This is a genomic window from Myxococcus sp. AM009, from assembly GCF_013372605.1.
In the GTDB taxonomy this organism is placed as follows: Bacteria; Myxococcota; Myxococcia; order Myxococcales; family Myxococcaceae; genus Myxococcus; species Myxococcus vastator.
On record NZ_JABXEP010000037.1, the window covers coordinates 1 to 55,728 of the forward strand.

Here is a 55,728-nt window from a genome sequence, read left to right on the forward strand (position 1 = left end):
GGGCCGGAGCGTGAAGGGAAGAAGACGGCTTTCGGCCCTGGCGGGGGGAGCGAGGGCGCGTGGAATGTCGGCTGGCGGACGGCTGCCTGCCCGGAAGGCGGTCGCCCGGTGGACAGGAGGCGCCAGGAAGTTTGTCGTTGGGGGGCCGGGGCGGTGTCCGCTCCGCACACGTCGATCGGGCAGCCCTTGGCGGCGGCCTCGAAGCAGAAGGAAGAAGGTCACATGGCAATCGGTACCGTGAAGTGGTTCAACGACGCCAAGGGGTTCGGCTTCATCGCGCAGGACAGCGGTGAGGACGTGTTCTGCCACCACTCCGCCATCAACATGGATGGCTTCCGCACCCTCCAGGAGGGGCAGCAGGTGGAGTTCGAGGTCACACGGGGCCCCAAGGGCCTGCAGGCGCAGAACGTCCGCGCCGTCTGAAGCACCCGCAGGCCACCCTGGAGTGTGCCCGAGGCCCGGTCTCTCAACAGGGAGGCGGGGCCTTCGCATGTCTGGCCCCTGGTGCGCCGGGCTGGCGGCCCGCGCCGGGTGCCCGTCGGCGTCTGGATGCCTTCCTTACCTTCTCGGCAGAGGCGCGGCACATCCGCCGCCATCCCACGGAGACAAAGGCATGGGCGACACCAGCGTGAAGAAGGTGGAGAGTCGGCACTCTCCCAAGGGCGAGATGGGGCAGAAGTACCTGGCGTCTGGCGTCCGCCTGGCGATGCGGCTGTGGGAGGACGAACCGCCTGGAGAGCCGGCGCCCGCCACCACGAGGGACTACGAAACGGTGGGCTTCGTCCTGAAGGGCCGCGCCGAGCTGCACCTCGAGGGACAGGTCATCCTGCTCAACCCGGGTGACTCGTGGTTGGTGCCGCGTGGCTCCAGTCACACGTACAAGGTGCTGGAGACCTTCTCCGCCGTGGAAGCCACCAGTCCGCCCGCGGCCGTGCATGGCCGGGATGAGGGGAAGGACGCGGGGACGAAACCGCCCGCGAAGGCGTGAGGTGCGCCCCGAGGCTCGGCGCGTCCGTCCGGAGGGCGTCGGTGCTCACTCCGCCTGCGTTGGGTTCGGGGCCTTCTGGACGGTGCAGGTGTACCTGTCGCCGCGCCCTGCTTCGAGCCGACAGACCAGCAGCGGTGACGTCGGTGTGTTCTCTGAGAGGGCGACTCGGGGGCGGGTGAAGGTGCAGCGGGCCTGGTCGGGAGCTCGCCAGTGACACTGGTCCGCGGCGAGCGCTTCTGGTGGCTCCCACTTCGACGTGCACTTCTTGTTTTCTGCGCACGGCTCGCTGGACACGGTTTCGCGTTGGACCGCGGCCGGAATGGAAGGGAGCTTCCCCGTGGTGAGCCAGCCCCACTCCGCATCATCCAATGAGGGCATTGGCCGGGTGCGGGAGCAGTGCCATATCAACCTGGCATCTTTGGGTTCAGCGTAGATGAGATACACCGCGTCGCCCCGGAACCGGACCCTGCAATCGCCACCGCCTCCCTGGGGAAGAATGAACTTCTCGCCCGTGACGACAGGGCCCTTGATGACCTCCAGGACCTCGACATCCACGGTTCCCAGGTAGGGGCCAACGGGAGCCGGGATGACGCGAGCCCGGTAGATGGCGCTCGCGCGCTCACGCGCCACCTTGAGGTCGTGGTGGAGGTTACCCCCGCCCGCGACGCAAACACAGGCCTGCGCCACAGCCGGCCAAAGGCAGATCGCGATTGCCACGACGGGTATCGTAGAAAGGGCTCTCATGACCGTCATTCTACCGGGAACGTGCGGCGTGTTGAGATGGGGGGCGGGGTGGCGCTGCGCCATGCTCAGCTCAGTCTGGTCAATCCACTGGATGCAGGATGCTGGGTTGTCCCTGAACCCAGCTTCGACCAGGTCAATGGACATGGGGGAACCCAGGCAGTGAGGCGTCATCCGGCTGCTCCGTGCTACTTCCGCCCGCCAGACCACGCCATGTTCATGTACTTCGTCCCGCCGTCCAGTTCATCCAGCATCTGGTCGAGTCGCTTCTGCCGCGTCGCCTCAAGCCTGGCCCGCGCAATCCACCCGAGATAGTCGTTCTGCTGGTACGGAGGCCGCGCTTTGTAGGCCTCCATGAGCCCGCGCTTCACCAGCGCTTCCCGGACACTCGCGGGCATCGGCTGGATGGCGCGCTTGAGCGTTGGGTGCTTCGTGATGGCCATGGTCATGTCTCCCCGGTGAACTACCGAGCCCCCATCTTCACCGGTGCCAGGCGCTCGAACATGAGCGAGGGCTCTCCCTTGTAGCTCCCCTGTCCCGTCTGCCGGAAACCGCACTTGCCGGCGACGCGGATGGACGCCGCGTTCTCGGGCGCGATGATGCACACCACGCGCTCAGGGCTGAGCCGGGCATCCGCCCAGGCCAGGGCCGCTCGGACCGCCTCGGTGGCGTAACCCTTGCCGTGGAACCCGGGGGCGAGCACCCAGCCTGCTTCGGGCCCCGCGCCCAGGGGCGGCTGCATGTCGCGGTGGAAGTCGCCCAGCCCCACCTCGCCCACGAGGCGGCCCGTCGCCTTTTCACGCACCACCCAGAAGCCGTAGCCCAGCAGGTCCCAGTGGCCCACGTAACGCAGGAGCCGGGACCACATCTCCTCGCGTGTGGACGGCTTGCCGCTGATGTAGCGCACCACCGAGGGGTCACTCCACATCGCGAGGCACTCCTCGTAGTCCTCGAGGCTGTGCCCCTTCATGACGAGGCGCTCGGTCTCGACGATGGGGATGGTCGCTGCGGGCACGGATGCTCCTCCTGGGGCCTGGAACCACGCCGCGCCTGCCACACGGTGTGGTGGTGCGGCCGCTCCGATTCAACCGCCCTCAGGCCTCTCATGCCAGAGGACAACTGTCCATGTCCGGGAGCAGGGGCACGGCAGGTCAGGTTGCGCGGTGCGGCGTGGAAGGAACGTTCATTCCACGGCCGGGCCCAGCCGTCACGGGTTCCCCCCCTGTGCGAGCAGCTTGCGCATCTGGAGCTCGCGCTCGGTGAGTGGCTCCAGGGGGGCGGAGGGTGGCGTAGCGAACTCGCGAGGCACGCGGACACCCATCATGAGGCGGCTTCCTACTCGGGCGTGGGCACCACCCTCTTCAACCTGGCCACCAACCCGAAGTGGGGCGTGGTGTATGCGTCCAACAGCGAGGCCAACAACCTGACCTGCTTCGAGGGCGCTGGTGAATACGGCGGCAGCACGGGGCAGGGCAACCTCGCGCAGATGCGCATCACCGCCATCTCCGGGGACACGGCCTACCCGCGGCACCTCAACTACTCGAAGCTGGCGGGGAAGCCCGGCTTCGACCCCTCGGTGAAGAGTCACAGCCTCTCCACGCCGACGGAGATGGTCGTCTCCCGGGATGGCGTGAAGCATGACGTGGCCGCGTTCAGCTCCAGCAAGATTGGCGTCTACGAGTGTTGACCTCGGCGGGCGCGGCCGCTGGAGGGGCATTCCGCGCCTGCGGAGCACCCGCCGTCCCTGGTTCCGTGTCGCCCGGGGGTCGGTCATTCGTCCTACGGACGGGTGGCCGATGTCTGGGGAAGGCCGTGTCCCATAATGTCCTCCGCCATGGACACACGCGCCCTGACGGAACGCCTCACCATCGCGACGCCCTGCGCGATGCGCTGGGAGGACATGAAAGGGGATGCACGCGTCCGGCACTGTGGCGCCTGCAGGCTCTCCGTCCACAACCTGAGCGAGATGACCACGCTCGAGGTGGAGGCGCTGCTCCAGCCCGGTGGGAATGTCTGTGCCCGGCTCTACCGCCGGCCGGATGGGACCGTCGTCACGGGTGATTGTCGGCGCATCTGGAGCCAGCAGCGAGAGGAGGCGGCCACGCTCCTCGGCACGGCGGTGACCGTGACGGCCGCGTTCTCATTCATTGTCGTGATCGGCTTGCTGACGCTCACCCTCTACGGAGACCACCTCCGGCGCATGTTCGGCACGGCCACCGCCGGAGCGTTGCTGCCCACGCCGCCGGCTGCGAGCAGGTCCTCTACCCCTGCAGGTGGGACCGGCAACCATGACTAGCGAGCAGACGTGACGGTGCAGAAGGGCGCCGGCTGTCAGGGCAACTGAAGCGGCGCTCTGCACGCGGCATGGCCCAGGATGACGTCGCCGTCGACGGTGCTCGTCGGCGTCGGCGCCCAGCCGGATGCAAGCCGGGCGTCGAGGAGTTCATCTGCGCTGGGGCGGTGGTCCCACACGGAGACCGAAGTGACTCCGCCCAGTCAGGTCGTGTCGAAGACCAGGTAGCTGCCTTCCATCCACGGCATCACCACGTCGTGGGTGAACTCGTCCTGGACGATGACCTCCGTGACATCGCGCGGCGGCGCGCTCGCGAAGCCCCAGCGCACCACATCCTGGAGCAGCGTGAGGGACGCCAACTCCTTTTCCAGGGCGGAGCGCGCTTCCTGGGGCAGCGAAGCCCGGTCGATCAGCGGAACCATGGTGTCAGCTTACCTCGGAATCGAAGCGTCGGGCCGCCATGACGGGCGGTCGCGGTACATGAAATTTAGGTGTTTAGCGTTTTGCATGAAGTGATGCCTCCGCGTTGTCAGACTCGGCGTCCCTCTCAATGAAAGGTGAGTCATGCGCTGGAGTCTCCGCACCCTGACGGAAGCCCTGTGCTTCCTGGCCTTGTCACTCGCTGTTCCCGCCCAGGCGCAAGCGACCAACGTCGCTTTTGGAAGGCCTTCATCGGCATCTTCGATACATGCCGTCGGCTATCCCACGCAGTTTGCACCGGAGAAGGCCTTCAACGGCATCATCAACACGTCGGACCGTTGGTCCTCGGCTGTCTCGCCCCTTCCCTCGAATCCTGAATGGATTGAGGTGGACCTTCAGGCCGTGCATGGCGTGCAGCGCATCACCCTGTACGTCAGCCGGGATAGCAATTACGGGCGGATGGTCGACTTCGACGTGATGTCCCGGACGAGCAACACCGCGAGCCATCAGGTCGTCCCGGGCGGCGCCATCACCGGGAACACCGAGAACGTCCGGACGCTCGCCTTCGCGCAGCCCGTGAATGCCCGGTACGTGCGGCTCCAGTGCAAGCTCGCGACGAACGACAACCTGTGCCGCGTCCGTGAGATTCAGGTCTTCGGCTCCGTGCTCGCGAACCAGCCGCCCTTGGTCTTCGCGGGCAACGCAACGACCCTCGCGCTGCCCGTCAACTCGGTGCCGCTCCAGGGCTCGGCCAGCGATACCGATGGCACCGTCACCCACTACCTCTGGGACCAGGTCTCGGGGCCGTCTCCGGCCACGCTGACGGGCGCCACCGCGTCCTCGGCCACCGCCAGCAACCTGGTCGCGGGGGTGTACGTCTTCCGGCTCACCGCCACGGACAATCAGGGGGCGACCGGCTCGGACATCGTGCGCATCACCGTGCTCCCGGAGAGCGCGCCACCGGACCCGCGCGCGGGGAAGCTGCACGTGTGGAATCGCGGCGGGCGCTATGACACCGCCGTCTTCCTGCCCAAGGACTACGGCACCAGGCCCGGCAAGAAGTACCCCCTCGTGCTCTCCCTGCATGGCCGAGGCGGCTCCACGCTCAACGGAGACCACACCCAGGTGGGGGCGAATCCAGAGGGCTTCATCCGGCAGCTCACGCCCGGCAAGCCGCTGGTCGACACGTTCCCTGGCGTCGTCATCGCGCCCAACGGCCCTCGCGTGGGCGCCCCGCTAGACACCTGGTGGCAGGTGGACGCCACGCACACCCTCGTCCAGCAGGCGCTGAGCGAGTACGAAATCGACCCGGACCGGGTGACGATGACGGGCTTGTCCTCGGGCGGGAGCGGCGTGAATGAGCAGATGAAGAAGTATCGCTCGACGTATGCCGGGGGGATGCCCATTGCCTACTTTCCGCCCACGCCCGCGGACGTGTGCGAGCTCGATGACTTCCCCATCTGGGCCTCTGGCAATGCGGACGATGGCACCTTCTCCGTCCACCGGTGGACCAATGCCACCACGGGGTTCCAGCCGCTGCTGCGGCAGTGCCCTGGCTACAGCGGCGAGTTCCTCCTCACCGTGAATCCCAGCGGCGGGCACAGCGGCTGGGATTCGTTCTGGAGCCGCTCCGACGCGCAGAACTGGCTCGTGAGCCAGCAGCGCAAGGCGCCTTGACGCGGCCGTGAGCGAGGCTCAGAACTGCACGGTCGCGGTGTAGGCGAAGTGGTCGGAGCCGTACTTCTCCAGGCGCTCGGCGGGGCCGGTGCCGATGCCCTGGCTGACGTAGATCTGGTCAATGGGCACGCCAGCGACGCCCGCCGTGCGCAGGTGATTCATCCCGGGGATGTCCTGCGACAGCTGGCGGTTGAAGTCGCCCAGCAGGACGACCGGGAGGCCTCGGCCGCGGAGCTCGGCGACGACCTCTCGCACCACGGTGTTGTGGGTGCGCCAGCGCTCCTGGCGGTCCGGATGACTGCCGTTCCACGCGCCGGAGATGTAATGGGTGTTGATGAACGCCAGCTTCGCTCCGGTCGTCTTGTGCTTCAGGACGACCCAGTTCACGAAGCGTGACGGAGTCTCGCCTGCCGTGCCACCGTGCGTCATCCGAGAGCCGTCACCCGTCTTGTCGAACTTGTTCTTGCGCCAGGAGATGGCGATGGAGTTCCGCGCTGCCAGCCGCTCCGCGCCCGGCCGGAAGTGGTTGTAGTTCTCGAGCGTCTCGAGCTTGTTGTGCGCTACCGCGTTCTCCACCTCCTGCCAGCCGATGATGTCCGCCAGCGGCCTGAACGTCGCCTGCCCACGCAGGGTGTTGTGCGTCGCCACGGTGACGGTCGTGGCCGCGAGCGCCTCCGTCTCGGACGCGGTGTCGGGGAGAATCCCCAGGGTGACCAACAGGCTGAGCACCGCCGACGACAAGAGCTTGAGCATGCTTCCCTCGAATCGGGCGCCGGGTGAGTCCCGACGAACCGAGGGAAGCTAGCAAAGTATGAAATTCAGGAAAATGTCATGACGCCGCTCCAAGGAGGGCGTCAGTCCCGCTCCATCAACGCGCGCAGCACGCGCTCCCCCGTGGCGGGGAGCTGTCGGACCTGCGCCCCGGTGGCATGCCGGATGGCGTTGCAGATGGCGGGGGCCACGCCCACCAGGCCCACCTCGCCAACGCCTTTGGCTCCGAACGGCCCTGGACCGAAGGGTTGCTCCAGCAGCACGGCGTGGAGGGCCACGGGCACATCCAGCACGCCAGGGACCTTGTAGTCCCCCATGGTGGGATTGACGAGCTGGCCCTCGTTCCACACCAGCTCTTCGGTCAACGCGTAGCCCAGGCCCTGGACGAAGCCACCCTGGACCTGTCCCTCCGTCGCCGCGGGGTTGATGACCCGGCCCACGTCGTGGACGCTCCACGCTTCCAGCACCTCGACGTGGCCTGTCAGCTCGTCCACCTCGACCTCGGCCACCTGCGCCGCGAACACGAAGAAGCCGTTGCCCATGAAGGGCAGCCCTTCGACCTGGGTCCGGTTCGTGTCGAGCTGCCACGCGGGATACAGGTAGCGGGCGGACGCGATGATGGGCCCGCCTTCGACGTAGAGCGCACGCCCGGCGATGGCGGCGAAGGAGACCGACGTCCCGGGCTCGTCCCGGACGCCGACGAAGCCGCCGGGCCTCAGCTCCAAGCGCCGCACCGGACGCTGGAGCAGCTCGCTGGCGTGTGCGAAGAGCTGCGCGCGCACCTGCTCGCAGGCCTGCGTGATGACGCGGCCCACGGTGAAGGTCGTCCGCGTGCCTCCGCTGCACCAGTCATACGGAGACGTATCCGTGTCCGGGCGGCTGAAGTTGAGCTGCTCCATCGACAGCCCCAGCGCGCCCGCCGCGACCTGCGTGAGGGCCACGTCGGAGCCCTGTCCCGTGTCCACCGCACCGGTGTTCACGGTGACGGTGCCGTCCTCGTTGAGCCGAACGGTGGCGCTCGAGCCCAGCAAGCCAGACACGTGGCTCACCGCCGCCACGCCGATGCCCCGCTGCTTTCCAGGGGCCGTGGGTGCCCGCTCCCGCCGTCGGGCCCAGTCCGAGACTTCCCGGGCCCGCTCCAGACAGGCCCGCAGCGTCCCGCTCTCCACCGGCGCGCCGCCCAGCCACTTCTCGCCCGTCTCCAGTGCGTTGCGGAGCCGTAGCGCGATGGGGTCCATCCCCAAGGCCTCGGCGAGCCGGTCCACCTGCACCTCACTGGCGAAGTGGATCTGCGGATTGCCGAAGCCGCGGAACGCTCCGGCGCGGAGCTTGTTGGTGTAGACGCACCAGCACTCCACGTCGACATGGGGAATCCGGTACGGCCCGCGCGCGAAGTAGCTGCCGATGTTCGCCACGAAGGGGCCGTCATCCGCGTAGGCCCCGGTGTCGAAGTGGATCCGCACCTGCCGGGCGAGGATGCGGCCGTCCCGCGTCGCCCCCGTGCGCATGAAGATGCGGGCACCATGGCGCGAGCGCATCATCTTCATGTCGTCCGTGCGCGAGAAGGTCAGCCGGACCGGTGCGCCAGCCGCCATCGCCAGCGCCGCGGTGATGGGCTGGTTGGTGGATTCCACCTTGCCGCCGAACGCTCCTCCCACGCGCGGCACCAGCACGCGCACGCGGGACATGGGCACGCCCAGCGCCTCCGCGGTGACGGCCTGGACCCGGAACGCGGACTGGGTGGCCGTGTGGAGGGTGATTTTCCCACTGTCGGGGTCCACCTCCGCGAGCGTCGAGCACGGCTCCAGGTAGATGTGCTGCTGCGCGGGCGTCTCGTACACGTCCTCGACGACGACGTGGCACCGCGCCCACACCGAGTCCGGCGTGCCCTCGATCAGCCGGATGTATGACGCGGCGTTGGGATGACCGGGGCCGCGTGGCGCATGCAGGACGGGCGCGTCCGGGCGCAGCGCTTCCTCCGCGTCGAACACGGCGGGAAGGACCTCGTACTGGATGTCGATGAGCCCGAGCGCCTTGCGCGCCGTCGGGAGGTCGACCGCGGCGACGGCGGCCACGGGCTCGCCTGCGTAGCGCACCTTGCCTCGCGCGAGCACCGGCTGGTCCTTGATGGCGGGCCCGATGTCGTGCGGAGGCAGGTCCTCCGCCGTGAGCACGGCGCGCACGCCCGGCAAGGTCCGCGCGCGCGAGGTGTCATAGGACAGGATGCGCGCGTGGGGATGCGGGCTGCCCAGCAGGGCGCCATGCAACATGCCGGGGACGCACAGGTCCTCCGTATAGACAGCGCGCCCCGTCACCTTCTCGCGTGCATCCGGCTTCGGAACCGATTGCCCCAGGACCTCGCCCACGGGGCCCGGCGCGGGCTCCGGCCTGTCGTCGTCGCTCACGGCCGACCTCCCACCGAGGCAATCGCCTCCACGACGCGCGTATAGCCGGAGCACCGGCAGACGTTGCTGCCGAGCGCCTGGCGGACCTCGTCCACGGACGGGGACGGGTTCTGCTCCAGCAGCGCCTTCGCGGCCAGGACGATGCCAGACATGCAGAAGCCGCACTGCACCGCGCCATGCCGGACCAGCGCCTGCTGGACGGGGTGGAGCTCCGGGCCGTTCCTGACGCCCTCGATGGTGGTGATGGCGCGGCCGGGCAGCGTCACCGCCAGCGACAGGCAGGCGAGCACGGGCACGCCTTCCACCAGCACGGTGCAGGCACCACAGCTCCCCTCGTCACACCCTCTCCGGGTTCCCGTGGCGCGGACGTCCTCGCGCAGCACGTCCAGCAAGGTCCGTTCTGGGGAGAGCGTGAGCGCGTGCTCCGCGCCGTTGATGGTGAGTGAGATGGAGACCGTGTCAGACATGGGCGCGCTCCCGGGCCTGCGAGAGGGCGCGGCCGAGCAGACGCGGAATCAACATGCGCCGGTACTCCGCCGAGCCGCGAACATCGTCGATGGGCGCCGCGGCCTGGGCGAGCAGGCCTCCCGCACCGGCCACGTCCTCCGCCTCCAGCCGCGTTCCGATGAGCCGCTGGTCCGCTGCGTCAAGGTGGAGCGGCACGGGCGCGCAGGAGCCCACGACCACGCGCACCTGCTGGCACGTGTCGCCCTCCATGTGGAGCACCAGTGAAACAGACACCGTGGGGTAGTCAGCGGCCACGCGGCTGAAGCGCAGGTGGTGCCCCATGGCTCCGGCCGCGCCTCGTGGGAGGAAGACGCGGGTGACGAACTCACCGCGTTGCAGGGACGTGCGGTGGCTGTCCACGAACAGTGCTTCAACGGGGACGGCTCGCCGGCCATGGGGGCCCGCGACCTCCGCGAGCGCCGAGGCCGCGACAAGCGCCACGGGCAGCTCCGTCCGTGGGTCTGCCAGCCCGATGGAGCCGCCCAGGGTGGCCATGTTGCGGATGGCCGGATGCGCGAGCTGCCGCGCCGCGCCGCGCACGACCTCCATGGCCCCGCCCAGCCGCGTGTCGGCCGCGAGCGTTCGGTGGGTGCACATGGCGCCCAGCCAGATGCCGTCCGAGGCTTCGGTGATGGTGAACAGCTCTGGGATTCGGTGGAGGCTGACCAGCATTTCGGGGGCGATGCGACCCGCGTTCATCATCGCCACCAGCGAGGCCCCGCCCGCGAGACATCGGGCATCCTCATGCGCGTTGAGGGCCAACAGCGCGGCCTCGACGGACTCTGGCTCCGCGTATCTCATTGCGTCACCCCCAAGGTCGCTTCACCTGGAGTCTAGCAGGGAACGCAGACGCCCGCCCGGTCGGTCAGGCAATCACTCTCGGCGCCTCCTCATCGGCTGGGCGTTGCCCGTGCGGGGAAGCGCGTCAGCTCGCTCGCAGGAAGTCGCCCAGGCGCCCCGCAAGCCATTGCCGGAAGGCATCCGTCGTTGGCGGACAATGGTGACAGTCCTTGATGAGTTCTTGGTAGGCGAGCGTGGGGAAGAGCACCCTCGCGCGGGTGAGCAGCTTCTCTCCGGGGAAGCTCACATCCCCATCTCCGGCCATGACGAGCGTGGGGGCCTTCAGCCGCTCGAGTTCCTCCGGCTTCGCGAGCGCGGGCACCCGCATGTCCATGTTGCATGCGCGGACGGCGTCGCCGAGGAACGGCGCCCAGTCGTCATCCGTGGTCGTCAGCAGGTGTCGGACAAACGCCTTCAGGCGCCGCTCTGATGGGGACATCCGATAGAGCATCATCGGGAGGGCCACCTTCGTGAGCCCGTCCCAGTGAGAGCCATTCACCACGCCCGCGGGGAAGAGCAGGGCGAGCCTGTCGATGCGCTCGGGCGCGATGGCCGCGAGCCGGATGGACACGAAGCCGCCCCAGCTCACACCCACCACATGGGGGCGCTGGAGCGCCAGCCCATCCAGGACGTCTCGGAGCCACTCGCCATATTCATTGTTCGCGACCGAGGGCCGCACATCCGCGCTTTTCACTGACTGGCCGACGACGTCCACCGCGTGAAGCCGGAATCGCTCCAGCAGGGGGGCCAGCTCGTGGAGCACGTGCGCGGAGCTCGCGAGCGCGCCGTGGAGGACGACCACGTTGGGTGCGGCTTCTGGGCCGCCCACCAGCACATGCGTGTCACCGACGCGGGTCCGCACCGTCCGGCTCTCCGTGGGGACCCGCAGGCGCCCTCGGAAATGGTCGTGCCACCGGGAGAGCACGGCCTTCGCCTGCTCACCCTTGAATGCCGATTTCATCGGGCCATCATCGCATTTTCTGACCTGAAGGTTGCAAGCAGTTGCACAGGTGCGTACCCCTGCGCGCGGCTTCAGGGTCACCGTCGGAGGTGCTGGTCCAGGAAGGAGAGGATTTTGACGGAGGTCTCCGCTTCGCTCTTCGTGCTGCTGAAGCCATGGCCATCGTCGGGGAGGACGAAGTAGTCAATGGGCGCCCCGTTCTCCCGGAGGGTCTCTACGAGCGCATCCGTCTTGGCCTTGGGCACGCGCGGGTCGTTGGCGCCCTGGATGACGAGCAGGGGCCTCTGAATCTTCTCCGCGTGGAACAGCGGGGAGATTTCCCGAAGCATCGCCTCTTGTGTCTGGGGGTTGCCCAGCTCCTGGTAGAGCGCCTCGCGCAGGGCCTCCTTGTGGGGCGGGAGCTCTCGCAGCGCGCTCAGCCAGTCGGAGATGCCAAACGCATCCACGCCCACGGCGAAGACGTCGGGGTGGAAGGCCAGCGCCGCGAGCACCATGTATCCGCCATAGCTGGGCCCCAGGATGCCCACGCGCGCGCCATCCACGTAGGGGAGGGCGGCCAGGTACTTCTTCGCTTCGACGCAGTCCTGGAGCGGCGCCTTGCCGTGCTGCTGGTCATCCGCCGCGAAGAACGACTTGCCGTAGCCCTCGCTGCCCCGGTTGTTGACGGCGAGCACCACGTAGCCATGGTGGACGAGGAACTGGAAGAAGCTGCTGTAGCCCTTGGAGGACTGTCCTCCCGGTCCCCCATGGACGAAGACGATGGCGGGGGCGCGCTGCTTCGCGGTGGCCTGATGGGGCTTGTAGAGCAGCGCCGGAATCTCCAGCCCCAGTTCAGCTTCTCCACCAGCTCGCGCTTCCCGGTGGCGAGCACGTGGCGCTCCACGCGAGCGAACTCGGAGCCCTCATTGGTGAGCAGGTACAGCGCGGAGGACGTCGGGTCGAAGGTCGCCGCCTTCCAGCTGGCCGACCCGTGTGCGCGGTGAGGTGCTGGCGTTGCTGGGTGGCGACTTCGTAGAGGTAGACGTCGCTGTCGGACAGCGCCCGTGACTTCTCCAGCGCCAGCCATTTCTCGTCCGGAGACAGCGCGCCAGGCACATGCTCGGCATCGCCCGCGTAGAGCAGGGTGCGGGCATAGGTCTTCGCATCGTAGCGGTAGAGGTCCTGGAGGCGTGCGTCGCGCTCGTTGGTGAGGACGTAAAAGGCGTCGCCGTCCTGGCTCCAGCCGAAGAAGGACGCGCGGTGCTTGTCGCCCGGCGTGAGGTCCTCCTCGAGGTCATGGGGGTTCCACAAGTCGGGCGGTGGAGCAGGGGAATGCAAGAGACTGTGGCGTGATTGGGGGCGGGAGACGAATTTCCAGGCGGAGCGCGCTGCGAAGCGGCGGTTGCACCCGCGTAGCGGACGCGCCAGGACGCCACTGTCAGGAACGGACCGGCCCGGGCTCCCGTCCTCAGAGGGAGGGGGGCTTCGCACCGGTCTTGCAGTGACATCGCGGCTCACCGATGAAGGAGGTTCCCATGCGATGGATGCGCACGTTGACGTTGGGTGTGCTGGCGATGTCGGGCGGCTGTACCGAGAGCAAGGTGGAGGAGGACCTGGACATCGTCCTGAGCGGGCGGCTCGTTGACGAGGCTGGCGCGCCGCTCTCGGATACGCAGTTGAAGCTCTACCGCAGCGAGAACTCCTCGTGCGCGTTCGCTGCCTTCTCTGCGAGCTGGAGGTCGGTGAAGACCCGCGCCGATGGCACCTTCGAGCTCGACCTGCTGGGGGCGGATACCCGCAACGGGAGCATCGCGCGTTGCTTCGTGGCCCGCTCGCCCGTGCAGTCCCAGGGAAGGCGCGTTTCGGCCTTCTTCCTCATCCAGCAGGCGGAGGTCGCGCTGCCCGTCTTCCAGGAGTGGACCGGGACGCTGACGGCCACCACGGAGGCGCAGGGGGTGAGCGTGGGCTTCAGTCCGCTGTCCGCCACTCACGGCGCTGGGAGCGATGAACACGTGCTGTACCTCCACCCGTCGGGCGCCAGGGAGGCCTGGCAGGTGCTCAAGGTCTCCTCGCCGGTCCTCCTGAGCGACTACGTCCTCGAGGATGCGGAGGGGCTCAAGGCCTCCATCACGACCGCGCGCGAGGCGAATGCGGGGGGCGTGACGGTCGGCATCACCTATTCCAGCGATGATGTTGTCCTGCCTCGCCGCGCCCTCGTCCCGGCAAGCCGTGGCGCGGCGTGCACCTACCTGAACGCCGAGACGCCCTGTCCCATCACCAACGGCGACCTCGGTGAGCTGGTGCTCTTCCAGGACGGAGTCCGGGAGGTCGCCGTGCAGCTCTCGCGGTCGGTGGTGCCGCGCAAGGCCGTGCTGCGCAACTTCGGGGTGTCGGGCACCATGAGCGAGCTGGTGCTGGAGGGAAGCGCGGACGGCGCCGAGTGGATGCCCCTGGCCAACCTGCTCGACGGCGCCGGGGTGCAGTCCTTCATGGAAGTGGACCTCGCGGGCACGACACCTGTGTCACAGGTCCGTGTGCGGGCAACTCCGCAAGAGACGACGGGAGCGTTGCGCTCGCTGGGGCAGCTCTCGCTCTTCGAGTAGCGACACGCCCGCGGCCAGGGGTCTGCGTTTCTCGGTGAGGGAAATCGGGGCGCGGCTCCGTTCAGGGGTGTGACGGCGAATGAACGCCGTCCTTCCTCACGGAGTCCCCGCTATGACATCTCCCCGTTCATTCCGAGCGCTGGCCTGCACTGGTGCCCTCTGCCTCCTGGGGGCATCCCCCGTGTGGGCAGCGCCCACCGAGTCGTCCGGACCGCGCGAGATTGCCCGCATCGGGAACGCTGACAGCCAGGTGCTCTGGTTCGAGGGCGACAGGGGCGAGGTCAACGTGGCCGTCATCGCCCAGTATCCGCAGCGTCCACTCGTGGCCCCTCGCTTCTTCCAGACACACTCGGCGGCGGAGGTGTTCCTGGCCGTGGCGCCCGAGGGGCAGGCGCTGCCCTCGGCCCTGGCGGCCCGCGCGCTCGCCACGATGGATGCGGGTGAGCGCGCGCAGCTCCGGTGGCAGAACGAGGCCGAGCTCTCCGCCTTCCCAACCACCTTCCCCGATGAGCCTCGCTCGCTCGCCGGAGGCTGCTCTGCCTCGAACAGCGCCTGGGCTGCCTTCGTCTATGGGGACGCCACCTGCGGGGACCCCAGCCAGGAGGTCATCCACACGGCCTTCACGAGCGACTACTACTGCAACTCCCCGGACTGTGACTTCCCGCTCGGAAGTCAGGACGGCGACGAGTGCTCCCCTGCTTTGCTCCCCTGCGACAGGGTTCGGGGCACCGCGACGCGCGTCCGTCTGCGCGCCACCAACTGGAGCTCGAACGTGTCGTTCAATCATCCAGGGCACTCCATGCACTTCGCCGTGCTGAACTGCGCGGGCAATGGGCCGGTGACCTTCAACTTCAACCGAGGCGCGACGGCTGACAGCGTGCAGCTCACCCCTGGACAGATGTGGAACGTCAAGCTCGGAGAGACGGTCGCTCCGGCCGCCGCCGCCAAGCGCGTCACCATGGGCCGGTGGACCGAGGGCCTGCCCGCGAGCGGCGACTCGTACGTCTCCAACGCCATGTCAGTGACCGGCATTTCGGGCACGACGGACGACGTGATTGCCTGCGGAGACATCATCACCCGCTACACCATGTCGGACCTGACCGTCCCCGCCTGCCACAACTACGCCGACCTCGCGCTCTGCAACGGCACGAACTGCAACAACGCCTGCTACCACACCTGGTAGAGAGCGCGCTGCTCCGTCCCCGGCGACGCCGCGTGTTCCCGCACCGAGTGGACCACCTGTCAGTGGTCCATTCGCTGCCCCATCACCGTGCCGGGCGTCTTGCAAGGCCAGGGCCGCCCGGGGCGTTTTCCCCCGGGGCCGGGCTCGTGGGCGGACCTTGCCTCCACGCCGCAACCATCTCTCGCCTTGATGAGGGGATCAGGGCGTCAGGCCGCTTGAGTCATGGCCCCCACGCGCGTGGGAGGCCTTTCTCGCGAGGTCCACGATGCCGTCCGTGTTGCGTCCGTCCCTGGTGCTGCTCTCCTCCTGCGTCCTGTTGCTGTCCACGCTCTCCGCCTGCGATGACGCTGACTCCACTCCTGATGCAGGCCCCTGGCTTCCCGAGGACTCGGGGACGACCGACTCCGGCACTCCCGATGCGGGCGCGGCGGCGCCGTGGGATGGCGGCTACACCGTGCTGGAGGAACACGGTGACTGGATTGACCGGGGCCGCTTCTCGCCATGCGAGTTCAATCCGCAGGGAGACCCCACCACCTTCCGGTGTGATGACCTGTCGCGCTACGACGTTTCACAGTGCTCACCGGAGGCGCTCGCCCAGGTGGCGCAGCACGGCGTCTACCTGGTCGACATGCGAGGTGAGCGCCTGCTGTCTGACGGAGGGACCCAGATTGTCCCCGACTTCACCAGCTACCAGCTCTTCTCCGACGGAGGGACGGACACGCTCAACGGCCAGCCGCTGCTGACGCGGAGCACGGACGGCGGGAGCTTCTTCGTCGTTGGCAGCCGCACCAGTCCGTTCAACGGGGCCGTCACTGTCACCGCGCTCGCCGGCTGTCAGGTGCCCTCACCCGGCATCATCACGGGCTGCTACGCCCGTTGCACCAACGGCAGGTTCAGCCGGGCCGGCACCTTTGAAGCCCAGCGCATGCCCTCGCAGCGAGGCGAGGGCGAGTCCTCCGGCGGGCTGCGCCTCATCTCCGAGTCCCCCGTCGCACTGGGGGATGCCGTGGACGTCTATGTCACGAAGGACCACGCCTACGTCGTCTCCATCAATGACTTCGCTGGCACCAGGAACGGCGGGCTCACCGTCTTCGACGTGAGTGACAGGGCGCACCCCCTCTTCAAGGCCTCCATCAGCCTGCCGGGGGACTCGAGCTGGAATGGCGTGTGGGCCAAGGAAGATGCCCTCTACATCGCCGGCAACAGCGCGGGCGTCGTCGTCTATGACATCTCCAACCCCTCACAGCCGGAGTACGTGCGTCACCTGCCCGCGGGGCAGTACGGGGCGCACACCGTGCTGGTGGATGGAAACCGGCTCTATGCCATGTCGCCCGGCGAGGTGACCTTCGTGCATGACGTCACCTCGCCGCTGGAGCCCGTGCTGCTCCAGCGCATCACCGTGCCGTCCGAGTTCTCCGTGGGGGGCGCACACGACGCCTTCGCCTACGAGGGCCGGCTCTACGTCAGCAACGCCTTTGGTGGTTACTCCATCATGGACGTCACCGACCTCGACAACGTGCGGCACCTGGGCCAGTACGTGCACGGCTTCAACGCCTACGCGCACCACAGCGCCGTGGGCACCTTCGCCGGGCGCACCATCGCCTTCGAGGGCACTGAATTCAATGGCGCCCACCTGCGCGTGTTGGACGTCACGGACCCGGCGAACATCGTCAAGATTGGCGAGTTCCGTCTCAGCCCCGTCACGTCCATCCACAACCTGATTCTGAAGGGCCACCTGCTCTACATCGCCTGGTACCACGAGGGCGTGCGCGTGCTGGATGTGTCCAACCCCACGCAGCCGCGCCAGGTGGCGCACTACAACACCTTCCGAGAGAGCGACCCCGGCCGCACGGACAACCTTTTCGAGGGCACCTTCGGCATCCGAGTGCCCGGCGACGGGTACGTGTACGCCGCCGACTCCGTGCGCGGCCTGCTCATCCTCAACGAACTCTGAGCGGCGGTGCCGCACGCCGAGCGGGGAAACAGCAGGAGGAGGAGGGCGAGGCGCCTCCTGTCGTTGCCCTGTCGCTGGAGCGGCTGTGTGGGGCTGCCGCGCCTCAGCGGCCCGCGGCCCTGGCGCGCTCGACCTGGCGCGCCCGGGCACAGCCTTCGTTGACGCCCAGGTCACACGCCTTCTTCAGGTCGGACAGCGCGGACTTGAGGTCTCGCAGGTGGTAGTGCGTCCCGCTGCGCTCCATGTAGGCCAGCCCGTGGTCGGGATTGCGTTCAAGGAAGGCATCCCAGAGCGGGAGGATCTCCTTGAAGCGCCGCTCGCGCGCCAGGGCGTAGTCCCGCTGCTGCACGGTGCGGAAGTCCTCCGCCCCCTCGCCTTGCTGCGCGTCGGCCTGTGCCGCCGCCTGCTGAGGGGATTTGACGACCCACGCGCGCCGCCGCGCCACCTCGGGGTTGCCTGGCGCGAGCTCTCCAGCCAGCTCCAGCAGGCCCAGCGCCTCCTCGCGGCGTCCGGCCTTGTGCGCCTCCCAGCCGTCGTAGATGACCCCCTTCACCACGTGGTCCCGCAGGGCGCGTCCTTCCGAGTCCGTCGCGTCCAACCGCAGGGCGTGCAGGAGGTCCTTGCCCGCGGGTTCCCACTTTCGGCTGTTGGAGAGAATCCGAGCACGTTCGAAATAGACGGACGCACGAGCGGGGCGCAGGGCCACGGCCCGGTTCACCTCCTCCAGCGCGGCGTCCAGGGCCTTGGTGCGGCGCAGTTGCTTCGCCCGAGCCAGTCTGAACTCCCAGTAGTCGCCGGCTGACAGCGCCTGGGTGAGCAGGACCCGTCCCTGGTCGTGCTTGCCCTGGACGGCCAGGTCGTGTGCGCGGTCAAAATCGGCGAAGCCACGCAGGAAGCCCAGCTCGGGGTTCGCGAGGCGCTGTGCCTCGGCGAAGGCGTCCATCTTCTCGTAGGTACCGCCCCAGCGGGGGGCGAGTCCGTGGAGATAGACGGCGCGGACATCTACACACGTGGGGCACTGCTCCATGGCGCGGGTGAAGGCTTGCTCGCGCGTCTCGTCGTCGCCGAGCGCGTTCGCCACGTAGATGAGCGGCCGCGCCGCTGCGACCGCCTTCGGGTGAAGCGACCACGCTCGGAGGAGCTCGGGCACCGCCCGCTCGAAGGCCTCATGCATCCCGGCGAACTCCTCGTTCGCCGTCGCCGCCGCGAGCTTCCCCCCTCGGCGCAGGTAGCCCACCGACACCCAGTGGGTCCCCCTCGCGAGGTAGGGCGCGAAGGAGCGCGGCGACGCTTTCACCCAGGCGTCGAGGAGCTCCGTCGACTCGGAGGAGCCGTTGCCGAGCGCCAGGATGCCGTCCGTCATCCAGTGCTCGTCCCGAGGGTTCGACTCCATGCCCCACTGGAGCTGTTCGACCGCCAGCGTCAGCTCCTCGAACTGACGTCGGAGCAGGAGCGAGCGCAGCGCCACCCCATCCACATGCCCTTGGGGGACTTTGCCCACCTCGCGCCCGGCTGGCGTCACGATGGGGAGCCCTTTCGGCGCGGGGCCGGGGGCAGGTGTCAGGACGGGCTCCTGGCGCGCCGCGATGCGCGCTTCGACTTCGGCGCTCCGCTGGGGCCGTGAAGCAGTCACGGCGAGCCCGGCGCCCAGGCCCACCAAGAGGACTCCCGCGCCGAGCGCGGTACGAAGAGTTGACATTGAACCTGGCATCCTACTCAAGACAGGCCGCCGCGTACCTTCCTGGCCGTCTTCTGGACAGGGGGCGTGGACCGGGGCAGAGGTGTGCATACCGATGGCCTCCCGTCCGCCCTCCGCCCGTGGCGCCTCCCCCCGGACGCAGAAGACGAAGCAGCTCCCCGCCGGCGCCCGGCGCGCCGTGGGGAAGGCTCCCAGTCCGGGCTGGGGCCGCTGGCTGTTTGTCGGGTGGCTGCTGTTCGTCGTCTGGCTCAGCGTGGAGTACGTGAGGCTGCCCGACGTCCGCGCGCTGCGGACGCAGAACCCGCGCACCACCGCGCTCATCACGCAGCGGGCCGAGGAGGCGCTGGCGGCGGGAACGCAGCCCCGGGTACGTCAGGCCTGGGTGTCCCTGGACGCGGTGGCGCCGCACGCGGTGGACGCCGTGCTGACCTCCGAGGACGCGCGCTTCTACAAGCACGAGGGGGTGGATTGGATTGAGGTGGAGAACGCCCTCGAACAATCCGTGCGAAAGGCGCGCCTGGGCCGCGGCGCGTCCACGCTCACCCAGCAACTGGCCAAGAACCTCTACCTCTCCACGGACCGCAGCCTGCTGCGCAAGGCCAAGGAGCTGCTGCTCGCCCGCCAGCTGGAGACCCATCTGTCCAAGCAGCACATCCTCACGTTGTATGTGAATGTGGTTGAGTGGGGCGAGGGCGTGTATGGCATCGAGGCGGCGGCGCGCGAGCACTTCGACACCTCGGCGCGGGCGCTCACGGTGGCACAGGGCGCGATGCTCGCGGGCATGTTGCCTGCTCCACGGCGCTGGCTGCCCGCCCAGAAGCCCGAGACCCTCCGTATCCGGGCTGGCGCCATCATCGGGAGGCTGGAGCGCGAGGGCCGCATCACCGCGACGCAAGCACGCGAGGCCCAGGCGGAGCTCTCGCGCTTCTTCGGCGAGACGTCCGTGCCCGGCTCCGTGGTGGAGGCCATCTCCCGACTGTCCTCGGAGAGCTGAGCCGCGGGCCTCTGGCTCTGGTAGAGGGGCAGGGTTGTCAAACCTCTCCCTGGAGTCTACGAATGTCCCGGATTTCTCGTCACGCGCTCGTGTTCGCCCTGCTGCTGACTTCCACCTCCGCCCTCGCGGGAGCGCAGTGGGTGCAGGCGCGGACGGTGCTCAATACGTGTGGCTACTTCAGCACCTCTCAGGCGGAAGTCACCCTCACGTACCGCAATGATGACCTGCCCTGGGGAACCCGCGTGTTCCTCATCTACGGCTGGGGCGGAACGTCTGGTGGCCCCAGCACGCTTGATTGGGCTCCGGCGCCGCAGACGGTCGAAGTCCCGGCCGTGGCGCCGTACCACTGGGGCACGAAGGTGACGGGCGTCATCCGGGCGCGGTCGTCCACGCAGTACACGAGCATCAACTACGTCTGGAAGGTGGTCCTCCCGGATGGCCATGAGTTCTACGAGAAGGGCAATGACTCCACCTATGGCTACTACGCCGCGGACTTCTCGCAGGTGCCAATGCCTTGCACGAACACCACCGGGAGCTTCATCGGGACCCCGACGCCGCTGACCATCACCACGGTCGTCAAGGACTGACGGCCCGCTGACGACTGTGCCTGGCGCCGCGGGCGGGAGACGCTCCTGTCCGCGGCCGTCTCTGAACGCCGCAATCTCGGCTCCAGTGCGAGGTAGGGGCTACGACGGGCTCCTGGAGTGATAGCGTGCCCGCCACCATGTCGAATCTGGACGAAATGCAGTCCGCGCTGCACCGCGACGTCGGTGTCATGCCTCCGGCCCTGAAGGGGCAGGTGCCACTGCTTCGCGACCTCCTGGCCGACGCGAGGGGCGAAGCATTGGAAGCGCTGTTCACGCGCGCGAATCAGTCCGAGGGTGAGCTGCTGGAGGCGGCGGCCTGGCTGTGGGCTCGGACGCTCCAGGCGCCTGATGCCGTGGAGCAGCTTGAATCGCTGGAGGTGGGGGAGGGGGAGGTGCGTCTGGTCCCGGGCGGGCTCCAGGTGGAGAAGGACGTGCTGAACCGCGGCATCCTCATTGTCGCGGGGGACGTGGAGGTAGGGGGCGAGTTCGGTGACGGAGACGTAGGGAGCGCCGCGGTCATTGCCGGCTCGCTCCGCTGCCAGGTCGCGAATGTCCAGGGGGTGCTCCGTGTGCGTGGTGCACTCGAGGCGTCCCAGCTTGTCTTCGCCAACAATGACCCGGAGCCGCTCGTGGTACGCGGAGGGCTCCGGGCTCCGTTGACGGTCCTTCAGCTCGGGCGCTCGCTCGACGTGAAGTCCGTGGACGGACTCGTGGTGGAAGAGGAAGTCACGCCCGCGCAGCTCGTGGGATTGAAGCGGTTGCTCCCGGCCTCGGTGTTGCTCGAAGTCGAGCTGGAGGACGAGGACGACGATGATGTGAGCATTCCGCTGGACGAGGTGCTGGACGTGGACGCGCTGTATGCCGCCGCGCAGGAGGGGTCGCTCATCTCTTCGTGACGAGAGGGGCGGCGACAGCCTTTGGCGCTGATGGCTCAGGCCAGGTGATGACGCCGAAGGAAGGCGTGCGCCTTTGCAAGAAGGGCAGGGTCCGCGTCCTTCAGCCACGTCGAGAGGCTCTTTTCGCCGCGCTTGTCCGCGGGCCTGACCAACAGGGCACCGGCCAAGGCCACGACGCGGTCCTCGCCCGTGCCGTCCTCGAGGACGCGTTTGAAGTGCGGGAAAAAGGGCGTGTTCTTGAAGGAGCCCAGGGCCGCGAAGACGATTCTCCGGCAGCGGCTGTCGGGATGCAGGACGACGTGCCTCAGGATGCCGTGCGGTTCAACGAGCTTGCCCCTGCGCTTGAGCAGCGCGACCGGCGGAACCGCATGAGGGGCCACCGCGGACAATGCATGTGCGATGCCCATCGGCGTCGATGCGCTGCGATTGTGCCTCGCGGCGTCGAGCCAGGCCTCAGCGAAGGCGCGGTTGTCGATGCTTCGGATGTTCTCCTTCCAACGCGGAATGGAGAACTCCGGGGGCTGAGCGCGCGGCTTGGGCCTGGCTCCCGCGGGAGCCGCCGAGGCCTTGCTTCCCGCGCGCAGCCAGGCGGCGGACGCATCGTCGAGGACCTGCTTTTCGTTGGCGGGAAGGTCGTCGATGTTGAGGCCCGGTCGCCGTGGGGCCGTGGTGATGGCCGCTTGCCACAGGACGTCCAGCGCGTACTCGACGCGGGGGCCGCTCCAGTCCGAAAGGACCCCGAATCCAGCGGTCGCGCACGGGCGCTTTCCCCTCAAATGGTCTCTGAGTTGCGCCCTGCTGGCGGGGCTCTCTAGCGACCTGAGCACGTTCACCACCGTGGCGACGCGCTTCGAGTCCTCGCGAGTGACGTCCGGCATGGGCGCATTGCCCAGGGCCGCGATGAAGCGCGCGTCGCGACGGACGCGGGTCCTCCACCGGCTGCGAAATCGGCTCGCGGTGCTTCCGTAGGCCGCATCGACGGAGGGGTCCGTCTCCAGCCGCGTGAGATAGCGCGCTTGCCCGAAGGCACGGACGAATCGGGTGGCTTCCGCGTCCTGTGTGGGCGCGCAGAACGCGCGGATGAGAAATGCGGTGGCCTTGGCTGAGTCTTTGCTCACGTGTGTCAGGATGTCAGCAGGCGCGGGTTTGCTCAACATCGACGATGGGGTGGGGCACGGCGATGCCGGCATCGAGGCGACGTGGCGCGAGCCCCAGCTACCTCGGCGTGTTGATGACCGTCAGCCGGTGTGGCTCCGGCGTCGCCCAGTTCTGGGGGGTGTTCCCAGACAGCGCAATCCCGTCGAGGACCACGTTGCTGTCGAAGAAGTAGAGCGCTCCGCCCTCCGGTGCCCTGTTGTTGCGGAACTCTCCGCCGCGGAACGTCCATTGGTTGCTGGCCGGGAGGTGCGCGGTGTTGACCGCCCCGCCCACGCCTCCGAACTGGGTTCGCGGACCGGTGCACTCGTTTCCGTGGAAGATGTTCCCGGTGGCGACCCCCGAGCTGGTCGGCGCAATCAGCATCAGCGCGCCGCCGAACGCGGGCGCCTTGTTGAAGCGGAACTCGTTGTGGTTCAGGTTCACGTTCGCGCGTGAGCCAATCCAAAGCGCGCCACCGGCGTTCTCGGAATAAGAGCCCTCCGCGCCCGCGCCGTTCTCGCCGTCGACCTTGTTGCCGTACTCCAAGATGCAGTGTTCGAGGTAGTCCTCCCCGGCGTCCGAAGTCGCCGCCAGCCGCAGTCCGGCCCAGCCCTGGGAGGGATTGCTGGCGGTGAAGACAATGGGGCTGTCCGACGTGCCCTGCGCGGTGATTCGCCCATGCACGGCGAGCTTGTGGTGTCCCATGAAAATGAGCTGGACGCCGGGCTCGATGGTGAGCCGGCTCCCCGCGGGCACCGTCAGGTCACCGGTCACCTGATACGGCGAGCCCGCGCGCGTCAGGGTGCGCGTCGTGAGGCTCCCGGAGAGGTTCGTCCCATCGGACGTGCTCACGGCGACCGTGGTGCTCGCGGTGGTGCTGCCGCTCTCGTTGGTCGCCGTGAGTGTGTACGTCGTCGTCGCTGTCGGGCGGACCTGCACCGAGCTCCCGCTCACCTCACCCACGCCGTAATCGATGGAGAGGTCCTTCGCGCCGGTGACTTCCCAGGACAGCTCGGCGGGCACTCCCGGAGCGATGGTCGCGGGGGCTGCTTCAAAGCGCAGGATGTTCGGACGGTCCGGGACTGGATCCGACGAACTGCAGGCGGTGACGACCGCGACAACGGACCCGAGGGCCAGGACGAGACGACGCGAGTGGAGCATGCGCCCGTTCTACCTCAACCGGGGAGGCCCCATCGCCGGTATGGGGAATGGCCCCCCCACGGCCGTGAGCCCCGCGACGAACGGTCCGACTGAGTGGCTCAGCATCTCCAAGCGCCAGCGGGTTCCCCTGACGTGCCTACATCCACGCCGCGTCACACCGGGGACACATCGTGGCGCGCTCATACTCCTCTCGCGGGCCATCGAAGCCGCAGGCGTAGCAGGTCCGAAGAGGTTTCAGGACCTGCGGCGCCATGACAGGCACGGTGTCGAGCAGCGATTCCCCGAGGTCGACTCCCATGGAGACCTCGCTCGACACCGCCTTCATGTCGCTCTCCTTCGGAATCTCCAGGGTGTCGAAGAGCTTCCACGCGGGCCGCACGCGCCCGGCATTGGGGTGAAGACTCGACGCCACCTGGAAGTGGACCTCATCGAACTCCGGGGGCAGCTCGAGCGGAAGCCGACACCGCACCACGCGGCCTCCCTCGAGAGGTGGCAGCGGGAACTGGCCCAGCATCCGGTGCTCGGAGCCCTGCTTCTGCCGGCCCATCATCAGCACGGACGACGGGGTGGCGGCGGGGGGCTCGAAGGCGGCCTGGAGCCACACGACGGCGGTGGCCTGCCCGAGCGGATTGCGAATCACGGGCTCCACGTGCAGGTGGACGGAGCCGAACTCTCGGGGTGGGCGTCCGACGTGGTCCAGGACGTCCGCGTAGAAATCACCCATGCCGCGCATCCTCGCCGCGCCGGCGGGATGCACGCCAGGCAGGCACCGCACTTCGTACCAGGCCGCAGGCGCGCGTGCCGGTCGCCAGCGGCGTACGGACAAACGGGGATGTCCGGCCCCACTCGCTGCCGCCACTCGTACATGCGGCCATGTGTGTAGACGGTCGCGGCCGCGGTCGTTAGGGTCCGCGCCATGCCCGCCACGCGCTACGGCTTCATTGATACGAAGGGGGAGTTGGTCATTCCCAGCCCCCATGGCACGCCCTTCAGCTTCAACGAGGGCTGGGCCCGCATGCCGGCCGAGAAGGGCTGGGTCTTCATCAACGTGAAGGGGCAGCCCAAGCTGCAGGTGAAGCGCGCCTTCACCGGCTTCTGTGATGGGCTGGCCCTGACGGACGAGGGCTTCATCGACGAAACAGGCGAGCTCGTGTTGCCCGTGGCCTTCAAGGCGAACTTCACGAAGTACGTCGTCGCCGGGGCGACGTATGTGAATGTGGGGCGCTTCGGCGCGGGGCTCGCGCCGGTGATGCGTACGGGGGCGAAGGGCTCCGATGCGTACATCAACCGGAAGGGCGAGGTGGTGCTGGACGGGTTCGCCGGAGGGCTTGCCCGGGAGTTCGTCAATGGCAAGGCGCACGTCGTCTTGAAGGACCGTCCCAAGACGGAGCAGAGCCGGCTCATCGACCCCAAGGGCGAGTGCCTCGTCAGCTTTGGCTTCAAGACGATGGGGCGCTTCTCGGACGGGCTGGCGCTGGTCGTGGAGAGTGGGAAGTTCGGCTTCGTGGACGAGTCCGGCGCCTGGGTGCTGGAGCCCACGTTGTCGCCTTGGGGCGACACGTACCTGTCGGAGTGCGTGTTCCGCGAGGGATTGGCGCCCGTGAAGGTGAAGGGCCGCTATGGCTTCATCGACCGGACGGGGGCCGTGGTCATCGAGCCCCGCTTCCAGGCGGTCATAGGTACGTTTTCGGAAGGGCTGGCGGTCGTGAAGCAGGATGACCTGTTCGGCTACGTGCGCTCGGACGGAAGCTGGGCAATCCCTCCTCGCTTCGCCTCCGCCCAGCCCTTCTCCCACGGGTTGGCCGTGGTGCTGAACGGCTGAAGGCGCTCGCTCGCGGGGCGCGCCCCTCGGGCGGCATCGCCGGGGGCCTGTTCGTCTTTCCCGTCTTCGCCTCCCTGTTCTGGGCCACGGACTACCGGGAGTCGTTCAACGGGGAACTCAACGCGCTGCCCGACAGCGAGCCAGAAGCGCCCGCGCCGCCTGTCCGGGCGCGCCGCGCGAGCAGCGAGAAGTCGCGCACGCCCCGGCGCTGAACGGAGGCGTGGTGGGCGCACGCGCGTCGTCCCCGAGGTCTGATGACCGCCGTCCGGTCCCTGGTGTCTGCCGTCACCAGGGGCCGTGCACCACTCGCGAGGCCCCTCCTCCCAACTCCTTGAAACCACAGGGGCGCATTGGCCATATCGTTCGACATGGGCGTGGCATGTCGGCTGCAGTGGGGCAGGTCATCGCAGTCCTGACCCCTTCACCGACCTCCCGAGGAGTCTCCCATGGCCCGCCGCATCGGTTCGACCCCGCCCCGCTCCGCGACGTTCCCTTCCTCCAAGCCGCCCCAGTCCACGCTGCCGGCGCGCGCTTCCACGTTCCCCACCTCGACGCCCACGGCGACGACCAACCGGCCCACGGCGACTCCTCCCGCCGCGACGGCCACCAGGCCCACGGGGACCCTGCCTGGCGCGAATGCGCCGGCGGCCACGGAGCCCAAGCCCCTGAAGCACCCGGGCATGCCCGAGGGGGCGCCTTCCTACAGCCCCTGGGAGCTGAGCACGGGCCGGGCGTCGGACGTGATGGTGAGCGGTGGGGACAACAGGCTCACGGCGCCCGCGGCCGCGAAGCAGACGATGTTCGTCGACAAGCCGGGCAGCCCCTTCCAGAAGGACACCTTCGGCGGCACGGTGAGCGGCAACGTGGGCTCGATGCAGGCCTCCACCGCGAGCTACAGCGGCGGTGGCGTGCGCCACTACTCGGCCCAGGCCGAGCTGCGTGGGCCGTACGCCGGCTACGAAATGCAGAAGACGCACGCGGGCCGGCTGGGCGTGACCAGCGGCCAGGTCTCCGCCGAGGCCAACTCTTTCAAGGGGCAGGCCCAGGCGGGTGTGTCGCTCGACAGGAACGAGCACGCCTACACGGCCGCGTTGACGGCGAAGGCGGAGACGGGCGTGGGCGTCACGGCGAGCGCGAGCCACGACTTCAACCGGCACGTGGGCGGGTACGTGAAGGGTGAGGCCAAGGCCTCTGCCTCCGCCTACGCCGAGGGCGTGGCCAGCCTGGACCCGAAGACGGGCACGGCGTTGCTCTCAGGGCAGGTGGGCGCGTCCGCCACGGCGGGCGCGTACGGCACCGCGGGGGGGCACGTGGGCCGGCTGCACGGCTCGGTCACCGGGGGCGTGGTGGCGGGCGCGGCGGCCCAGGCGGGCGGCAAGCTCGGCCTGGAGAATGGCTTCCTCAAGCACTCCGCGGACGTCAACGCCGCCGCGGGCCTGGGCACGCACGTGAAGGCCGACGTGGCGCTCGACCTGCGTCACCACATGCAGCCGGGCATCGCGGCGGGTCTGCGCCCCGCGCTCGCTGGCGCCACGAGCGTGGCCTCGCCCGCGAACGCCATCGCGCCGGAGAAGTCGCGCGTCGAAAACTTCTTCGCCAAGGCCTTCCACAGGGCCTGACAGGCCTCGCGGAGCGGCGGGTTCGATTCCCGCCGCCTCCACACTCAGCAGCTCAGCGTTCCGGAGCGGATGCTGGGCTTTTTCTTCGCCTCCTGTTTCCTCCGGTGCCCTCCGTGTACCGGAAGCGACGGGCAGCCTTCGCCCAGAGAAGGCATTCGCCCGACCGCGGGGCATGAGCAAGCGTGGTTGAAGGAGCTTGGCCTCAGCGCCAGCCACAACCCGCGCGCGGCACTCAACGCGTACTTCCTCAGTGACGAGGGACTGACGTTGCTCGGGGACATGCTGGTCACCGGAGCCTACCGCGTCGACGTCCCCGAGGAAGGTGTCCTCCTGGTCGCCGCATGACTGCCGCGCCACGGCGCCGCCGAGCAGGCACGCACGATGATTGAGGAGCTGGCGCCCTTCTTCTCCTGACTGCGGTGCTACCCGGTCCCCTACACGCGTCCTCCCCCGAAGACGGGCTCCACGTCCATCTCCAGTCCGTGGCGAAAACCACGAAGCAACTCAAGCGAGTCCACCTGCGCCTGGACATCAGGAGCTGGCGGCGGACATCTTCATGAACGCGTTCTCGCCGAAGTTCGACGAGGCGGCGCGGCGTGCCGCGGCTTTCGTTCAAGGCAGCCATTTCGCCCAACGCTGCCTGGCACGTGCCCAAGCCGGGGGCCATCAGGCTCACGGGACAGCGGCAACGGGATGATTATCGAGCAGGCGAAAATCCCGACCACGCACAACCTCGCCGTCGTGTTCGATGCGCTGGGTCTCACGCGAACGCTGCGCCCGCGGTTGCCCGAACTGGCCCGCCGGTGCTTCGAGCGCGTGTTCCGGTTGATCCTGCGCGATGTCTCGCGATACCAGCACCGGCTCCGCAACGTGAAGAACGCCGCCTATGCATGGCGGCAGATGGTGTTCTTCCTCTCGCTGCGCTCCAAGTCGGAGCAGGAGGCCTGCGGACATTGGGCTCAGCAGCACCTGGACCCGCATCGCGGAGCCGTTCACACCGGCGCTCACGCGGCGTCTCGCGGTGATCGACGAGCAGGTTTCGCCAATGCCTGGCCGGGTGTTCCCTGGCTGGGCCGTTGGCGCACACTGGCTCTTGGGAAATCAAGGACCTGCACGCGGCGCGGTGTAGTCCGCCGCGCCGTGCGCTTTCAGATAGTGCCCTGCGGGCTGGGTCAGACAGCGTTTGGGATTTCACAATGTCAGGCGGTGTATGGGGTTCCCACGAGTCCTCCCGCCGAATGTCTGCCCTAGAGTTCCTCCAACTCGTATGCATTGGGGTGCGCCGTGGCTATCACGAACCGACAGCCTGTCTTTCATGCCGTGCGAAGTCTGCTGGGCATGGGCTCATCCTCCTCTGCAAAGAGTGCCACGTCGAACTCGACGAAGGCGACTGCCGCGGCCCCGGATTGGAAGGTGACGGCGGCCAGCCGCATGGAGTCCTTCATCCAGTCCCGAAGCTGCCCGCGGACGAACTCGACAAGGTGGCGAAGCAGGTCACGATGCGCCACCTGTCCATGGCGAGGACGGATGGTCAACGTGAGGCGAAGATCAAGGCTCGCCTTCAGGAGCTCCAGCAAGACCGCTGGGGCTGAGGGCCTACCGACAGGACATGCCGCGCCCGGGCGCCTTCAAAGCGGGCTCCCCGGAGTGGCTCCGGGCGTGGGGACAATCCGGTACATCGCGGACGCATCGTCTTGCTACAGCAGCGGGAGTTCCGGCTGTACCACGGGGGCTTGCTCCGCCCCCGGAACCGGCGGCATGCGGTGCTCCTCGTGCTGTGGCGAGCGCTCCACCCATCGCGGATGGACTTCCGACCGGTGCGCCCAGGCCCCCGTGTCAGGGGCCCGGGCAGGTCCGGCTCACCGTCAGGAGAGCCGGACCGCGGTCACTTCCTGCGCTTGAAGGAGTCGAGCGTGGGGCAGTAGGTGGCGTACCCGTGACCGGTGAGGGCGCCATTCTCGTAGATGCCGTTCACGTCGAAGGCCACGAAGTGCGACTCGGGAGGGGTGCCGTCCAGGACGCAGGTAGGGCAGAGCGAGGCCGCCACGGGCGTGAATGTGAGGCTCGTGCTGTGCAGAAAGTACGCCGTCGTTAGCACGCCCTCGAAGTCGACGAGCGTCGCTCGCGGCTCGCCTGGCGCGGAGCCCACCTGCGGCGTTGCGTCCACCGGCACCCTTACTGAGTAGACATTGACAAGCTGCGGTGGGAGCGGCGAAATCTCGGTAGGGCACTCACCCGGCGCGCCGTTGTTGAGCTCGATCCACAGCTCCCACGGATCCTCAGAGTTCTCCGGCTCTTCGTAGCCGAAGTAGGCGCTGGTCAAGTCGCGCTGGTTTCCGCCCATTTGAATCGTGATTGCGGTCTCCTGGCACTCGCCCTCGCAGACGGAGAATGGATCCGGCTCGGTACCCCCGTCCGGGTCAGTGCCCGCGTCAGGCTCGGTGCCTGCGTCGGGCTCAGTGCCCGCGTCCGGGTCAGTGCCCGCGTCAGGCTCGGTGCCTGCGTCGGGCTCAGTGCCCGCGTCGGGCTCGGTGCCTGCGTCGGGCTCAGTGCCCGCGTCGGGCTCGGTGCCTGCGTCGGGCTCAGTGCCCGCGTCAGGCTCGGTGCCTGCGTCGGGCTCAGTGCCCGCGTCAGGCTCAGTGCCCGCGTCAGGCTCGGTGCCCGCGTCAGGCTCGGTGCCCGCGTCGGGCTCAGTGCCCGAGTCGGGCTCGGTGCCTGCGTCGGGCTCAGTGCCCGAGTCGGGCTCGGTGCCCGCGTCAGGCTCGGTGCCCGCGTCAGGCTCGGTGCCCGCGTCAGGCTCGGTGCCCGCGTCGGACTGAAGGCCCGCGTCCGGCGTCGGAACGACGTCATCGGGACCACAGCCAGAAAGTGCGGGAGCGACTGCGAGGGAGAGTATCAACAGGGAGCGTATCGAGAGTCGCAGGTTCATTTCGTGGATTGTCACGGGTTCCTCGCGGAGATGCGAGGGGGCCCGGCCTTCTTCTGGATGGGCGGACACCCCGGAACACATGAAAGGCTGCATCGAGCCGTCCCCTCCGTGGGGCACCGCTGGCGTGCAGCCTCAAATCAGCCCATCCCAACCCGCACCACACCGACGGAACGCGTCGCGGAGGGCCTCCACGAAGTCGGAGGGCAGAGGGCCCTCCTCCAGCGCCTGGATGTTCCGCCGCAGATGCTCCAGCCGCCCGGTGCCCACGATGCAGGTGGAGACGCCAGGGACGTGTGCGGCGAAGCGCAAGGCCACATCGCTCCAGTCCAGGCCGCGCGAGTCGAGCGCCAACGTCCGCATCCGGTGCCAGTACTCACCGAGGTCATGCGCGCTGGGACGCTCCGCGAAGCGCCAGGGCGCATTCCCCAGAGGACGCTTTGCGATGACCCCCATGCCCCGCGCTCGTGCCCACGCGACGCCCCGTTCGATGGCGCGCTGGTCGAACAGGTTGACGGACGTCTGGACCACGGCGAAGGCACCCGTCTCGAGCGCGTACTCCAGCGCGGCGTTGTCACCGGAGTAGGCCGCGGCGCGAACCTTGCCCGCTTCGACTGCACGGACCAGCGCTTCCACGAGCCCGGGGCGCTGGAGCACCTCCAGCGGGCACGAGTGGAAATGCACCACGTCAAGCACGTCGGTGCGCAAGCGCATGAGGGCCTGGTCCACGCCACGGGTGATGCACTCGGGCGTCCAGTCCTCCACGCCTGGCACGCCGTAGCCGCACTTGGTGGAGAGGACGAACTCGGAGCGGCGCCCCCGCAAGTGCCGGCCGATGCGCTCTTCCGACGCCCCATAGCCGGGCGCCGTGTCGATGAGGTTGATGCCCGCATCCAGGACGCCGTGCAGCAGCGCGGCGGCCTCCGCTTCCGCGAGCGCCGGCCCCCCCACGTGTCCGGCACCAAAGCCGAGCACGGACACTTGCAGTCCCGTCCTTCCCAGGGGGCGACGCTCCATGGAACCTCCTCGCAGGGCCTGGTGGAGCCACGCGTCAAGTGGAGTTCACAGCATGTCACAGGGACAGTGACTCGGCGGCTGGTGCGTGCACTCGCTCCCGGGGACCATTAGCGCCCGATGCACGCCATGAAGCCGTTCTCCGTGCAACACGTCGCAGGTCTCCTCTTCGTGCTCGGGCTCGTCTCAGGAGGCGATGCAGGCGCGGCGCCCGCGGACGCCCCCCTGGCGTCCGAGGAGTGCGTCGAGGCCGTTCCCGCGGAGCCCCGGCTCCTCATTCCGGAGCTCGTGCACCCGCCTCGCCGCGCCATCTGGAGCGCGCCGGACGGAGGTGGGCGCAGCTTCCTCGTGCCCATCGTGGAGATGAGCGCCTTCCACGGCATCTTCTGGGGGACGGCGAAGCTCCTCGGCAAGCCCTACGCGGACATCTCGTTGGAGACCATGCGTCGCAACGTCACCGATGGCTGGGTGTGGGACGACGCTCGGACACTCTTGCCAGGGCTCGCTAACGTACACCGCGGCGCGTTCGAGCGGCTTCGGCTTCTAAGGCTCGGTCCCGTTCACGGTGGCGTCGAGCGTGTTCTGGGAGCTCTTCATGGAGTCCGAGTCTCCGTCCACGAATGACCTCGCCCACTTCGCCTCGTCCGCTCGGACTTTCTTGGGGGCTGGGGCTCCTTCCTCGAGCCCAGGGATGTGTCACGCGCTCGCTTCAGGTGAGCAGCTTGCGCTTGGCGGCGGTGAACTCCTGCTCCGTGAGATGGCCGCGCTCCCGGAGCGCGGTCAGCCGCTCCAACTCGGACGCCAGGCTCGGCGCGGAGAGCTCGGCCGTCTCGTTGTCCGCCGCGAGGAGGGCATTGCTCAGGCTGGACGCCACCATGCCGATGAGGCCAATGCCCATCAGCATCAGCACCGTGGCGCAGACGCACGCCAGCCCCGTCTGCGGGGTGATGTCACCGTATCCCACGGTGGTCGCGGTGACGATGGCCCACCAGATCGCATCCTGGAACGTCGACAACGCGGGGTTGGTGTCCCGCTCCAGCATCCACACGACGGTGCCCATGCCCAGCACCACCGCCGAGGCGATGAGGATCGTGTGTCCCAGCTTGTAGCGGTTGAGGAGCGCGTCCAGCACGGCGATCGAGCGGATGCGGCGGTATGAGGACACCACTCGCAGCAACCGCAACACGCGCGCCAGTCGTAGCAACTGGGTGACGCGGAGCAGGCTGAACGCCTCCGCGTACAAGGGCACCAGGCCGAGCAGCTCGAACCAGCGGCTGCGCAGGAACGCGGTCCGGTTTTCCGCCCGGAAAAGGCCCCAGAGGAAGTCCCCCAGGAAGATGCAGATGAAGCCCAGGTCAATGGCCGCGAGCACCTGAAAGCGCGGCTCCGGCCAGCGCAGCCCCGACATCTCCACATAGAGGATGGGGACGAGGCTGGCCAGCGCCAGCACGGACATGAGGAGGTCCCTCAGGGCGAGCCTGGGGGACGCGGTGCCGGCCTGTTCCTCTACGGTGCGCACTTGCCGCGTTTCATCGGCCCCCGAGACGGATTCCTCGTTTCGCATGGGGCTCCACGCTAACGCAGCGGGCATGGGATGAACACCCACGGCAACCTGGACCGGCGCCCGTCTGGTGCCCTGGACATCCACCTTCCCGCGTGGTCAGGCGCCCACGGGGGCATGAAGTCTGCTTTGCTCCGGGACGTGCCTTCCCAGCCCCGTCCCCCGGCGTGGGACCACTCCACGGCCGATGCCTCCCAACGCCCGCTCTCCACGGAGGGCTCGCGGCTCGTCCCCGCGCTGACCGTCGCCTCGCACCCGCAGATGCGCCGCGTGGGTGAGCGGCTGTTGTTGGATGCGCTGATGGCGGGCCGCCAGGTGCGCCTGTCCCGCAACGCGCCGGACTTCATGCGGCCCGGGGGCGCGCTGGGCCTGCACCTGGCCGACCCCTATCTGAGCCGCAAGCCGCTCACCTTCGCGCCGGGCGCGGAGGGGGGCATCCGGCTGGAGCCGAGCGAAGGGAGTCGTGTGGTCATTGGCGGCGAGGTGCTGCGCGAGCCGAGGGAGCTGTCGTCGGCGGAGGTGGCCATGGGGGTAGCGCTGGAGCTGGCCGGGCGCGTGCTGCTGGTGCTGCACCTGGCGGACCCCACGGCGCGGGAGGACGAGGACGCGCTGGACATGGTGGGCGGCAGCATGGGGCTCCAGCGCGTGCGCCAGCACATCACCCAGGTGGCGGACCTCTGCGTGCCGGTGCTCGTTCGCGGCGAGACGGGCTCCGGCAAGGAGCTGATTGCCCGGGCCATCCACCAGCAAGGTACGCGCAGGGACAAGCCCTTCGTCAGCGTGAATCTGGGCGCCATTCCTCGCGAGCTGGCGGCCGCGGAGCTGTTTGGCGCGCGCAAGGGGGCTTTCACCGGCGCGGTGAGAGACCAGCCCGGCTTCTTTCAGGCCGCCCATGAGGGGACGCTGTTCCTGGATGAGGTAGGCGAGGCGCCTCCCGAGGTCCAGGTGATGCTGCTCCGCGTCCTGGAGACGGGGCAGCTCTACGCGGTGGGCGACCGCGCGCCCATCACCGTGGACGTGCGGCTCGTCGCCGCGACGGATGCGCACCTGGAGGAACAGATTCAGGCGGGGCGCTTCAAGGCGCCGCTGCTGCACCGGCTGGCCGGCTACTCCATCCGCGTGCCGCCGCTGCGGGAGCGGCGCGAGGACATCGGGCTGTTGTTCCGCCACTTCGCTCGCGCGGAGTTGGAGGCGCTGGCGGAGGCGTGGCGCCTGGAGCCCCCGGAGCCTCACGTGGAGCCCTGGCTTCCGCCGGCGCTGGCCGCGCGGCTGATGGGCCACCCGTGGCCGGGGAACATCCGCGAGCAGCGCAACGTGGTGCGGCAGCTCGTCATCGGCAACCGTGGCCAGCCGTGCCTGCGGCTCGACGCGGAGCTCGAACAGGTGCTGGCCCTGGCGAAGGTGGCACCTCCGGGACGGCCCGCCAGCGCTCCAGCTCCCGCGCACCCCCGGGCCACTTCCCGCCGCAAGCCCTCCGAGATTCTCGAGGCGGAGCTGCTGACCGCCCTCCGTGACAATGATTGGGACTTCCAGGCCGCGGCCGATCAGCTCGGCATCCACCGCTCCTCCATCTATGACTTGATAGAGAAAAGCCCGACCCTGCGGACCGCTGGAGCGTTGAGCGCCGAGGAAATCACCCGCTGCTTCCACGATTGCAAGGGTGACCTCGATGCGATGACCCGGCGCCTCCAGGTGTCGAAGCGAGCGTTGGGGCGGCGCGTGAAGGAGCTTGGACTCGTTTAGGCTCGCTGTGCATGAGGTCTACCTGGGAGCCCTGTGATGAATCCAAGTGAGGTGGTGCGCAGTCGAATGCGGCATGTCCTGACCCGCGTCATGGTGCCGGGCCTGGTGCTAGGGCTTCCGTTCGCGGGGCTCATGGTCGGCGACACCTCCGAGGCCGCGCAGGAGACGCTGCCGGAGTCCGCTTCCTGCGATTGTTTTCATCGCGAAGTGAAGGTCCAGGTCGATGCCCACGGACTCCACTTCACCCCGGACCACTGCCTCTCAAAGGGAGGCACCGTGCGGTTCCTCAATACCTGTCAGACGGAGGTGGTCATCAAGGTGGATGGACCCGAGATAGAACCGCCCCTGTCGCTGCTCCCCGAGAAGGAGGAGGACATGCCCCTCATCGTCGTGGGCACGTACACCGTGACCGCCGTGGAGGGGTGCCCCGAGCTGCCGGATGACTCGCGGACCGGGACGCTGGAGGTGGGGACAGACCCTGGCCCGGGCGGCAAGGTGTGTCAGTGAGCTGAGGGGCCGCCCGAGGTCTCCAGGCTCCCAGCCGCGTCACGCAGGCGGGTGCGCAGGCGCAGCGCGTCCTCCCAGCGAGGGCGCGCGGCCAGGACCTCGTCCGCCAGCGTGAGGCCCCGCTCCAGGGCGGGGCGGGGCTCCAGTCCCGCTGTCCTCCGCCACGCGGCCCATTCGCGGCAGAAGTGGCCGAAGGCGACGCGGTAGTCCAGGCGCTGGGGCTCCAATTCGAGCGCCTTCTCGAAAGAGCGTGTGGCCTCCTCGAAGTCCTCGGCGCGTGCGCGCTGCTGGCGTGCGAGCCAGCGGGCCCGCAGCCCACGCGCTTCGCCCTGGACGAGCCACGCAAGGGGCTCCCGGGGGCCGCGCTCGAAGGCCTGGCGCAGGGCGGCCTCGGCCCGGTCGAGGCTCGCGCGTGGCTCGCCCGCGTGCTCCAGCGCGTAGGCCGCTCGCCGGACATGGACGCGGGCCAGGCTGGCCGGATAGTGCGCGCCGCCTGGAATCAGCGCGCTGGCCTGCTGGTAGGCCGCCTCGGCCGCCTGGAGGTCGGGACGTGGGTCCTCGCCAGAGCGCGCGAGGTACGTGGCGCGCTCGGCGTGCGCCTCACCGACGTTGTGGTGGCCGAAGCCCTGCTGGGGCGCCACTTGGATGGCCTGCCGCGCGGCCTGCACGGCCAGCTCCAGGAGGGGCAGGGGCGCGCCGCCGGAGTCCCACGCCGCTCGCGCCTGCTCCAGGAGGACCGCGCTGCGGCCGTTGTGGAGCTGGGCGATGCGGGCGTTGATGCGCAGGCCGCCGTCGAAGAACGCCAGCGCGGTGGCGAGGTCGGGCCCCTCGGCTCCTCCCTGATTCCTGCGCCGCTGGGCGAGCTCCAGGTGCAGCGTGCCGCCCAGGAAGTAGGGCACGTAGTTGCGCGGGTTGAGCTTGCGCGAGGTGTCCAGCGCGACGCGGGCCTGCTCCAGGTCTTCCAGGGGCGCTTCGGCGCGTGGCCGCGTGGCACGGGTGAGGTAGGCGATGCCCAGGTTGATCCACGCGTCCGGCAGCCGCTCGTCCAGCCGGATGGCCTCGCGATAGGCCGTGATGGCCTCCGCGCGGTGGCCGCGCGAGTCCTCGCCCTTCTCGTCGTCGTAGTCCGCCTGGATTTTGAAGACGAGGCCCCGGGTGGCGTGGAACTCGTAGTCCTGGTCCTTCTCGGGGATGCTCTCCAGCAACGCCCTGGCCTGTCGGAGTGGGGCGCTGGGGTCCAGGCTCCGGGCCTGGAGGGCGCGGGCGCGACGCCAGAGGCTCTGGACCTGCTCCATGCGCGCGCGGGGTGGCTCGGGCACCTGCTGCATGGCGGCGCGCGCGGCCGTGAGCGCCTTGTCGAGCGACGCCTCCACATCACCGCCCCGGCTCATGCGGTGCTCCGCCAGCCGGTTGTGGAAGCGCGCCTCCAGGACGCGCGCCAGCCCGAAGTCCGGGTCCGCCTGGAGCGCGCGGGTGACGGCCTCCAGCCCGCGCGTGAATGCCGGGAGGACCTCCCCCCGGCTGTAGAGCTCCATCACCATCGCGGTGTACTCGAGCCGCGCCAGCGAGCGATGGACCTCGGGCACGCTCTCTCCCGTGGCGGCGGCGGCGGCGTAGGCGCGGCGGCCGGCCTCGAAGTCGGCCAGCGCGCCCTCCCGGTCCCCCTGGTTCCATCGCCGGGTGGCGCGGGCCTGGAGGATGTCGCCCCGGAGCAGCGGGGCCTCATGGAACCAGGGGAGGCGGTCCTTCATCGCGTCGAGCTGGGTGAGGGCCTCGTCCAGCCGGTCCTCATAGAAGGCCAGCAGCGCGGCGACGTACTCGGGGGAGGGCACGTCGGCGCCGTGGCTCTGGCGCAGCCACTCCAGCGCGGGCGCGCGGTATTTCCGCTGGATGTCCTGCTTGCGCGACTCGCGTTGCTCCGGGACGCGCAGGCGTTCGGCCTCCAGGAGCTGCTCCTGGTACAGGTGCCCCATCACCAGGGCCAGGGCCCAGGCGACGCGGGGCTCGCGGACGCCCTGGCTCCAGGCGGCCTCCAGGTGCTCGCGGGCCTGGGCCACGTCGCCGAGCGCCAGCGCGCCGCGTCCCAGGGCGTAGTGGCCCGGACCCACGGCCAGCGCGCCGGCTTCGTGAATCTCCGCCTCCAGCGCTTGCATGTGGCCGCGGAGGACCTCGCGGTCGGCGCGGATGTCGTGGAGCTGCGAGAGGCCGGAGTAGCGGGCCAGGGACTCGATGCGCTCGACGCGCTCAGTGAACCGGCGCGAGAGGTGCTCGCGCCGGAGGGCCTCCTGGCGGGTGAGGGCGACCTGGGCGGCGGCGAGCGCCACGGTGAGCAGCGCCGCGGAGGCCACGCCCACCACGACGCGGTGCTTGCGCAGCGCCTTGCGCAGCCGGTAGCCCGGGCCGGTGGCGCGCGCGCGCACGGGTTCGCCCGCGAGGAACCGGTCCAGGTCCTCGCCCAGGGCTCGCGCGGAGTCGTAGCGGGCGGCGCGGTCCTTCTCCAGGCACTTGAGGACGATGGCCTCCAGGTCCACGGGCAGGGCCGGGTTGAGCGCGCGCGGCGGGCGGGGCTCGACGGTGGCGATGTTGCTGAGCACCTCCAGCCCGTTGTCGCCCGGAATGGGCGGCTGCCCCGTCAGCGCCGTGTAGAGCGTGGCGCCCAGGCTGTAGACATCCGCGCGCCGGTCCAGCCGGGACACCTCTCCTCGGGCCTGATCCGGGGCCATGTAGTGCGGCGTGCCGAGCACCGCGCCGGTGGCCGTGAGGCCCTGCTCCGTCCGGTCGCGCGCCAGCCCGAAGTCCATGACGTAGGGCTTGAGGCGGCCGTCCCCGGTGCGCTCGACGAGGATGTTGCCGGGCTTGAGGTCGCGGTGGATGAGGCCGGCCCGATGCGCGGCGTGGACGCCTTCGGCGGCGTCCCGCAGCAGCAGGGCCACCTGCTCCACGGTGAGCGCGTCCGTGAGCTGGTTCAGCGGCAGGCCGTCCACGTACTGCATGGCGATGAAGGCGTGTCCCTGGACCTCGCCCACCTCGTACACCTGGCAGACGCGCTCATGGTCGACGCGGGCCTGGGCGCGGGCCTCGGACAGCATGCGCCGGGTGAGCCCGGAGTCTCCACCCCGGACGAACTTGAGCGCGGCATGGCGGCGCAGCCGTGGGTCATACGCGAGGAAGACCTGCCCCATGCCACCCTGGCCGAGGAAGCGCACCCCCTGGTAGCGCTCCCAGCCGGGCACGGGGAAGACGGGCGCCTCGTGGGAGGCGGCGCGCGGTGAGGGGGCGCCGTCCAGGGTGGACGCACCCGCTGCTCCTTCGCCCACGACTTCGCTGCTGGCTCGCGCTCCCGTGCCCATTTTCGGAGCGTGAGTCTAGCCGCCTCCGCGAGCGCGCAGGACTCCCCGCAGCCGCGCCGTCTGCTCGTCGGTCCAGCCTTCGGGGCGCAGGAGCGCGACCCAGGCGTCCACGTGCTCGCCGGTGTACACGTGGCCGTAGCCGGCGGGCACCTCCATCCCCAGTGGCAGGTCGGCCGTCACCTGCCAGAACGTGACGAAAGGGAGCCACACCATCGCGCCCAGGACATCGTGGCCGCGAGGCTCCCGCAGCCAGTCCGGCCGCTGCAACAAGAGCCGGGGGCTCCACCAGATGATGGGGTCCGAGGGGTGGAGCAGGTACAGCACCCGGGAGTCCCCCCACGGGGCGGACGCGGGAGGAAGGTCCGTTCCAGGGCGCCGGCTGAAGCGAACGATGCGTCCGTTCCGATAGACGGGCGCAATCTCTGGGCTGCCCGCGTCCCGGTGGTCCGTGAACTCGCGATACAGGGTGTTGAAGTTCGGCGGCCCCACGAACAGCGCGCCATCGGTGCGATTGGCCAGGTCCCGCTCGCCGCTGAACGCCGTCTCCCCGCCGTAGGAGCCCAGGCTTTCGCCGAACACCAGCAGCTTCGGCCGGTGGCCCTCGGGGAGCCTGGACCAGCGCTCGTAGACGACGTCGAAGAGCGCCCGGCCCGACTCACGCGCCCGCTCCTGGTCCACCAGGACGGAGAGCCAGGACCACAGGTGGGAGTACTGCATGGCGACAATCGCGGAGTCACCCCGGGTCAGGTACTCGAAGGCGTCCACGGCCTCGGGCACCACCCAGCCACTGCCCGTGGTGGTGACGACCAGCAGGTAGGCCCGGTCGAAGCCGCCGGCGCGCTCGAGGTCCTCGACGGCGAGCGTGGCCCGCGCCTCGGCGTCCGGCGCGGAGGCGTAGCCGGCGTACACGCGAATCGGCTCCTTCACGGCCGCCCCCTCGAACGCGGCGAGGTCGGCCATGGCGGGGCCCCCGCCGACGAAGTTGCGGCCCTCCCGTCCCAGCGACTCCCAGCTCACCCGGGAGCTGGGGCCGCCGGAGCGCAGGGCGGTGCGGGGCTGGAACACGCCCTCGTCGGTCGTCGCGTCCCGCACGCTCAGGGTCTGGTCCGCCAGCGCGATGAGCCCATCCCACAGCACGCCGCTCGCCACCAGCGCGGTGAGCACCACCACCGCCAGTCCACTCGTCGCGCGGGCCGCGCGAGGGCCGATATGCCGGACGAGCCGCGCGTCCAACCGGCGGTACACCGCGCGCAGCCCCCGTCCCGCGGCGATGAGCAGGATGAAGAAGGCCGCCGCGACGACGGGTGCGACCAGGTAGCCCGCGCTGCCCGGGTGTGGAGCGCCCATGAGCTCCCGGATGCGCTGCTGCCAGTGCCAGCCCAGCAGCAGCGCGCCGGACAGCGCCACGAGCGCCGTCACGAAGAAGCCCCGCCACGCGCGAGGACTCGGCGTCCTCGCCGGACGTGGGGAGAACTCGCGCCACAGCCAGGCGCCCAGCACCCCCAGCCCGTAGCCCATGGCCGCGCTGAGGCCGCTGACGAAGCCCTGGAAGGGCCCGCTGCGCGGCAACAGGGAGGGCGTGAAGGCCAGGCACGCGAAGAGCAGGGCGCCCCACGCTCCCGGCAACGTGTAGCGGAGCCAACGGGGCCAGGCACCCAGCGCCAGCGCGGGCCGGACAGCGCGAGTGAAGAGGCGCTCCATGACGACCCCCGCGATAAGGACCTCGATGCCCGCCACGGTGCTGCCGAGCAGGCGTCGAGAGACGGCACACGGAAGGTAGGCCCTGGAGCGGCCCCCGGCAGCACGCGCTCGGCACGCCCGGCTCCTGGGGCCCTGGCGGCGACCAGGGCCCGCTTCGTGTTCGAAAGTCAGCGAACCTCGAACTCGTAGATGCGCGTCGCGGGGTCGCCGCTCTGCGTCGGCGTCGTCACGTTGAGCCTGATGTAGCGCGCCGACGCCGCGGTGATGGCATGGGTCGAGCTGCTGCCGGTGTTGTTGCTCACCGTGACGGGCGTGCTCCACGTGGAGCCGTCGCTCGAGGTCTGGATGGTGAACGCCCGGCTGTTCCAGCTCGTCGATTCACCCCCCGCGCCCGCATGCTTGAGCGTGAAGCTGCTGACGGTCCGCGCCGAGCCGAGGTCGACCTGCATCCAGGCCGGCGAGGCCAGCGAGCAGAACTTGTCGGTGGTGCCACCCGAGACGCTGCCGTTGACCGCCTTGGCCGCTGATTCGCTGCTGTTGCAGGGCGCTGAGCTGGTGGTGGGCCTGTTCAGCGCCAGGTTGGCGTAGCCCGAGCCGACCGACACCGTCTGGGAGTTGCCATGGCTCGCGCCGCCATTGTCGGTGACGGTCAGGGTGACGTTGTAGTTGCCAGGGCTCGCGTAGGTGCGCGAAGGGTGGGTCGCGGTGGAGGTGCTGCCGTCGCCGAAGTTCCAGACGCGTGAGGTGATGGTGCCGTCTGCGTCGGTGGACGCATCGCTGAAGGTCGCGGTGAGGCTGCTGACTGTGACGCTGAAGTTCGCCACCGGTGGGGTGTTGCCGCTGACGGCGGTGTTGATGGCCGCCGCGTACTGCGCGCTGGTCCCCTGCGCGCTGCACTTCTGGATGTCGTCGTACAACCACATGAAGCCGCCGCTGATGCCCGCGCTGGCCTTCCAGTTGCTCATCCGGGTCTGCACCACGGAGGGGCTGTCGCCCGACGCGCAGCCGCTGCCATGCCTGGACCACAGGCCCGGAGCGACCGTCATGCCCATCGCGGTGTTCCAGCTCGCGGGGTTGTTGCCGGCGCCGCCAGCGTAGACCTGGAGGTAGATTCTATCGACCGCGCTGCCGAGGTTGTTCTTGAGGTTCCGCCAGAACGTCTGCTGGGTGTACGGCGCGAAGGTGATCTTGTAGCCCATCCCGATGAGCATCTGGCTGAAGGCCGTGGTCGGGGCCAGGTCGTAGGCGCTCTCGTCGTCGAAGTTCACCGCGTCGGCGCCGGTGGCGGTCTTCAGCGCCTGGAAGTTCCTGTACAGGATGCTGTGGGTGCCGGTGCCGCAGACGATGGTGGTGCCGCAGCCGGGGGCGGTGCCGTTGACCAGTCTGCTCATGCGTTCAAAGTCCGGAACGCCCCAGGCGCCCGTCGACACTTCAATGCGGTTGACCGAGGTCGGCGCGGTCTTGAGCGTGGCCAGGCGGGCCGGCCAGGCCGGATCACCCATGTAGGCGCCGTTCTTGACCACCGGAATGTCGTTGTAGATGAGGTCGCCGTTCTCCTCGATGTGGAAGCTCCAGAGGATGACCGTGGTGAAGCCCGAGCCGCGCAGGTCGTTCATCACCGCGGTCCCGCCGGAGTAGAACGGGCCGCCGCCGTAGATCGCCGAGTACGCGCTGGCGTCCGGCGCGGCGACGGCCACGGCGAGCGCGGCGAGCGCTGGCAACAGGCCGCGGAGAAAGACAGACGGCGCGGATTGATTCGACTTCGGCATGGAAAGTTCCTTTTGCGTTGTGCATCGTGAGTGGGACGATGGCAGGCGATTCGCGTCGATGTGTGAGTGACAATGCGCTCGCGCATACCCACGCGCTCTCCGGGTCGCCACGGGCGGCGGCGGCCTCACACTGGGAGTGATGGCTCCTTCGTGTCAATCTTTGGGTTGATTCAAGTCAGGCGAGAAGGTTCAAGTACAGGTGTCTGCAATGGGCGTGAACCGGGTGAGGGACGGGTTGCGTGAGGTGTGAGTGTTGAGTAGTGTCGATTGCGGTTTGCTGTGATTGCTGTCTCGTCTGGAATTGCGTACGGTCCCATTTCACTCTGCTGGGAGGGACCATGGCCGGACTTTCCGCTGTGCTTTTGATGTCGATGGGACTGCTGCTGGGCGCTGGTGAGAGCGTTTCCGAGGCAGGGCAGTCAGAAGCGCCCCAGGGCGATGACGTTGACTTTCTCTGTGTCGAGAATGCCTTGTATAACTATTACAGCGACGCGAGTCACACGACCTGGGTTGGGGAGACCTATTGTGCGTGCGGCCAGTTGGCGGTGCTTACTGGCAGGCGCACTTCATACGTGGAGGTCGTGTATGCCGAGCCGTGCCTGAGCGAGGCACAGGACGGTGCGTCCGCGGCTGAATGACGGGCGCGCTCAGGCGCTGTGCGATTTACGGAGAGACGAGGCTCTCGTTTCTTCGTGGTTCGTCTAGACTCTCCGTGAATCCACCCTTTCACGGAGACCTCACGATGTTCAGCGCCTTCTCGCGTCCCCTGCGAACCTTCACCGCGACCACCGCGCTCCTGGCCCTCACGGGCTGCGGTGACGATACGCAGGACCCGCTTCCGAATCCGCCCGAGGAGCTCGCCTGCGACGCACAGACCTATGCGGAGGCCGTCCGCAACGCGGCCGAGCCCACCTCCGCGGACATCTCCACGGCGCTGTGGGACATCAGCCCGTCGAATCCGAGGCTCATCTGGAACGAGTCCCAGACGGCGGTGCGCATGGCCATCTGGACCACGTACACGGGCTACACGCTGGGCGAGAACACCCTCTCCCGTGAGGTCTGGGTCACGCCCGCGCCTCAGCTCCAGACGTTCTGCAAGACGGTGCCCGAAGAGAAGCTCGTCGCTCGCCTCAACCAGTACCTGGGACTGCCCCCGGCCACGGAGGGCGACAACGCGCGCTACATCGTCGAGCTGTGGGTCCGGCCCGGGGACATGTTCCGGCCCTGCCCGGACGCGGAGATTGACGACACCTCGTGCGGCCTGCAGTTTCCTGCCTCGGCCACCTCCGAGCACAAGGATTGGATCAACGCCTATTACGCCTCCAGCTATGGGTTCTGGCAGAGCACGCACTACCCCTGGACCGGGCTGGGCTACACGTATGACTGGTGCAACGCCGACACGCGTGTAGGTGGAAGTGAGTACGTGGTTCGCGCTGACTCCATCGTCGACGTGACGGGCAAGTTCGAGCGCGCCATCTACTGCGCGCCATAGCGAGACGGCCCCGGGCACGCGTGCCACCCAAGCCGCGTGCCCCCCGCCGGGCGCCCCCCCTCCTCGACCTCGAGAAACTTCATGCTCGAAAAGCGCTGTCCTCTTCACCTCTCGTTGCCCGCCTCACGCATTCTCTCCATGGCGCTGCTCCTGCTGGCGCCTGGCGTCGCCTCGGCGTTCTGCCTCTACAACAGCGTCAACACGACGGCGAACGTGAAAGTCCTTGGCGGAGACTTCAGCTCCAGCGTTTCGACGGGTGCCAATGCGTGCTGTCACTGGAGCAATACGGATTGCAATCCTGCCGGCACACAAGGTGCCATGCTCCGTGCGCAGTTCGAGGTGGGCACCTTCAACTGCGTGGTGCCGTTGCAAGCAGGGGGGTATGCGTCCGTCGAGCAGGAGGATCGCTCCCATCTGCGCCTTCCGCCCAACTACTACTGCAAGTCCTTCACGCACGACCATCAGCTCATCTATCAGTCGAACTATGGTGTGGGCTTCACGAAGCGAGATGTCCGGTTCCTGGTGACGGGGGACCCCCAGTACCAGAACAGCGGTGACAACATCGCCACGAATCAAACGCTGTCGACGATGGTCAGCGCCATCACCCACAATCCGCAAATCAGGGGCATGGTGGTCGCCGGAGACCTGACGCAGAACACCCGGACGCGGGACGAGTTCGCCTGGTACAAGAGTGCCATCTCGGGCATGAGCCGGTTCGTCTACGATGGCATCGGCAACCACGATCAGCACGAAGCCACGTTCGCCCAGAAGTTTGCCTGTGGACTCCCGTCTGGAGCGGATTCCGCGTGCGTCGACCGCGGGGAAATCCAGAACGACATCCACGACCGGAAGAGGGCCACCGTCCTGTCCCTGCATGGCAATCCTCACTACTCCTGGGATTGGCATGACATCCACTTCGTCCAGCTCAACCTCTTCCCGGGGACCGAGGCTTCGCCCACCCGTCCCGAGAACTCTCCCAAGGACTCGCTTGTCTTTTTGATGATGGACCTGGCATTCAATGTAGGGGCCTCGGGACGTCCGGTGGTCCTCATCCACCACTACGGCTTTGATCCGCTCTCCACCGGCGAGGAGGACGGCAAGTACTGGTGGACCGAAGCGCAGCGCGTGGCCTACTGGGATGCCATCGCGAACTACAACGTCATCGCCATCTTCACGGGGCACCACCATCGCGGCCCCGGCTCGCCCTTCCAGGAGTTCTTCTATCGGCCCGCGGGACGAATCTCCGGGCCGGAGCGATTCCATTCGTTCGTGTCGGGCGCGGCCATCTCCGGTGCGTACCTGGACGCAATGGTGGACGACACCGCGCTTTCGCTCACGCAGATGGATCGACATGGCACGCCCACTGGCATGTTCGTCCAGGTTCCCTTCAAGAACCTGGCGCTGAACAAGCCCGCCACCCAGTCCTCGCTCCTCAATGACGCGCAGGCCTGGAAGGCGGTTGACGGGAACACAGATGGTGTCTTCCCCAACCTCTCCGTCACCCACACCCTGGGCGCGCCGCAGGACCCACAGCCCTGGTGGATGGTTGACCTGGAGGGGCAGCGGTGGATTGGCTCGGTGGTCCTCCACAACCGCACCGACTGCTGCGTGGAGCGCCTCTCCAACTTCATGCTCATGGTCTCCGCGGACGGCACGACCTGGCACGAGTTCCCGCATCCGGGCCAGGCAGGCACCGTGACGCGCATTCCCGTGCGGCGCACGGGCCGCTACGTCAAGGTCCAGCTCCTGGGCGGAGGGCCGCTCAGCCTCGCCGAGGTCCAGGTCTTCGAATAGCACGCGGCGCTCGAGGAGGACCGGCCCGGCGACTCCATGCCGGGCCGCCCTGTGCCCTCGTCCCGCGAGCGCGGGAGCCTAAGGCGCGCCTCGACCAGACCGCGGCGCCTCCGCCTTGGCTCGCCCGTCCGGCAGCCCTCTCCAGGTGTGCGACCGGGATGGGGATGGTTCTCCGGGGCGCCACGCGTACCGGGTCAGGGTCCTACGGGCCCCAGCCGACGGTAGCGAAGTCTCCTCGCGAGGCGCGAGGCGCGGCGAGCGAGAAGGCCGGAGCGCCGGGCAGCCGCTTCCGAAAGCCTCCGCCTATACGCGGCTGCCACGCGCCGAGCGCTGAGCCAGGACGGTCCGTTCATGGGTAGGCGTGGGCCGGTGGTTGCCACCGGGGAAGCGGTACGATTCGCCGTGAGTGCCGGAGCCCCTCCCAGGCCTTCACGCCCTGGGTGCCCACGATGAGAAAGAAGAGCGATTCACCGTCGAACGAGACCTCATTCAGCCGGCGAAGCCAGTCGTGGGTATCGACCCGTGAAGGCGTCGGCCATGGTTCCGGGTGAGTATGCCACTCGCCAAGGTAGAGGCAGGTTCCGTGGGACCTTGCCCAACGGGCGTCGATGACCGCTTGATGGCGTTTGGCGTCGCGATAGAACGTCAATCTTCCGCGCTGGTCTCCTGGGAGCGGGCACGTCACCTCGTCGATGACGGCGTCGTCACATGCTAGCAGGTGGCGGCCCATCATGATGCCACCCGCCTCGTGTTGATAGGCGGCGACCTGGCGAAACTCATGCATCAAGACGAGCGGCTGTGTATCGACCTTCACTCTTCCGCCGCCAGGGCGTTGGAACACAAGCGCGTCCAGGGTCATTGCGTTCCGCAGCAGGCACAGTCCGCCCGAAGGAAGTCCTTCCCAGCCGAGTCCATCTCGAAGCGAGGGGTCACACAGTAGCCTGCATTCTCGAACGCGCGTCTGTTCCCCTTCCAGGAGGCGAGCGTTGGAGTCGTCTGCTCCCTGCTGAGCACTTGCAATGCGATGCGGGAGGCCATCTCCGCGGTTCGCTGGGCATCAAGGTCGGAGAAGGGCAAGTAGCGGCTACCACATCCGAGTGTATCGCGCGTGTAGGTGCCTCCGGGAGTCGCAAAGGCCGCGCGATTCTCCAGCGGGCCTCCGTCATACGGGCGTGAATGGAGGCATTCCAGGCAGCCAGCAGTGGCGCCTTCATTGGTTGAAACATGAGTGAGGAGCGCGTGTCCTCCGAGGCCGAGTGGCTCCAGCCACGTGAAGAGCACGGGGGGATGCGCGGAATTCGACCAGCTCCACACGTTCAGGTCCAGTTCCGCGGTGGGATGGCCCGTCGCAGAGATGACGAGGTCATGTTCCTTGACCCAGGACTCCCTTTGGCGAAGGAGACCGCCGAGTTCTTCGGAGTGCTCCGATACGGAGACATAGGGGACGCTGCGCTCGATTTCGGACTTGAGCGCTTGGACCTTGGGCTGGAACAGCGCGCTCATCCCACAGACATGCCGGTACACGTTGTCGGGGGTGAAGAAATCCGTGTCGGCCAGTGAAATGTGGCCCACACCCGCTCGGGCCAGTGCGAGCGCGATGTATCCGCCGACCGCACCGCATCCGGCGAGGAGCACACGGCGTCGCTGGAAGCCAGTGTTCGCTCCTCCTCTTCGTTCAAGGTACGCACGGTCCATCCGTAACAGCGTGTAGGGTACGACTGCCGCTGTGGCCTTGTTGTCAGTGAACGGGTGACCGCCGCGCATGGCGCTGATGCTCACCCCAATGAGCGTACGCTCTTCCTCGGGCCGTCTCATGGCGAGCACGACGAAGTGAGCGCCCTGAGATCCATGGGATGCAATGAATTTGGCGATGACCTTGCGATGGCTTTCTGGCAGGGACTGTACGTACTTTCGAAGTCCTTGAGTCGAAGCTAGTTCAGCCAACCGGAAGTTTGGGTCGACGGAGAGGGGGGCAAGAGGGACGTAAAGGGCGGCGCTGCTGTGCAGGCCCTTGGTACTTCGATCAGGCAGGATTTGGGCGCAGGTGGCGGCGTCCTCTGCGACGACAAGGGGAACCGCGCCATCATAGTACACGCGAAGTTCTCGTGGCGTCTCGTTGATGGAGACCGAACAACGAACCGAGCGGCCCCGGGAGGTTGATTGCCAATAGGCAAAGGCTTCGCGCAGGTATTCCTGGGGACGGTCCACCTCGAGCATGCGCTCCAGATGCGCTCGGACGAGCATGAGTGACTCGTCCAGGATGCGTTCAGGACTTCTCCAGTCGAGCAGGTTGGCGTCGGACGTGAAACACAGTTGGCTGTCGTCAAAGCGGTGGGGAAGATCGAGTGGAGGCTCGGATTCCTTTATCAGACGGACCTCGGGAAGGCAGCGCGGGAACGCTGCCGTCAGGCGTATCTGGAGCGTGAAGGCATGCCCTCCCACCTTCATAACCCCTACAACAGCTGGTTCAAGGAGCGGCCCCGATTGCGGTCCTGAGAAGGACTGCAGGCAAACCACCCGGCCGCACTCTTCAATCAGGTGGCCATGGGACAACCGCTCCAAGAGCGCTATCTTCATTTCGTGGGAGAGGTCCGAGGGGAAGGGCATGGTGGGCTCAGGCTGAGACCGCGCTGGAGACGATGGCGGGGCCCGCCTTGCGTCCCGTGCTGTCCTTCTCGGGAACGGGGAATTCGTCTCCGAACTGGTCCTGCATCCGTTTGCACGCTTCGACGATGTCCACTTCGTTCTTGACCTGGTCCAAGCAGTCCCTGAGCTGGGTGAGCCGCTCGCGGAAGGTGGTCATCTGGCCTTCGGTCATCTTCGTGAAGATGTCCGTCCCAGGCGCGACAGGAAGTGTCACGGCAAGCCGGTACAACGTGGAGCCGTCCGCCTTCGTGCTGGTCGGGGTGAAGTGGCTGACCATCGTGTCCACGAGGTTCCGCATGGCCTTGAGATCGTCGATGGTCGTGGTGGTGCTCTTGAAGGGGTCAACGGTGACTTGCGGCTTGAACCATTGGCCCGCCGCAACCGTGAGGCCAATGCCGGACGGCGCGTTTTGTCCGTCGGTCGCGAACTTCTTCGTCTTCCACCGTTTCAGTGCCCGAATGACGCGGAGGAATTGTCTTTGTTGCTCCTCGTCGACGAACCGTCCCGCGACCCAGTCCGTGAGCTTCCTGGGCTCGGATTCTTCCCAGTGGCGGTCGTTCTCTCCTGAGCCTCTCTTGCCCTTGGCGATGAACATCCGCCTCGTGGGGCTGTCAGGATTGTCATAGGTGTAGATGGCGAGGTCGACATGGAACGCCAGTTCACCCTCCTTCTGATATCTCACGGTGACGCACGAGCGTCGAACCTCGGAGCCCAGCAGCGCGTGACCCTCAAGGGCGTCATCTACCAGGATCTTCAAGTCGACAGGGTTGAGGTACTTCGTCTTCGCGCAGTTGAACGCGAGCCCCACGTCGATGTCGTAATCCCCCTTTTCCGGGTGGATGCCCGTCCCCATTTCGTAGCTGCCCTGGTTGAAGTGCTCGAACGTGGGGACGTCCAGTTTCTCCTCCTTCCTTAATGCTTCGAATCTCCCACGGAGCTTGCCGAGGATGATGTCTCGTTTCTCGCGAAGTTCCTTGTTCTCATCGAATCGCCTGAGGCGGATTTTGTCATCGAACTGAATCAATTGAGATTGGATGATGGCCATGTTGATTCCACTCCTGATGGGGAAAGGGGAGGTGGCTCACAGTGAGAACAGAGTGATGGAGGTGCGACCTTCGGCGGCGGCTTGGAGATGCATGCACCACTTGTAACGGGGGGCGTCACGAGCATCGAAGTTGTAGATGAAGCAGTTGGGGAGGCCGGTGAAGGCCAGGGCCTGCCCCAGGTGGAACGCGACGCTCACTGGAACCGCGGCGAAGACGTGGAGGCTCTCAATGCTGCTGTTCCCGGCGATGTGCGAGTCAATGGCTTCGCGAATGACGTTCACATATTCCCGAAGTTGTGATGCCCGGCGCACGACGCCGCGCCGGGCCCGCTCCAAGGAGAAGTGCAGGTCCAACTTCACGTTCGAACTAGACAGCACGAGATCGCACTCCTCCTGCTGGACGTCGGCGGAGATGGAAATTCTCACCTGAGCAGCGGTGCCCGAGTCTTTTGGGGTGGCCTCCATCCTGAGTGGTGGCTCGGGCTCCTTTTCGTCCTGGTGCCACATGAATCGGCCGACGGCCCGGTCATACTCGATGACATCGACGTGGCGCGTCTTGGCCAGATATCCGACGAGTACCGCGAGCGCGATGTATGGAAATCCGAAATAGACGATGTCCGTGTCCGGCTCTTCGAGCGTTCGCCGGAGCACTCCGTCACGTGCCGCCAACTTCGCGACTTCTGGCTCCAGGTTCTCCCACTTGCGCTCGGAAATCATTGGGGCCTGGTCAATGCTGATGACCGGGCGAACATGCCTTCTTGCGAAGAGCGTCGGCATGTCCTGTGTCGAAGGGGCTCCATACGCGGTGCTGTATGCGCTATGTCGGATGAGGACCGTTTCACGTGGTTGGGCATCATCGAAGCTGGGTGGAGGCGGATCGCTGAATGGAAGCAAGGCTCGGATGTCTCCCGCCCTTGCATATAATTGAATCGAAATTGAATCGTGAGAACGTTCCTTGAGAGCGAGTTCGGTCCGCGCCGCAGCGAGTGCTGTTCGCATGTTCTCCCGGCATAGGAGCAGCTTTCGGTAGAGGGCCTCTGTGAAGGTGATGGAGCCCGAACATGTCAAGGGCAACCGGGATGCCAGCACGGCGGGCACGCCCTGCCGGTGGAACATCCGGGCACTGCTCTCCATAAACGCTCCCGGAGTGCCCGCATCCCCCCCCTTGCAGGCGCAGATTGTGACGAGCCGAAGCGATCTGGAGTCGCTGGCTTCAAACAGCAGATGCTGCAGGTCGGCCGCATCCAAGAAGTCCGGCTCGCTGTCGTCGTCCTGCTTCGGATCGAAGATGAGACCATGGAAGCTTGTGCTGTCCTCATCCTTTTGGCCTCCGTGACAGAGCAGGTGGAGCGCCGTGACGGGATGCTTTGCATCCGCCATCCTGGCTGCAAGTCGGCTCTGGTTGACATTATGCAGGACATCTTGGTTCGGATCGAAATTTAGGCCTGCCTCCCGGCAGATGTTCGACAAGGCTTCAATGTGCTTGATGAATGGGACGGACCCTCCGGCTTCCGAGTAGGCGAAAAGGATTCTGCCGGTGGGGCGCATTGGCGATACGCTCGAAACGTCGGTGGCACATTCGTATTGAATTAGGCAATTCGCCAATCTCCCCAGCCTGCGTCGAGCTGTCAGGCGGAGGAGTTCCCAGGGAAGATAAAAAATGTCGTCCGCACGGTGAGAGCGGAGCGTGAGGTGAACGGGCCTGTCTTCAGCCAGGGCCTGGACGATTTTGCTTTCGACAAGGGGCCACGCTGTAGGCGCTAGGAACCGTCGAAGCTCCTGCCCGAACTGTTCGAGCAATACGGCTCCAGGTTCTCCAGTGCTGAGTGCTTCGAGTTGGGGCCGGAGTTGGTCCCACGGGATTTGGAGTGTACTGGCATCGCCACCCGTGGGCTTGAAGTTGTACTCCCTGGGACTCCAGGTAAAATCTTTTCCGTCGCCAAAGAACTCCAACACGACCTCGAGAGGTTCTTCCAAGATAGTCACGCGCGATCCTCTCTGCGAAATGACGCTTCACAGAGAGGACGCACGAGGCGCGTATTGTTACCTCGCGTTTCGACGGGACTGCGAGCCGAGGTACCGCGATGAATGCACGGTCATGGGCAGACGAACCGCGGGGTCTCCCAGCAGGACGTAGCTGGCGAGGTCGTGGTACTTGAGCCAGCGAAAAGCCCAGTCCGCCGGGGTTTCCCGCGGGCGCCGCTTCTCAGATTGGGCCACACGCGCCTGATGGGCGGTCGCGCTCAGCCAGCGTCCGAGCTCATTGGTGGCATCAAGCAGCGGCTTCATCGCTGCCCCAGCACGCACTTGATGGCCCAACTGCTCGATCACCTGATGAAATCGAGCGTGCCTGGCGCGTCCCTGGTCGTTGAATCCCAGGGTCCAGGCCAGGTCCACGTGTCCCACCACGGCCAGGGGACCCTCTGGATTCGCCAGTGCCGCCTGGGGAAGCGCAGCGACGAAGGGCCGCTCGCCGGGTGGCGGTAAGGACGCCAGCGGACTGATTCTTGTTGCCTGAAGCGAGGGCAGGTCTCGCAGCCAGGGCGTATAGGCGCTACGCGCGGGCGTCCCTGCACTGAAACAGGCCAGTCCGAACCAGATGCCACCAGGGAGGAAAGGCCGCGACGCGACATCGGCCGCTGTGAGCAGTTGTTCGCGTGTCAGCAGGAGCGCGCCTTGCCGCGCCCGCTGTTTCTCTGAAGATTCCCAGCGACCACTCGTCGGGGTGCCCAGCCCATGACTCAGCGACAGCAACACGGAGGGATCTTCCCGGGAGGCGAAGCCCAGGAATCGCTCCACCGCCGAATCTTTTTCCGCTCCTGTCTCCTCCAGTGACACAGGAGAATGGGTGTGACATCGCCCCTCGAGATGACGCGTCTTCAAGCACTCGATGCACGCCTGCATCAGCAAGCCATGCCCCTGTTCCGTCGCGGAGCTACCATCTCGTGCCGTGTAGAAGAGCAGGTTGGCTCGCTGCGCGGTTGAGGGTGCATCCGCCCAGCGCAGGACCTTGGCGACATAGGCCCGGTAGCCTTCATTCGTGGGGAAGGTGAGGCGGCCCACAAAGGAATCTGTTGCCAGGGCTTGCTGCAGTTCCAGTGAGACCGCATCCAGGTCTCCCAGGATGAGTAGATAGGAGGGACGGTCTTCTTCGTCGACCTTCTCGGGGCCGAATGTCCGGTCCTTCCATTTATGGGCCTCGTCGAATGTCATCCCGCCCGAAGGGCGGTAGACCTGGACAGGATGTCCTCCTTGCTCCAGTTGACGCAGTTCCCGGAGTGGCTCGATGAGCCTCAACAGCCGGTCTCCCTCGGGGCCTTTGGGGGCCACCAGTCCCCAGCGTTGCGCGGCGAGGTCATTCGGACTCGCGAAGTTGGAGCGAAGATACTTCGAGGACGTGTTTCCCGCAGGAATGGGGACATCCGGTATCCACTCAATATCGAGCCCATCGCTCAAGACGGGGTGGTGCGTGTCGTCGTGAGACAGGAGCAATTCGGCGTGCATGGGCAGTGCTCTAGGAATGCGGGGACAGGTAGCGCGCCAGAACCTCCGGAGGCAGCGGCGGCCTCGCATACAGCTCCACAAAGGATTGCTCATCCCGGACGTGGCGGATGAGCGTTCCCAGGTTCTCGACGAGCAAGCCTTTCGCCGCGAAGACCACTTCGGCAGACGGGAGGGTGACGCCCAGTGCCAGGAACTCCGAGGAATCACTCAACGGCAAGAGATAGGTGTGCCGTGAGGTGGCATCACCTTCGGTCCAGAGCATCGTGCCCCGCAGCCGCGAGTAATCCTCCACGCTGGCATGGGCCGACATCCCTCGAACGGGCGTTCCGGGCGGCGCCTCGTACTCATGTCCCTCGTAGGGAGGGACGGAGGCGTACTGCTCCACCAGTTCCCGGGGAAGGGGAGGGCAGATGCACAGTTCGACGCGCGTCTCCTCCCGCACCATGCGTTCGACGAAGGTGCCCAGGTGCTCCGCGACATTTCCCATTGCAACGAAGTGGGCTTCCACCGGGTCCGTCGGCGCTGGCCAGAGCGCTCCAAATGCCACGAAAGTCGAGGGCGGAAGAACCGGGACAATAAAGACGCGTCGCGAGGACGCGTCACCTTTCGTCCACAGCGAAGCCTCTGGTGCGTCCTCGAGTTCATACACCGGAAGTGGCGGGGGCGTGCTCACGTGAGACTCCTGTCGGGTGGATGTCCATTCATCCGTCACCCGACCGAAAGAACGCCCTTGATCCGGTTAATTACCTGGTGCCTGGCACAATGAATTCATTCGAACAACAAGACACTCTCCAGCCAACTCGTGGCTCTGCCCTTCGCAAGCCATGCCTGCCGCTCATCTCGGAGGGCAATGGCAGGAGGCGTCCCGTTACGCATGCGCGCCCGGACAGTGTTGAAGAACTCGTTGGCATCCACATCAAGGATGTCCGATGTCGCCGCGAGCACGCCCCTGGCGCCCTGGTCGAAGAACGCTGCTGGGAAGCTCAGTGGCTCGTGGACGGCATATGTCGTATGCGCGGCCGTGCATGCGGCCAGCACCACGAAGGGGGCTCCCTGGAGCTGGGTGCTCCGAACCATCGACATCGTCAGCTCCGAGCCACTCAGCTCAGGTGCCAACAAGAGGTAGGGGCTGCTGATCGCGCTGTTGATGTAGCCGTGGGTCACCAAGTCGATTTCCGAGGCATGCTGCATGGCGTTGAGCACCCGGCTCGGTGTCGCTTGGTTCCCCTTGAGGATCTCGGGTATCTCGTCCGGACCAAAGTCCGTGCGCCACGAATTGAGGCGCGGAGCATCCGGATCCGCGACCTCGACGTCCGAGACGACCAGATGGCGCTTGATGGTCGGCTTCGGCGGTACGCGTTCCGCTGAGCGCCGCGTCAGGTAGCTCCAAGCGAACTCGGGAGGGAGCAGTCCCGCACGTCCATGCAAGGGTGGCCTGGCGAGCGCCTCGATCTGCTCACAGGCACGCAGAGGCGCCAGGAGCGACTCCTTCTTCACCAGCCCATCGAGCTTCGCGCCCAGTTGGCTGCGCCGTGAATCGTCGTAGTCACCCACCAGCCTCCCATCTGCTCCGCGTACCAGGAGCAGCGTTCGTTCCGAGTCCACGGTCGCAAACAGGAAGCACCGGCCCGGTAGGGGCGATCCTCGCTCACGTGTGGCAAGGTCGAGTACCTCGTCATAGGCATCTCGCTTTCCCGCCTCGAAAAGCAAGGACGTGAAACTGTAGGTCCGCACGCGCCGCGCCACGGGAGTGTCCGCGGTTGCGTTCGCCGCTGACGCGATGAGGTTCTCCTGCATCTGGCGTCCTCGAGCCGGGTCGCTTTCGATGATGAACCGGCCGAGTGCATGGTCCGCGAGAAGCCGCTCATCGGGGGTCGAGGCTGAGTCTCTCACTCGCAGGAGATGTGTCTCATCCTCGGTGTGGCGCATGAGGCGCGCCAGGTCCGACAGGGTGAACGCGCCACTGACGGTGAGGGGACGTCCCGTGGCCAGCGCGGTGTCGATGGCTTGGCGCGCCTCTTCGGTTTGCAGTTCGTTCCAAGCGATGTCCGCGAGGTGTTGGTTCACGGCCCGGCGGGTCTCAGGAGCCGCTGGGTCAAACGCCAGAAATTCATTGAAACGGGCGCGTGCCAGGTGCGCCGCGACGTTCGCGAATTTCGCCGTCTGAGCAAGCTGCCACAGGAGGGAACGTTCCAACTGCCATTCGCCACCGGATCGTGCGTTCGTCCACCCGCGTTCGGCGTGTTGGAGCGCTTCGGTGAGTTGATGACGCTGAAGGTAAAGGCCTGAAAGCTCGATGTCGAGCAGGATGCAGCGGTACTCCAGTCCGGCTGTCTGGCAGTGCTGCCGATAGGCGTCGAGCAGCGCCTGGATGGCTTCGCCACCGCTTCGATGGACTGACACTTCCGCCGCGCGCCTCTGTGCGAGCAGGAGTTCGAACCAGGGGTCCTCGCCCGCGGCACGTTCGAGAAGCGCGAAATCCTCCTGGGATTTACCCAGGAGGACCAGAGTGCCAAGTAGAAGGTCGGACTCCTGCGCGGACCGGAGCCTGTTCAAGAAGTCCGCTTGCCACTGTTCCGAGAGCGCGTTGCGACGCGCTGTGGTCGAGGGTGATGGAGTGGAGTGGTCGCTGTACGCCTTGACGAGTTCGGCATAGTCGCGAGCCAACGGTGCTCGTCGCGTGAAGTCCGCTGTTGCCACCCGGCGTACGTAGTTTTGAAGGATGCTTCCCCTGCCTGCTCTGGCATCCAACTTCGCGGCCAGGTCCAACAAGGCCAGGGCTTGTTCCGGGTTGGAGGCTGCTCGTATCGCGTCGTAGAAGTAGAGGCGCGCGCTGGGCACCTCTACGAAGTGTTCCGGAAGGTTCACGGGCGGCCCGTCGAGAAGCGCCCTTCCCGCTGCATCCATTGCGCGCCAGTGCTCGAAGCCTTGTTGGACGGTGGACTCCAACTCCGCTGCGTTAAGCGCGGCCTCTTCGGCCCAGCCGGGCTCCCCCAGTTTCTCCACGTCTCGGAAGGCTTGCGCCGCCATTCGAGGATGTTGCAGTCCGCGCAAGGCCAGAGCTCGGTTCCACAATGCCTGGGGCATCTGAGGTTTCAGGGCGAGGGCGGCATCTGCCGCCTGAAGGGCCTGATTGTACTGGCGAAGCACGAGCAGCGCGGCGGACCTGCTCGCTTCCCGTTCGGCTGAAGATTCCAGGTCCTTCAGTATCGCGAGGACGAACTTCGCGAGTGTCTCGTCGTTCTGGGCGATGAGGACGGCGGCTCCTTCCTGTGTCTGCTCGGGAGCTGTTAGCGCGTTGAGCTGGCCCGGCAGCGAACCGCTGGTGCCGCCCGACATGGTCTTGTTGACGCGAGCACGGGGCCGGTGGAAGTCGGCCTTTGCCAGCGGTAACCGGGCTTCCAGTTTGCGCTCGGGCCCTTGCGCGAACTGCGGGGGG

The 55,728-nt window shown here is 67.5% G+C and carries 50 protein-coding genes; 21 read left to right on the plus strand and 29 right to left on the minus strand.

Going from position 1 to position 55,728, the window contains the following annotated elements; all coding sequences use genetic code 11:
* Positions 1-222 precede the first annotated feature (222 nt).
* Positions 223-423 carry a cold-shock protein gene (locus tag HV824_RS11935; protein ID WP_176420645.1) on the plus strand — a complete coding sequence of 67 codons (201 nt, stop codon included), beginning with the start codon at positions 223-225 and terminating at the stop codon, positions 421-423.
* 190 nt (positions 424-613) lie between these two features.
* Entirely contained in the window at positions 614-988 is a 375-nt protein-coding gene (locus tag HV824_RS11940; RefSeq protein WP_176420646.1) for a cupin domain-containing protein, read from the plus strand.
* A gap of 45 nt (positions 989-1,033) precedes the next feature.
* Here the strand turns inward: HV824_RS11940 and HV824_RS11945 are convergent, their stop codons facing one another.
* From HV824_RS11945 to HV824_RS11955, 3 genes are read right to left on the minus strand one after another with little or no spacing between them, the layout of a single operon-like run.
* Positions 1,034-1,876 carry a hypothetical protein gene (locus tag HV824_RS11945; protein WP_176423315.1) on the minus strand — a complete coding sequence of 281 codons (843 nt, stop codon included), beginning with the start codon at positions 1,874-1,876 and terminating at the stop codon, positions 1,034-1,036.
* Between the two features lie 41 nt (positions 1,877-1,917).
* On the minus strand, positions 1,918-2,172 hold the full coding sequence (locus tag HV824_RS11950; protein ID WP_255207966.1) for a YdeI/OmpD-associated family protein: 255 nt from the start codon (positions 2,170-2,172) through the stop codon (positions 1,918-1,920).
* Between the two features lie 20 nt (positions 2,173-2,192).
* Positions 2,193-2,744, minus strand: a complete 552-nt coding sequence (locus HV824_RS11955; protein WP_176420648.1) for a GNAT family N-acetyltransferase — start codon at positions 2,742-2,744, stop codon at positions 2,193-2,195.
* Positions 2,745-3,074: 330 nt separating this feature from the next.
* Between HV824_RS11955 and HV824_RS11960 the strand changes: the two genes are divergently transcribed.
* Together HV824_RS11960 and HV824_RS11965 are read left to right on the plus strand one after the other, a co-directional pair.
* The gene (locus HV824_RS11960) at positions 3,075-3,416 is read left to right on the plus strand and encodes a hypothetical protein (protein ID WP_255207967.1); all 342 of its coding nucleotides are present in this window, start codon (positions 3,075-3,077) and stop codon (positions 3,414-3,416) included.
* A 147-nt stretch (positions 3,417-3,563) separates the two neighbouring features.
* Entirely contained in the window at positions 3,564-4,025 is a 462-nt protein-coding gene (locus HV824_RS11965; RefSeq protein WP_217917333.1) for a hypothetical protein, read from the plus strand.
* A gap of 200 nt (positions 4,026-4,225) precedes the next feature.
* Here the strand turns inward: HV824_RS11965 and HV824_RS11970 are convergent, their stop codons facing one another.
* Complete coding sequence (locus HV824_RS11970) at positions 4,226-4,444, minus strand: hypothetical protein (protein WP_176420650.1); 219 nt, start codon at positions 4,442-4,444, stop codon at positions 4,226-4,228.
* Positions 4,445-4,586: 142 nt separating this feature from the next.
* Here HV824_RS11970 and HV824_RS11975 point away from each other — a divergent pair, with 142 nt between their 5' ends.
* On the plus strand, positions 4,587-6,119 hold the full coding sequence (locus tag HV824_RS11975) for a discoidin domain-containing protein (protein WP_176423317.1): 1,533 nt from the start codon (positions 4,587-4,589) through the stop codon (positions 6,117-6,119).
* An 18-nt stretch (positions 6,120-6,137) separates the two neighbouring features.
* Here the strand turns inward: HV824_RS11975 and HV824_RS11980 are convergent, their stop codons facing one another.
* The 7 genes from HV824_RS11980 to HV824_RS37350 form a co-directional block, all read right to left on the minus strand.
* The gene (locus tag HV824_RS11980; protein ID WP_176420652.1) at positions 6,138-6,872 is read right to left on the minus strand and encodes an endonuclease/exonuclease/phosphatase family protein; all 735 of its coding nucleotides are present in this window, start codon (positions 6,870-6,872) and stop codon (positions 6,138-6,140) included.
* Positions 6,873-6,973: 101 nt separating this feature from the next.
* The gene (locus HV824_RS11985; RefSeq protein ID WP_176423318.1) at positions 6,974-9,295 is read right to left on the minus strand and encodes a xanthine dehydrogenase family protein molybdopterin-binding subunit; all 2,322 of its coding nucleotides are present in this window, start codon (positions 9,293-9,295) and stop codon (positions 6,974-6,976) included.
* Positions 9,292-9,762, minus strand: a complete 471-nt coding sequence (locus HV824_RS11990; RefSeq protein ID WP_176423319.1) for a (2Fe-2S)-binding protein — start codon at positions 9,760-9,762, stop codon at positions 9,292-9,294. Before HV824_RS11990 ends, HV824_RS11985 begins: the two co-directional genes overlap by 4 nt.
* Positions 9,755-10,603 carry a xanthine dehydrogenase family protein subunit M gene (locus HV824_RS11995; RefSeq protein WP_176423320.1) on the minus strand — a complete coding sequence of 283 codons (849 nt, stop codon included), beginning with the start codon at positions 10,601-10,603 and terminating at the stop codon, positions 9,755-9,757. The genes HV824_RS11990 and HV824_RS11995 overlap by 8 nt, the downstream gene beginning before the upstream one ends.
* A gap of 124 nt (positions 10,604-10,727) precedes the next feature.
* A complete protein-coding gene (locus tag HV824_RS12000; protein WP_176420656.1) occupies positions 10,728-11,603 on the minus strand; it encodes an alpha/beta fold hydrolase in 876 nt (291 codons plus the stop codon).
* Positions 11,604-11,680: 77 nt separating this feature from the next.
* On the minus strand, positions 11,681-12,433 hold the full coding sequence (locus HV824_RS37345) for a S9 family peptidase (protein ID WP_306465585.1): 753 nt from the start codon (positions 12,431-12,433) through the stop codon (positions 11,681-11,683).
* A 1-nt stretch (position 12,434) separates the two neighbouring features.
* A complete protein-coding gene (locus HV824_RS37350; protein WP_255207968.1) occupies positions 12,435-12,920 on the minus strand; it encodes a hypothetical protein in 486 nt (161 codons plus the stop codon).
* 197 nt (positions 12,921-13,117) lie between these two features.
* Here HV824_RS37350 and HV824_RS12010 point away from each other — a divergent pair, with 197 nt between their 5' ends.
* From HV824_RS12010 to HV824_RS12020, 3 genes are all read left to right on the plus strand, one after another.
* Positions 13,118-14,185, plus strand: a complete 1,068-nt coding sequence (locus HV824_RS12010) for a hypothetical protein (protein ID WP_255207969.1) — start codon at positions 13,118-13,120, stop codon at positions 14,183-14,185.
* A 181-nt stretch (positions 14,186-14,366) separates the two neighbouring features.
* A complete protein-coding gene (locus tag HV824_RS12015; RefSeq protein WP_368671029.1) occupies positions 14,367-15,368 on the plus strand; it encodes a hypothetical protein in 1,002 nt (333 codons plus the stop codon).
* 265 nt (positions 15,369-15,633) lie between these two features.
* A complete protein-coding gene (locus tag HV824_RS12020; protein ID WP_176420658.1) occupies positions 15,634-17,322 on the plus strand; it encodes a hypothetical protein in 1,689 nt (562 codons plus the stop codon).
* Positions 17,323-17,425: 103 nt separating this feature from the next.
* On the opposite strand, the gene HV824_RS12025 is transcribed toward HV824_RS12020, so the two are convergent.
* Positions 17,426-19,021 (minus strand): DUF4034 domain-containing protein, encoded by a 1,596-nt coding sequence (locus tag HV824_RS12025; protein WP_255207971.1) that lies wholly within the window; start codon positions 19,019-19,021, stop codon positions 17,426-17,428.
* Positions 19,022-19,115: 94 nt separating this feature from the next.
* On the opposite strand from HV824_RS12025, the gene mtgA reads away from it, so the two are divergent.
* The 3 genes from mtgA (at position 19,116) to HV824_RS12040 (ending at position 21,498) form a co-directional block, all read left to right on the plus strand.
* Entirely contained in the window at positions 19,116-20,015 is a 900-nt protein-coding gene (mtgA, locus tag HV824_RS12030) for a monofunctional biosynthetic peptidoglycan transglycosylase (protein WP_176423321.1), read from the plus strand.
* A gap of 62 nt (positions 20,016-20,077) precedes the next feature.
* Entirely contained in the window at positions 20,078-20,602 is a 525-nt protein-coding gene (locus tag HV824_RS12035) for a hypothetical protein (RefSeq protein ID WP_176423322.1), read from the plus strand.
* A 125-nt stretch (positions 20,603-20,727) separates the two neighbouring features.
* Positions 20,728-21,498, plus strand: a complete 771-nt coding sequence (locus tag HV824_RS12040) for a hypothetical protein (RefSeq protein WP_176423323.1) — start codon at positions 20,728-20,730, stop codon at positions 21,496-21,498.
* A gap of 35 nt (positions 21,499-21,533) precedes the next feature.
* On the opposite strand, the gene HV824_RS12045 is transcribed toward HV824_RS12040, so the two are convergent.
* The 3 genes from HV824_RS12045 to HV824_RS12055 all read right to left on the minus strand — a co-directional run bounded on the left by HV824_RS12045 (position 21,534) and on the right by HV824_RS12055 (position 24,520).
* Positions 21,534-22,688 carry a hypothetical protein gene (locus HV824_RS12045; protein ID WP_176423324.1) on the minus strand — a complete coding sequence of 385 codons (1,155 nt, stop codon included), beginning with the start codon at positions 22,686-22,688 and terminating at the stop codon, positions 21,534-21,536.
* A 25-nt stretch (positions 22,689-22,713) separates the two neighbouring features.
* Complete coding sequence (locus HV824_RS12050) at positions 22,714-23,796, minus strand: hypothetical protein (protein WP_176417754.1); 1,083 nt, start codon at positions 23,794-23,796, stop codon at positions 22,714-22,716.
* A gap of 136 nt (positions 23,797-23,932) precedes the next feature.
* On the minus strand, positions 23,933-24,520 hold the full coding sequence (locus HV824_RS12055; protein WP_176423325.1) for a hypothetical protein: 588 nt from the start codon (positions 24,518-24,520) through the stop codon (positions 23,933-23,935).
* Positions 24,521-24,712: 192 nt separating this feature from the next.
* On the opposite strand from HV824_RS12055, the gene HV824_RS12060 reads away from it, so the two are divergent.
* From HV824_RS12060 to HV824_RS37360, 4 genes are all read left to right on the plus strand, one after another.
* Complete coding sequence (locus HV824_RS12060; protein WP_176417756.1) at positions 24,713-25,618, plus strand: WG repeat-containing protein; 906 nt, start codon at positions 24,713-24,715, stop codon at positions 25,616-25,618.
* Between the two features lie 446 nt (positions 25,619-26,064).
* Complete coding sequence (locus HV824_RS12065) at positions 26,065-27,237, plus strand: hypothetical protein (RefSeq protein WP_176417757.1); 1,173 nt, start codon at positions 26,065-26,067, stop codon at positions 27,235-27,237.
* Positions 27,238-27,423: 186 nt separating this feature from the next.
* On the plus strand, positions 27,424-27,582 hold the full coding sequence (locus tag HV824_RS37355; protein ID WP_255207972.1) for a hypothetical protein: 159 nt from the start codon (positions 27,424-27,426) through the stop codon (positions 27,580-27,582).
* Positions 27,583-27,930: 348 nt separating this feature from the next.
* Positions 27,931-28,488, plus strand: a complete 558-nt coding sequence (locus HV824_RS37360; protein ID WP_255207973.1) for a hypothetical protein — start codon at positions 27,931-27,933, stop codon at positions 28,486-28,488.
* Positions 28,489-28,550: 62 nt separating this feature from the next.
* Here the strand turns inward: HV824_RS37360 and HV824_RS12075 are convergent, their stop codons facing one another.
* The 3 genes from HV824_RS12075 to HV824_RS12085 form a co-directional block, all read right to left on the minus strand.
* The gene (locus HV824_RS12075) at positions 28,551-28,814 is read right to left on the minus strand and encodes a hypothetical protein (protein WP_176423316.1); all 264 of its coding nucleotides are present in this window, start codon (positions 28,812-28,814) and stop codon (positions 28,551-28,553) included.
* Between the two features lie 308 nt (positions 28,815-29,122).
* On the minus strand, positions 29,123-30,166 hold the full coding sequence (locus HV824_RS12080) for a hypothetical protein (protein WP_176417811.1): 1,044 nt from the start codon (positions 30,164-30,166) through the stop codon (positions 29,123-29,125).
* Between the two features lie 132 nt (positions 30,167-30,298).
* Complete coding sequence (locus tag HV824_RS12085) at positions 30,299-31,180, minus strand: aldo/keto reductase (protein ID WP_176417759.1); 882 nt, start codon at positions 31,178-31,180, stop codon at positions 30,299-30,301.
* A 126-nt stretch (positions 31,181-31,306) separates the two neighbouring features.
* Here HV824_RS12085 and HV824_RS12090 point away from each other — a divergent pair, with 126 nt between their 5' ends.
* A complete protein-coding gene (locus HV824_RS12090) occupies positions 31,307-31,801 on the plus strand; it encodes a hypothetical protein (RefSeq protein ID WP_255207974.1) in 495 nt (164 codons plus the stop codon).
* An 85-nt stretch (positions 31,802-31,886) separates the two neighbouring features.
* Here the strand turns inward: HV824_RS12090 and HV824_RS12095 are convergent, their stop codons facing one another.
* The gene (locus tag HV824_RS12095) at positions 31,887-32,696 is read right to left on the minus strand and encodes an ion transporter (RefSeq protein ID WP_176423326.1); all 810 of its coding nucleotides are present in this window, start codon (positions 32,694-32,696) and stop codon (positions 31,887-31,889) included.
* Between the two features lie 159 nt (positions 32,697-32,855).
* On the opposite strand from HV824_RS12095, the gene HV824_RS12100 reads away from it, so the two are divergent.
* Complete coding sequence (locus HV824_RS12100; protein WP_176423327.1) at positions 32,856-34,481, plus strand: sigma 54-interacting transcriptional regulator; 1,626 nt, start codon at positions 32,856-32,858, stop codon at positions 34,479-34,481.
* A 66-nt stretch (positions 34,482-34,547) separates the two neighbouring features.
* A complete protein-coding gene (locus HV824_RS12105; protein ID WP_176417762.1) occupies positions 34,548-34,988 on the plus strand; it encodes a hypothetical protein in 441 nt (146 codons plus the stop codon).
* Here HV824_RS12105 and HV824_RS12110 read toward each other — a convergent pair.
* From HV824_RS12110 to HV824_RS12120, 3 genes are all read right to left on the minus strand, one after another.
* On the minus strand, positions 34,982-38,305 hold the full coding sequence (locus tag HV824_RS12110; protein WP_176423328.1) for a serine/threonine-protein kinase: 3,324 nt from the start codon (positions 38,303-38,305) through the stop codon (positions 34,982-34,984). The genes HV824_RS12105 and HV824_RS12110 overlap by 7 nt on opposite strands.
* 48 nt (positions 38,306-38,353) lie before the next feature.
* Positions 38,354-40,075, minus strand: a complete 1,722-nt coding sequence (locus HV824_RS12115; protein ID WP_368738049.1) for an alpha/beta hydrolase — start codon at positions 40,073-40,075, stop codon at positions 38,354-38,356.
* Positions 40,076-40,206: 131 nt separating this feature from the next.
* Positions 40,207-41,808, minus strand: a complete 1,602-nt coding sequence (locus HV824_RS12120; RefSeq protein ID WP_176423329.1) for a PKD domain-containing protein — start codon at positions 41,806-41,808, stop codon at positions 40,207-40,209.
* A gap of 338 nt (positions 41,809-42,146) precedes the next feature.
* On the opposite strand from HV824_RS12120, the gene HV824_RS12125 reads away from it, so the two are divergent.
* The 3 genes from HV824_RS12125 to HV824_RS12135 all read left to right on the plus strand — a co-directional run bounded on the left by HV824_RS12125 (position 42,147) and on the right by HV824_RS12135 (position 45,094).
* Positions 42,147-42,446 carry a hypothetical protein gene (locus HV824_RS12125; protein ID WP_176409524.1) on the plus strand — a complete coding sequence of 100 codons (300 nt, stop codon included), beginning with the start codon at positions 42,147-42,149 and terminating at the stop codon, positions 42,444-42,446.
* Between the two features lie 104 nt (positions 42,447-42,550).
* On the plus strand, positions 42,551-43,300 hold the full coding sequence (locus tag HV824_RS12130) for a hypothetical protein (protein ID WP_176417766.1): 750 nt from the start codon (positions 42,551-42,553) through the stop codon (positions 43,298-43,300).
* Between the two features lie 318 nt (positions 43,301-43,618).
* Positions 43,619-45,094: a discoidin domain-containing protein gene (locus HV824_RS12135; protein ID WP_176417767.1), complete on the plus strand. Its 1,476-nt coding sequence runs from the start codon at positions 43,619-43,621 to the stop codon at positions 45,092-45,094.
* Positions 45,095-45,443: 349 nt separating this feature from the next.
* Here HV824_RS12135 and HV824_RS12140 read toward each other — a convergent pair whose 3' ends face one another.
* The 7 genes from HV824_RS12140 to HV824_RS12170 form a co-directional block, all read right to left on the minus strand.
* The gene (locus tag HV824_RS12140; RefSeq protein WP_176423330.1) at positions 45,444-45,908 is read right to left on the minus strand and encodes a Mov34/MPN/PAD-1 family protein; all 465 of its coding nucleotides are present in this window, start codon (positions 45,906-45,908) and stop codon (positions 45,444-45,446) included.
* 41 nt (positions 45,909-45,949) lie between these two features.
* A complete protein-coding gene (locus tag HV824_RS12145; protein WP_176423331.1) occupies positions 45,950-47,701 on the minus strand; it encodes a ThiF family adenylyltransferase in 1,752 nt (583 codons plus the stop codon).
* Between the two features lie 7 nt (positions 47,702-47,708).
* On the minus strand, positions 47,709-48,785 hold the full coding sequence (locus HV824_RS12150) for a nucleotidyltransferase (RefSeq protein WP_176423332.1): 1,077 nt from the start codon (positions 48,783-48,785) through the stop codon (positions 47,709-47,711).
* 36 nt (positions 48,786-48,821) lie between these two features.
* On the minus strand, positions 48,822-50,771 hold the full coding sequence (locus tag HV824_RS12155) for an SAVED domain-containing protein (RefSeq protein WP_176423333.1): 1,950 nt from the start codon (positions 50,769-50,771) through the stop codon (positions 48,822-48,824).
* A gap of 57 nt (positions 50,772-50,828) precedes the next feature.
* Entirely contained in the window at positions 50,829-52,289 is a 1,461-nt protein-coding gene (locus HV824_RS12160; RefSeq protein ID WP_176423334.1) for a hypothetical protein, read from the minus strand.
* A gap of 10 nt (positions 52,290-52,299) precedes the next feature.
* On the minus strand, positions 52,300-52,776 hold the full coding sequence (locus tag HV824_RS12165; protein WP_176423335.1) for a hypothetical protein: 477 nt from the start codon (positions 52,774-52,776) through the stop codon (positions 52,300-52,302).
* A 281-nt stretch (positions 52,777-53,057) separates the two neighbouring features.
* Positions 53,058-55,728 (minus strand): CHAT domain-containing protein (locus HV824_RS12170; RefSeq protein WP_176423336.1); only part of this gene is annotated, 2,671 nt, incomplete at its 5' end.

Bases quoted from the DNA above. Each gene is read 5' to 3' on its own strand.
- HV824_RS11935 (WP_176420645.1), top strand. From the start codon at position 223: ATGGCAATCGGTACCGTGAAGTGGTTCAACGACGCCAAGGGGTTCGGC.
- HV824_RS11940 (WP_176420646.1), top strand. From the start codon at position 614: ATGGGCGACACCAGCGTGAAGAAGGTGGAGAGTCGGCACTCTCCCAAG.
- HV824_RS11945 (WP_176423315.1), bottom strand. From the start codon at position 1,876: ATGTCCATTGACCTGGTCGAAGCTGGGTTCAGGGACAACCCAGCATCC.
- HV824_RS11950 (WP_255207966.1), bottom strand. From the start codon at position 2,172: ATGGCCATCACGAAGCACCCAACGCTCAAGCGCGCCATCCAGCCGATG.
- HV824_RS11965 (WP_217917333.1), top strand. From the start codon at position 3,564: ATGGACACACGCGCCCTGACGGAACGCCTCACCATCGCGACGCCCTGC.
- HV824_RS11970 (WP_176420650.1), bottom strand. From the start codon at position 4,444: ATGGTTCCGCTGATCGACCGGGCTTCGCTGCCCCAGGAAGCGCGCTCC.
- HV824_RS11975 (WP_176423317.1), top strand. From the start codon at position 4,587: ATGCGCTGGAGTCTCCGCACCCTGACGGAAGCCCTGTGCTTCCTGGCC.
- HV824_RS11980 (WP_176420652.1), bottom strand. From the start codon at position 6,872: ATGCTCAAGCTCTTGTCGTCGGCGGTGCTCAGCCTGTTGGTCACCCTG.
- HV824_RS11990 (WP_176423319.1), bottom strand. From the start codon at position 9,762: ATGTCTGACACGGTCTCCATCTCACTCACCATCAACGGCGCGGAGCAC.
- HV824_RS11995 (WP_176423320.1), bottom strand. From the start codon at position 10,603: ATGAGATACGCGGAGCCAGAGTCCGTCGAGGCCGCGCTGTTGGCCCTC.
- HV824_RS12000 (WP_176420656.1), bottom strand. From the start codon at position 11,603: ATGAAATCGGCATTCAAGGGTGAGCAGGCGAAGGCCGTGCTCTCCCGG.
- HV824_RS12010 (WP_255207969.1), top strand. From the start codon at position 13,118: ATGCGATGGATGCGCACGTTGACGTTGGGTGTGCTGGCGATGTCGGGC.
- HV824_RS12020 (WP_176420658.1), top strand. From the start codon at position 15,634: ATGCCGTCCGTGTTGCGTCCGTCCCTGGTGCTGCTCTCCTCCTGCGTC.
- HV824_RS12025 (WP_255207971.1), bottom strand. From the start codon at position 19,021: ATGTCAACTCTTCGTACCGCGCTCGGCGCGGGAGTCCTCTTGGTGGGC.
- mtgA (WP_176423321.1), top strand. From the start codon at position 19,116: ATGGCCTCCCGTCCGCCCTCCGCCCGTGGCGCCTCCCCCCGGACGCAG.
- HV824_RS12035 (WP_176423322.1), top strand. From the start codon at position 20,078: ATGTCCCGGATTTCTCGTCACGCGCTCGTGTTCGCCCTGCTGCTGACT.
- HV824_RS12045 (WP_176423324.1), bottom strand. From the start codon at position 22,688: ATGCCGGCATCGCCGTGCCCCACCCCATCGTCGATGTTGAGCAAACCC.
- HV824_RS12050 (WP_176417754.1), bottom strand. From the start codon at position 23,796: ATGCTCCACTCGCGTCGTCTCGTCCTGGCCCTCGGGTCCGTTGTCGCG.
- HV824_RS12055 (WP_176423325.1), bottom strand. From the start codon at position 24,520: ATGGGTGATTTCTACGCGGACGTCCTGGACCACGTCGGACGCCCACCC.
- HV824_RS12060 (WP_176417756.1), top strand. From the start codon at position 24,713: ATGCCCGCCACGCGCTACGGCTTCATTGATACGAAGGGGGAGTTGGTC.
- HV824_RS12065 (WP_176417757.1), top strand. From the start codon at position 26,065: ATGGCCCGCCGCATCGGTTCGACCCCGCCCCGCTCCGCGACGTTCCCT.
- HV824_RS37360 (WP_255207973.1), top strand. From the start codon at position 27,931: ATGATTATCGAGCAGGCGAAAATCCCGACCACGCACAACCTCGCCGTC.
- HV824_RS12080 (WP_176417811.1), bottom strand. From the start codon at position 30,166: ATGAACCTGCGACTCTCGATACGCTCCCTGTTGATACTCTCCCTCGCA.
- HV824_RS12085 (WP_176417759.1), bottom strand. From the start codon at position 31,180: ATGGAGCGTCGCCCCCTGGGAAGGACGGGACTGCAAGTGTCCGTGCTC.
- HV824_RS12090 (WP_255207974.1), top strand. From the start codon at position 31,307: ATGAAGCCGTTCTCCGTGCAACACGTCGCAGGTCTCCTCTTCGTGCTC.
- HV824_RS12100 (WP_176423327.1), top strand. From the start codon at position 32,856: ATGAAGTCTGCTTTGCTCCGGGACGTGCCTTCCCAGCCCCGTCCCCCG.
- HV824_RS12105 (WP_176417762.1), top strand. From the start codon at position 34,548: ATGCGGCATGTCCTGACCCGCGTCATGGTGCCGGGCCTGGTGCTAGGG.
- HV824_RS12120 (WP_176423329.1), bottom strand. From the start codon at position 41,808: ATGCCGAAGTCGAATCAATCCGCGCCGTCTGTCTTTCTCCGCGGCCTG.
- HV824_RS12125 (WP_176409524.1), top strand. From the start codon at position 42,147: ATGGCCGGACTTTCCGCTGTGCTTTTGATGTCGATGGGACTGCTGCTG.
- HV824_RS12130 (WP_176417766.1), top strand. From the start codon at position 42,551: ATGTTCAGCGCCTTCTCGCGTCCCCTGCGAACCTTCACCGCGACCACC.
- HV824_RS12135 (WP_176417767.1), top strand. From the start codon at position 43,619: ATGCTCCGTGCGCAGTTCGAGGTGGGCACCTTCAACTGCGTGGTGCCG.
- HV824_RS12145 (WP_176423331.1), bottom strand. From the start codon at position 47,701: ATGCCCTTCCCCTCGGACCTCTCCCACGAAATGAAGATAGCGCTCTTG.
- HV824_RS12150 (WP_176423332.1), bottom strand. From the start codon at position 48,785: ATGGCCATCATCCAATCTCAATTGATTCAGTTCGATGACAAAATCCGC.
- HV824_RS12160 (WP_176423334.1), bottom strand. From the start codon at position 52,289: ATGCACGCCGAATTGCTCCTGTCTCACGACGACACGCACCACCCCGTC.
- HV824_RS12165 (WP_176423335.1), bottom strand. From the start codon at position 52,776: ATGGGAAATGTCGCGGAGCACCTGGGCACCTTCGTCGAACGCATGGTG.